This window comes from Streptosporangium sp. NPDC020072 (assembly GCF_040631445.1).
Taxonomy (GTDB): Bacteria; Actinomycetota; Actinomycetes; order Streptosporangiales; family Streptosporangiaceae; genus Streptosporangium.
This window is the reverse complement of sequence record NZ_JBEYAB010000018.1, coordinates 114484-172154: the sequence shown is the minus strand read 5'-3', so window position 1 is coordinate 172154 and position 57671 is coordinate 114484. Positions and strand designations below refer to the sequence as shown.

Here is a 57671-nt window from a genome sequence, read left to right as displayed (position 1 = left end):
TAGTGGTAGCCCCAGGCGTTGCCCGCCGTGTCGGTGATGGTGGCGGGCTGCCCGGCACGTGTGTAGGTGTACTTCGTGGCGTCGTAGTCGCCGGTCGGGGAGTCACCCCTGTACTGCCGGACCTCGACCGTCTCACCCTGCGCGTTGACGATCGTGGTGACCGGGGTCGAGCCCGGCGGCGGGTCGACGCTGGTCCGGTCGCCGCCGTAGGTCGTGGTGGTGCGCCACTGCTCGGCGCCGCGTTTGCGGAAGATCCGCGCGGTCGGCCACTCCATGCCGTTGTAGACCGTGACGTTCTGGCCGGGGACGTCGTCGTCGCTGGCCGGGACCCACAGCGTGCCGCCGGGATCGCCCTCGGTGTAGTAGTCGTCGTTGGTCTTGTAGACCAGGCCGCGTGTGTCGTACAGCGTGTCGTTGATCAGCCGTCCGCCGCCGGGGGCGGGCTGCTGGGTCTGCCGCGCGCGTAACAGGCCGTCGTAGAGCGCGTAACCGGTGGTGTAGGTGGTTCCGTCGTCGCGCAGCGTCGAGGTCGAGACGGTGGTCGGCCCGTCGGTGCGGATCTGGTAGCCGAACCTCATGTTCGGCGTCGAGGCGTACGTCGCCCTGGCGTGGCCGGGCAGCCACACCCCGGTCAGCCTGCCCAGCGGATCGTAGGCCAGTTCGGCGCGTCTGCCGTTGGCGTCGCTGGTCGCGACGGGAAGTCCCCAGGCGGGTTCGACCTCGGTCCTGGTGACGTGGCCGAGCGCGTTGGTCTCCTGCTTGGCCGTGACCGGCCCGGCGGCCGGGGTGTAGGCCGTCCTGGTCGTGGTGCCGTTGGCGTCGGTGACCACCAGCGGACGGCCGTAGACGTCGTAGGTGGTCGAGCCCACGGTGGCGTACCGCGGGCCGCCGTCCCACGAGCCGAGCTTCTCGGTCTTGGTGACGTCACCCCTGGACGGCGCCTCGCCGAAGGCCTTGCCGTCGTAGTACTTGCGGACGTCGGAGACCACGTCGCCGGGACGCTCGGGGGTGACGGCGCACGCCTTGGTCACCGTCTCCACCCTGACGGCGTAGGAGACCAGCCACCGGGCGGCGTCGCGGGCGTAGGTCGTGCGGACGCACTGGTCGTCGTCACCGGCGGCGTCGTCGCCGAGGTCGTCGACCTGGACGGGCAGGCCGTCGGCGTTGTACTCGGTGTCGGTCGTCGTGCGCCGCCACCCGCCGGAGGCCAGCGCGGTACGGGAACGTTCGCTGTCGCCGCGCACCATGTTCGCCGTGGTGGTTCCCCAGGACCGGACCCGTTTGGCGGTCTGTCTGACCCAGTAGCCGTTGATCGCGCCCGTCATGGCGGCGCCGGAGGGGCCGTCGTGGTGAATCTCCTCGCGGACCTGGCCCTGCAGATGTTCGGCGTCGGTGACGGCCGTGCCCTCGGAGTCGGTGACCTTGACGTGGCGGGTGCCGCCACCGGACAGTTCGTCGCCGTCCATCCCGCGGAAGTAGGTGAACTCAGCCTTGGAACGCTGTTCACCGGGGGCTCCGCGCAGCACGCGCACCTTGCCGTAGCCGCGCCACTGGGACCAGGTCTTGTACTTCTCCTTGGTCAGTCCGTCGTCGTCATCGTGGTGCCAGGCGCCGCCGCCCAGGTACTCGTAGGTCTCCAGCACGTCCGGAGAGCCGCCGGTGCGGTCGATCTGCTGGACCTGGGTGACCACGTACTTGTGGAACCAGTCGAGCTTGGGTGAGATGGCGCCCTCGGGAGACCAGTACTGCGGATAGCAGCGGCGGGTGTTGGAGTCCGGTTCGGGGGTGTCGCCCGCTCGGCAGTCCTCGTCCGAATAGGTGATGGACAGGGCGCCGCCGGTCTCGTTGTCGATCGCGGAGATCCGCCACTTGGTGAGCGGAGGCCGGCCCTCCAGGGCGTCGACCCGGTTGGGTCGCTGCACCCCCGCGAACCTCACCTGCGGCAGGGACGCCGTCCCGCCGACCTTCCCGGTGTGCCGGATCCCGGCCAGCCACAGCGCCGCGGCCGTTCCGTCGCCCGGGGCGCGCATCTCCTGGTCGAGGGCCCAGCTGTCGACGTCCCTGTACGAGCCGCCGGACAGCACCTGCGCGGTGACGGCGGCGAGCCGCTTACGTGTCCAGAAGGTCGGCGAGTACTGGTCGAGGCACTTGTCGCCGGAGTCGCAGTTCTGGTCGTAGGGGACGTCCGGCCAGTGCTTGGCGTTGTCCTTGGTGAGCTTGCTCTCCGCGCAGTCGAAGCTCGACGTCGCGACGCACCGCTCCGCGACGTCGAAGACGACCCTGGCCGGGGCCGAGGAGGTGAAGATCGCGTCGGAGCGCTGCCCGTAGTCGATCCGCTTGAGGTAGCCGCCCCGGTCGTAGACGGTCGGGGTGCCGTTCGGGACGCCGTTGGTCAGGGTGGTGACGTCACGGCGGTAGTGGTTGGTCTCCCGGCCGTACCAGAAGGTGCTGACCGTGCCGTGCGGGTCCACGACGTAGTCGAGGTTCCACCGCCACGCCTGCCGGCACCAGGAGTCGGAGAAGGAGGCCTTGTGGCACGGCTCCCCATCGTCGTCGCCGAACACCGGGACCGTCCATGTCGACTCGGTCTCCGCCCTGCCGCTCGCCCAGCCGGGCAGGTGGTCACGGCCGAAGTAGTACTGCGTGCCGTCGGGGGTGGTGACCCGCCAGTACTCGCCGTCGTCGCCGGTGCCGCCCTCGTCACCGTTGTCCGCGCCGGTGAGCCTCTCGACCTTGGAGCCGTCGTCCTCCTTGGGCTGCCAGGTGCCGGTCGCGTCGTCCAGGACCAGTTCGGTGGCCTGGCCGTTCAGGGAGAGGGTGGCGTTGTGGTTGCCCCAGCACTGGTCGTTGCGTTTGGGCTTCACGTCGTCGTCGGCGCACTGCTTGTACCTGCGCTCGACGAAGCCGGGCCAGTAGTCGAAGCCCTCGCCGATCCAGGAGGTCTGGTTGTTGGAGGCGACCGTCCGGCCGTCGATGCTTCCCGAGGAGTAGACGAACCCGATGTTGGGCGTCGGCCCGCCGGGGGTCGGTGGCAGGCGCAGCGGATAGGACCAGGAGAACGCGCCGCTCTGGTTGCTGACGCTCCAGGTCGCCGACGGCGACAGCGAGGTGGCCTCGTAGGTGCCCGCGGGCCCCGAGGGCGTCGCCTCGGCCGTCAGCGTCACGGTGGCGCCGGTGGCGAAGCCGACGTCGGCGGACAGCCGGCCGGTCCTGACGTCGTTGCGGGTGGGCAGCGGTTTCCGGGTCTGGCACGACGGCAGGTCGGGGGTGGTGGCCGCGCAGGGAGGCAGCTGGACCAGCCGTAGCCGGGAGGCCCAGTCGCCGCCGAAGGCGTACCGGAAGCCCGAGTAGTCCACCTCGACCGGTACCCGCACCGGGGCGGACGGCGCGGTCCCGGGCGTCAGCTGGACGCCGAGCCCGTCGATCCGCGACCTGTCCGCGGCGCGCGCGTCCAGCACCCGTACCCGGACGGTGGGCGGGCCGCCCCCGGCCAGGGCCCTGCCGTCCCCGCCGGGTACGGGGACGGCAGGGCCCAGCCGGATCGGCGACCGTCCGGCCCGCGCCAGGGTGGGCGCGGCCTTGGCCGTACCGTCCGCCGGGGCCGGGAGCTCGACCACCGCCGTGCCAGGGCTGGGCCAGGACACCGCGGGCGGCTCCTTGAGGTCGTAGCGGGCCCCCGGGTCCGTCACGGGCCCACGTGCCCTGACCTCATGGCCCCGTACGGCGTGCTGCTCCTGGGCCCTGTGCCACCCCGGGTCGCCGCCGCTCGCCTGAGCCGGGGCCGGGGCCGGGCCGATCAACGCGGCCTGCAGTACGACCGCCAGGATTCCGGCGACCGGAATCAGGCCTCGCCTTGAACCGAACACGCTTTCCTCCAGGGGGTGCCGGCTAGTCGCCGATGGGGAGGTTCGACGCGATGTCGATGACCTGGCGGTCGGTCAGGGTGCCGGTGTAGGCGCGGACGTCGTCCACCTCACCGCCGAGGAAGTCGACGGACACGCCCAGATACCTGGACCGGCCGATCTGCAGGGCGCCCGCGGCCCAGGCGCCGGTGGAGGGACGCTGGTCGGCGAGCTGGCCGTTGACGTAGAGGCGGATCTGCTTGGCGGGCTCGTCGTACACCCCGGCCAGGTGCGTCCAGGTGTTGAGCGCCGAGCAGTCGACGGGCTCGGCCGACACGGCGTGCGTCCAGATGGCGGTGTCGGTGTTGTTGCCGGTCGTCGAGAACGCCCAGCGGGGCACCTTGACGCCGTTCTCGGTGTAGAGCCGGTAGCCGAGGTAGAAGGCGCTGTTCCTGGGACCGTCCTGGGCGAGGGCGGTCATGACGCGGCTGGGAAGCACGCAGGAGTCGTCACCCGCCAGGCGCACCCACGCCGCCACCGCGTAACTGTGGTCGGTCCTGATCGGCGCCGACGAAGTGGCCGCGTAGGCGGTGGTGCCGTTGAGACTGAGCGCGCCGCCGCCGTCGAAGCCGTCCCCTGACCAGGTGGCGCCACCGCCGAGCGTCGCGGGCCAGCGGCTGTCGGTGGTGTTGACCGCCGTGGTGCCCGTGCTCTCCTCGAACTTCCACCAGCCGCGCTGGACGGGCGGCTGCTTGGCCATGGCGGCGATCTCGTCGCCGAGGCCGGGGTCGTTGACCGTGCGCGGGTCGTCGGACAACTCCCGCTTCCAGATCTTCACGTCGTCGATGTCACCGGCGAAGTTCTCGATGTACGTGCTGTGCCACCTCACCCGTCCCAGTTGCAGTGGGCCGGTCGCGTCCCAGGGCGCGTGGGGGAAGGCGGCGGGTGCCGACTGGAGAACGCCGTTGACGTACAGCCGCAGCTGGCGGCGTGGCGCGTCGTACACGCCCACCAGGTGTGTCCAGATGCCGGTTGTCGCCTCGGTGTCGCTGAGCGCCTTCGAGATGGTCTCGGTCTCGCTGTCGGTGCTGTACTTGCTGAAGACCCAGCGCTTGGAATAGGAGGCGTAGTAGAGCTGGAAGCCCGAGGCGACGTCGGCGGCCTGACTGACGACGGTGGAGTTCTTACTCCCGTTGGCCAGCAGGACCCAGGCGGACACGCTCATGCTCCTGTCGGTGTGCACCACCGGGCCGGTCGTGCTGCCGTATCCGGTGCTGCCGTCCAGCCGGATTCCGCCGCCCACCCGGGCCGCGGTCCAGGTGGCGCCCCCGGTCAGCGTCAGGGGGTGTGTCGTCGCCCCGGAGTCGGCCGCCGTGGTCCCCGAGGTCTCGTCCAGCCGCCAGTGCCCCTCGGGGCCGAACCCGGCGTTGACGTAGAAGCCGTAGACGGCCGGGGTCTTGCCGACGTTGCCCGCCCGGTCGACGGGATAGACGTACAGGGCGTTCAGCCAGTCGTGCCGGGGAGCCAGCCGTACGTTCACCGAGGTCTGCCCGGCGGGGATCGCCACCTGGGTGGCGGCCGTGGCCAGGGCGGGGTCGTCGAGCGCCCACCGGAAGGCCGTCACGTCAGTCTCGCCGTCGCCGGGGGACAGGGTGAAGGCGCCCGCCCAGCCCACGCTGCCCTGCCAGGCGTCGGGGGTGTCGGCCGGGTAGTCGAGGGAGGTCACCTTGGGCAGGGTGGCGGGGTCGACGGTGTCCACCGTGAACTCACACCACTTGCTCCACGCGCTGGAGTCGGTGCCGTCGTAGGCCTTCACCTTGTAGGAGTAACTCTGCCCGGTGACGAGCCCGGTCAGCTTCACCGAGTGGTCGGTCGCCGAGGTGGTGTACTTGTAGGCGGTCTTGCCTCCACCGGGCAGGGTCGAGGTGATGTCGTCCCACTGGCCGGTGGCCGTGTTGTAGTGGTGCATGACGAACTCGGCCCGCACGCCGTCGCCGGCCTTGTCGGGGTCGTAGATCTTGGCCTTCAGCTGGAGCGGGTTCGCCGCGTCACCGGCGTTGACCGACGGCCGGGAGGCCCCGACGACGCAGGGTGTCGCCGGATAGGTGCCGATGCCCGAGGGCGCCGCGGGCGGGGTGTTGTAGTCGATGACGAGCTTCGGCGCGCCGCTGAAGCCCTTCCACCCCCATACGCCGCTGCTGGTGTCGTTGGAGTCCTTCAGCCCGAACGTCGTGTTCACCCAGCCGGACTTGGCGGCCATGACGATCGCGCGGGTCACGTCGAACTCGATGCCCTTGTCCGGGCAGGAGGAGCTGTAACCGGCGTCGGAGGCGACGCTGCCCAGGTGGTCGCTCCAGCCCGGCTGGCGGCTCCAGGTCGTCGAGGTGGAGATGCCGTCGGTGCGCCAGAGCTGTACGGCCTGCGGGCTGGAGGTGCAGCCCCAGGACTTGACCTGCGTGATGCGGAAGGTGGCCTTGAGGATGTGCTTGCCGTTGACGTTGTCGGAGTCCATCCGGAAGAACGACCGTTTGAGCCCGCTGCCGTAATTACCGGCCTCCGGCATGTGGCTGGAGTTCCAGTACTCCTGGGAGGGATAGGCCTTGTCGACATACGTCCAGGCCAGCTTGGAGCCCGACCACTGCGGGTCGAGGTAGACCGGATAGGTCGTGTCGGGGGAGGTCAGCAGGGCCCTGTCCGGGGTGATCGCGACACGGTCCCCGGCCACCTCGACACCCATGAGAGCCTGCCTGCTCGCACGCCGTGGCCCGGCCTGAAGCCCCGTCCCGGTTCCCGAGGAGTCCCACATGCGCGGGGCCGGGGCGTGGAACACCTCGGCTCCCGTCCCGGTGACGGCGCTCAGGCCACCGGTCTCGGTCTTACGCACCGTCAGCCCGGTCGCGCGCGTGCCGAAGGCCAGCCGGTTCAGCGCGGGGTTGGCGGCGGCCTGCCTGGTCTTGACCACGAGCACCTCGGAGAAGCCGAGCACCGACGCGGTCACCTTCAGGTCCACGCCGGGCATCACCTCGGCGTAGGTCGCGGTGTCCCCTTCCAGTACCGGTTTCGGCAGGCTCGCGGGCCAGGTCATCGCCACCGAGCGCCCGCCCTCGCCGATGACGGCCAGTGGGGCCGTCCCGCCGCCGGAGAAGGTCAGGTCCAGCGGCGTCGCCACGGTTCGCACGCTCCCGTCCTGGGCGAGGACGAGAGTCGTGTCGACGTCGGCCCAGCCGCCGCCCCGCCGTACCCGTTCGGGCAGCGCCGCGGTCTCCGAGGTGAACGATCCGTCGGGGTTGGCGAACACCTGGCGGTTCTCCGTGCGCAGGGCCGAGACCTCGACCCGCTCCTTGTCGTGCCGCGCCCGCTGCGAGGCCGCCTGTTCCGTAGGCGCTGTCGGCGCCTTCAGGGCCGACGCCGCGGTGCTTCCGGTCGCCGGGGCGCCGAAGGTCACGAATGCACCGGCCGGCAGCGCCATGACCATGGCGATGACCGCTCCGCGGGGGAAAAACCGCACCCAGGCCTCCACAAAATCTGCGTAACCACGTTTTCACGGAGTGTTCGCCTGTTCCGTCGCACGCACATCACGGAACAGGCGAACCGATAGTCCAAACCGGTGCCGCTTCACGGCGCCGGCGACCGGCTGGAGATCCGGCCCGCGGGCCGAAGAAGGCGTCGCCGTACGGCCTCATCGTCCGCCTCATCGTCCGCCGAGGGGTTGAATCCTCTCGAATTTCAGCGGGGCCGCTCGGGGCGCCACCGGGAAGGCGAAACGCGACGGAGGCTTCACCCGCCGGGAAAATATCTGGAATGGGATGTCCTCCCAGTTCACATCGGTCGCCAGGGTGTCTCGCCGGGTTTCCCTCTCTCCTCTTTCCCGGATGCGCGGGTACCGGGGTCCGTCCAGTGTTCACCGGGCCTCAGCCGGTCGATTCCGAGGTTTTGGAGCGGGATTCCGTGACGTCATGGGAACCGATATCCGGGAGTCGCCGTTCCGGATTGGACGTAATCAATTTTTCGGCCTTGTCACCGCCTTCTGAAGCTCGATTCACGGGCATCTTACGAGAGGTGAGGCCCGCGCTCATTGTCGATAAGCGCACAATCATTGTCATGGAGCGCAATCGAGTGAGGAGATCGCGGTGCGGTCGATTTCCGCGGTGCCGGCCGCCGGGCGTTTTGACCGGTGGCGGGGCGGACGGCGTCCGAGACGACGTCGGCGAGACGGAGGAAGCTCGTCGTCCCGGACGGACCGAGGTCAGACGGTGATGACGACCTTGCCGAAGGCCCTGCCCGAGGCGTAGTGGCGGTAGGCGTCGTGGGCCTTGCCGAAGGGGAAGACGCTGTCGATGAGCGGGCGGAGGCCGTTGGCCTCGATGACCTCGTTCATGGCGAGGAACTGGGCCCGGCTGCCGACCGCGACGGGGCGCACGGTGGCGCCGGAGGCGAACAGCAGGCGTGGGTCGACCGGGGCGGCGGTGCCGGAGACGAAGCCCACACAGGCCACCTGCCCCGCCATGGCCGCCGCCCTGAGCGACCGCTCCAGCTGACCGGTGACGTCGACGACGTGCTCGGCGCCCCGGCCGCCGGTCAGCTCGCGGACCCCGGCGGGCCAGTCGGGGACGGCCCGGTAGTCGACGACCTCGTCCGCACCGAGATCGAGCAGGCGGGCCGCCTTCTCCGGGCCGCTGGTCGTGGCGATCACCCGGGCGCCGAGCGCCTTGGCGAACCGCAGGGCGAACAGCGAGATTCCGCCGGAGCCCTGCGTCACCACCGTCTGACCGGGATGCGGTCCGCCCATGCCGGTCAGGGCGTTCCACGCGGTGACCGCGGCGCAGGGGAGCGTCGCGGCCTCCTCGTAGGACAGGTGACGGGGGATCGGTACCAGGGACTCCTCCTCGACTAGGGCGACCTCGGTGAGCATGCCGTCCAGGGAGCCGCCGCGCTGCGGCAGGTGCTCCAGGCCGAACGGGCCGTCCTGCCAGCTGGGGAACAACGTGGCCATGACGCGTTCGCCGACCCGCCGGGGATCGACCCCCGCGCCGACGGCCACGACGTCTCCCGCCCCGTCGGACAGCGGGATCACGTCCGGCTTCACCGGCAGCACGTAGTCGCCGCGCAGGATCATCAGCTCGCGGAAGCTCAGCGACGTCGCGCGTACGGCGACCGCGACCTGCCCGGGTCCGGGGACCGGGTCCGGGTGCTCCCTGACCTTCAGGCTCGCGAGCCCGGCGCCGCTGTCGAGGTGGTAGCTGCGGATCGTCACGCCGGGACCTCGCCGTCGGTCGCCAGGGGCACCGGGGCACCGGTCTTGCCGTAGCCAAGGGCCTCGACGATCCGCCCGTCGCGGATCCGCATGAGGTTGACGCCGCGAACCGAGTCGGCGGGGCCGTCGCCGTACCGGTAACGCCAGCGGATCGTCGCGCGGTCTCCCGCGACCGTGACGTCCTCGGGGCTGAACTGCGTGGCGCGGTCCTCGGCGAGCGCCCGCCAGAACGCCAGGCACGCCTCGCCTCCCTCGACGCGTTCGCCGTCGGGGGCCGGTCGGATCGCCTCCATCACACAGTCGTCGGCGATCAGGTCGTCGAGGATCGCGGGGGCGTGCTCGACGAACGCCTGGTTGAAGCGGTCGACGACCTCGGCCGTGGTCCGGACTGACAATGTGACTCCTTGAGATAGAACGTTCGGTCTACAGGTTTATATCGACCGGTTGTTCTACTCGTCAACCGGTGGAATGCTGTCCCCATGACGACACGAACCGGACCCGGCCCCCGCGAACGTCTCCTGGAGGCGGCCGGGGAGCTGACCTACACCCAGGGGGTCGGGGTGGGCGTCGACGCCCTGCTGAAGGCCGCGAACGTGGCGCGCCGCTCGCTGTATGAGCACTTTGGCGGCAAGGACGGGCTGATCGCCGAGGTGCTGCGGCGCACCACCGCCGAGGACGAGGAGGACTACCGGCGGACGATGCGGGCGGCGGGGGAGGATCCCCGCGCCCGGCTGCTGGCCGTCTTCGACCGGCTCGCCGAGATCGTCGGCAGGCCGGACTTCCGGGGGTGCCGTTACCTGGCCGCCGACCTCGCGCTGGCCGACCCCGGTCATCCCGCCCACGCCGTGACCCGCGACTACCGCGAACGGGTGCGCAGGTTGTTCGAGGACGAACTGGTCAGGCTGGGACACCGTCGGCCCGAGCACGCCTCCGGCCAGCTTCTCCTGCTCGTGGACGGTGTTCTCGCGGCGGGGGCGACCAGGCCGGGAACGGGTCCCGCGGCCTCCGCGCGTGAGCTGGCCGGGTTCGTCCTCGACGCCGGGAACTGACCCGGTCCCCCGTGGTTGCCCTGGGGGAAGCAGGGGAACGATGGGAGATGTTGTGGTTTGTCCCCCGTGAGTTCGCCGTGGCGCGAACGGCCACTTCGACGGCGACCGGCAGTTGCCGACGGCGACCGGCAGCGACAGGGGGACACGGTGAGCACGAGGTACGGGGTCCACTCCGAGGTCGGCACGCTGCGGCAGGTGATCGTGCACCGGCCCGACCTGAGTCTGAAACGGCTGACCCCGGTCAACAAGGACGAGTTGCTCTACGACGACGTGCTCTGGGTCGGCCGCGCCCAGATCGAACACGACGCGTTCGTCGAGATGATGCGCGGGCGGGGCATCGAGGTGTTCTACCACCAGGAACTGCTCGCCGAGGCGCTCGAAGCCGCCCCCGAGGCGAAACGGCACGCGGTCGAGCGCACGGTCACCCACCTGACCGTCGGGCCGTCCCTCGTCGACGAGGTCCGCTCGGAACTCGCCTCGTGGAGCGGGGCCAGACTCGCCGAACACCTGATCGGCGGGTTGACCAAGGAGGAGTTCGCCGCCGCCGTGCAGGCCGGGCGTGAGGGATTCGACGCGCGCTCCCTGGTCGCCGCGATGGCCGAGCGGGGGGCGTTCATCCTGCCGCCGCTGCCCAACTCCCTCTACCAGCGCGACCCCTCGGCCTGGCTGTACGGCGGCGTCTCGCTCAACCCGCTCTACTACCACGCCCGGCGGCTTGAGACGATCAACCAGAGCATCGTCTACCACTTCCACCCGATGTTCGCCGACGACGGCTTCGCCTACTGGTACCCCCCGATGGGCGACGACGGCCGCTTCGACGAGGAGGACTTCGGGCACGCCTGCATGGAGGGCGGCGACATGATGCCCATCGGCAACGGCGTCGTCGCCGTCGGCGTCAGCGAACGCACCAGCCCCGTCATGGTCGAGCACCTGGCGAAGGAGCTGTTCACCGCCGGGGCGGCGACCCGGGTGCTGGCGGTCAAGATCCCGCCGAGCCGCTCCTACATGCACCTGGACACGGTCTTCACACTGCTCGACGTCGACAAGGCGACCGGATACCCGCCGGTCGTCGAGAACGCCGAGGTCCACTCGCTGCGGCCCGCCGACAGACGGGGCACCGCCGTACGGGTCCACCGCGAGCCGGGCCTGGCCGCCGCGTTCGAGGACGCCCTCGGGATCGGCAAACTGGACATCATCCCCACCGGGGGCGACGACTACCAGCGGGCCAGGGAGCAGTGGGACAGCGGCAGCAACTTCGTCGCCCTGGAGCCCGGGGTCGTGGTCGGGTACCACAAGAACGAGTTCACCAACCGCAAGCTGCGTGAGCACGGCGTCGAGGTGATCGAGATCGAGGGGTTCGAGCTGGGCAAGGGCAGGGGAGGCGGGCACTGCATGACCTGCCCGATCCTGCGCGACCCGGTCTGACCACGAGAGCCTCTCGGGAAGGACCGCGATGACGCATCCGGCACTGGTGTTGTTCCTGGCGCTGTTCGGCCTCTACAGCCCGGTCGCGGCCCTGGCGTCCTACCTGCCGATCGTCCGGCCGTACGGCGGCGGCCAGGTCAACCGGCTGGCGGCCGGGCTGGCCCTCAACGTCGCCGTGTTCGTCCTGGCGGCCCTGTGGGTCGGGGAGCCGCTGCTCAAGCTGCTGGGCATCAGCACCGCCGCGCTGACCGCCACCGGAGGCATCGCCCTGGCGTACGCCGCCATCCCGCTGATGCGCGGAAAGGCCGGAGCCGTCGAGGAGCTGGAAAGGCTCCAGGAACAGGAGAGGATGGAGATCGCGCCCTCGCCCGAGCCCCCGCCGGACCCCAAGTCGATCCTCTTCACCCCGCTCAGCTTCCCGCTGACCGTGGGCGGCACCACCTTCGCCTTCGGTGTCGCGGCCTCGGCGGAGGCCTCGACCGTGCGGGACAAGCTCGCCCTGTCGGTCGCCGCACTGTGCTTCGCCGCGGTCACCGGGCTGACGCTCTACCTGTCGGGGCACGTCCAGCGGCGCATCTCGCTCAAGGGGGCGATGCTCCTGGACCGGGTGGCGGGCATCCTGCTGACCGCGATCGCCGTCATCCTGCTCGCCAACGGCTTCACCGACCTCGTCACCGCCCGCCTCGGCCGCTGACCGCCCGGAGCCGCCTGTGGTCTCGGGCGGTCTCGGGCGGTCTCGGGCGGTGGCCGTCCGGGGTCACCGGCCGCCGACGAAGGAGCGGGCGGGGACGAACAACTCGTGCCCGGTGTCGAAGAACACCCGCACCCCGGCGTCCGTCCACTCGGTCGTCCGTACCGAGGCGGCGAACGCCCCGAGGCCCACCCGGTGGCCGTAGGAGAGACCGGGGTCCCGGCCGACGAAGATCTCACGGGACTCTCCCAGCAGGGTGCTCCTGCGGACCAGCGCCAGAAGGTGCGCCGAGCCGTCGTCGTACGCCACGGTGGCCGGTTGGGCGTCGCGGTGGAGCACCTCGGAGCGGGGCAGGCTCGCCGCGAGGGACAGCGCCACCCCCACCGCGACGCCGAGGAGGAGCACGCCGAGGAGTCTCAGGCGTGTTCCCGGGGCTGAAGGTGCTGACATCGGCGGCCTCCGTCTCGGGGATCGGTCACCTGGTTCGTCGCTCCCGCGCCGTGGAAGGTTCACGCCCTTCCCGACGCACGGCGGGGCGGGACGGTGGCGCGGGCTGTACCGCGGGTCTCCGGCAGGCTGGATCGATCGTCGCGTACCCACGCGGACATGCCTGGCGGAACGGCGGCCGGGCCCGTCACGCGGGATGCGGGCCGGCGTCGTCAGGAGAAAACGACGCCCGAAAAAACACGATTCATCGGTGTTCAGAACTTTTCCGGGGCGGGGCCTGTCAGACGATGCGTGGGTTCACCGGCCTCCCGGGGTGCCCGCCTCGGCGCCTTTCACGCGTGAGCACCCGTAGGTCCCAAGGACAGCCCTCCGGCGTCCGGCTCGACGGCCGGGTGCCGGGATCATGACGAGGAGAGAGATGAGATCGGTCTTGCTCGGCGCGGCCACCGGCCTCGCCGTCCTGTTCACCGTGGTCCCGCCCGCCACCGCCCAGCTCACGACCCGGGCGGCCCAGACCGCCGCGCCGGAGGCGGGGAACGCCGGGCACGCCGGGCACGCCGGGAACAGGGTCGTGTACGGCTGGGCCGTACGGTCGGGGAACTCGGCCTTCTCGATCACCCCGCGCAGGGCCGTCCGCGGCCAGGTGGGGGAGAGCGGCCTGCTCGCGTGGGAACTGGGCAGGAAGGCCGGAGCCCCTCTCACGATCCGTTACACCGGGAGGCTGGACTTCCGCCAGGTGAACAGGACGTGCGGCAGGCCCTCGGCCGGTTATCCGTACGACACCTCCGACAGGAGCGCCTACGGCACCAGGAAGTGTTCCTCGGCCCACCTGCGGAAACTGCTGAAGGACAGGATCCCGGTCCGGGTCGAGTACACCGGCGCGCTGGTCGCGGTCAAGGTGCGGGAGCTGGTCCTGCCCTGACGCGGGGCCGCCCCGGAGGACGCCCGCGGGCCGGGGAAGGACGTTCTCGGCAGGACTCCGGATTCGCCCCATCGGAACGGGCCGTTCGCCGCCGATATCCCGCAGGAAAGTGAACAACGTCAAAAGGGACGGCATTTTCTGATGGTTTCGTAGAAGGCGAAACCTGTATGTCGTGGTGAAACGTTCACCGTCCCAAAGCGGACTCAACGGCCCGTCGGCTTCGGCTTCGGTATGTTCGCGACCTATGGTCGGGAGATGGACCAACGTCGGCGTGTGCCGCGTACCGACGCCGTGCTCGCCGACCCCCGGCTCGTCGCGGCCGAGGGCCGGCTGGGAAGAACGGTCGTCAAGGAGGCGGTCGTCCGGGCGCAGTCACGGGCCCGGCAGGGCGGAATCGAGCCGGAGCGGGTCGCGGACGCGGCCGTGGAGGGGCTTCCGCCGTACGCGGCGAGCCTGCGGCCCGTGCTCAACATGACCGGCGTGATCGTTCACACCAACCTCGGCAGGGCGCCGCTGTCCCGGGCCGCGGCCGAGGCGGCGACGGCCGCCGCCGGATACACCGACGTGGAGTTCGACCTGGCGAGCGGGGCCAGGGCCCGCAGGGGACGGGGCGCCCTGGACGCGCTCGTCGCCGCGGTGCCCGGCGCGCGGGACGCGCACGTGGTCAACAACAACGCCGCGGCCCTGGTGCTGGCGGCGACCGCGCTGGCGGCGGGCCGGGAGATCGTGATCAGCAGGGGTGAGCTGGTGGAGATCGGGGACGGCTTCCGCATCCCCGACCTGCTCGTCTCGACCGGTGCGAGGCTGCGTGAGGTGGGCACGACCAACCGCACCGTCTACGCCGACTACGAGCGGGCCGTGGGGCGGGAGACGGGCTTCGTGCTCAAGGTGCACCCGTCGAACTTCCGCGTCGAGGGCTTCACCGGCTCCGTCGGGGTGGGGGAGCTGACCCGCCTGGGGGTGCCCGTCGTGGCCGACATCGGCTCCGGGCTGCTCACCGGGGAACGGCTGCTGCCGCAGGAGCCGGACGCGGCGAGCGCGCTCGCCGCCGGGGCGGGCCTGGTCACCGCGAGCGCCGACAAGCTGCTCGGCGGGCCGCAGGCCGGTCTGCTGCTCGGCCGCCCCGACCTGGTCGAACGCTGCCGGCGGCACCCGCTGGCCCGCGCGTTGCGGGTCGGCAAGACGACGCTCGCCGCCCTTGAGGCGACGCTGCGCGGTCCCGAGCCCCCGGTGCTCGGGGCGCTGCGCGCGGACCCGGCCACGCTGAGCGCCCGTGCCCGGGTGCTCGCCGAGAAGCTGTCGGGGGCCGGGATCGACGCCGTCGCCGTGCCGAGCCTGGCCACCGTCGGCGGGGGAGGCGCCCCCGGCGTGAAGCTGCCGAGCGCCGCGGTGAGCCTGCCCGAGTGGCTGGCCGTACCGTTGCGGACCGGTGAGCCGCCCGTCGTCGGGCGGATCGAGGCGGGGCGGCTGCTGCTCGACCTCAGGGCCGTCCCCGGGGAGCGGGACGGCGACGTGGCCCGCGCGGTCCTCGGGGCGGTCGGCTGATGCAGGTCGTCGCCACGGCGGGCCACGTGGACCACGGCAAGTCCACTCTGGTGCGCGCCCTCACCGGGATGGAGCCCGACCGGCTGGCCGAGGAACGGCGCAGGGGGCTGACGATCGAGCTGGGATACGCCTGGACGACGCTGCCCTCCGGGGACCGCCTGGCCTTCGTGGACGTCCCGGGGCACGAGCGTTTCCTCGGCACGATGCTGGCGGGGGTCGGGCCGGTTCCGGCGGTGATGTTCGTGGTCGCCGCCGACGAGGGCTGGATGCCGCAGTCGCAGGAGCACCTCGTCGCGCTTGAGGCCCTCGGCGTACGGCACGGCCTGCTCGCGGTGACCCGCGCCGACCTGGCCGACGCCGCACCGGTGGTGGAGGAGGCCGGGGCCAGACTCGCGGCGGCGGGCCTGACCGGGGTCGAGGCGCTGGCGGTGAGCGGGCACACGGGGCAGGGGCTCGGCGCGTTGAGGCAGGCACTCGACCGGCTGGTCTCCCGGCTGCCCGCGCCCGACCCCGAGGCGCCGGTACGGCTGTGGATCGACCGGGTCTTCAGCGTGCGCGGCAGCGGCACGGTCGTGACCGGGACGCTGCCCGCGGGCCGGGTGACCGTCGGGGACGAACTGGCGCTGGGCGGCGGCCTCGCCCGGGTGCGGGCACTGGAGTGCCTGAAGGAGCCGGTGACCTCGGTGACCGGTGTGGCCAGGGTCGCGGTCAACCTGCGCGGCGGCGCCCCGGAGCGGGGCCGGGCGCTGTTCACCCCCGGCGCGTGGACCATGACCGACCTGGCCGACGTACGGCTCTCGCCGGTGGGGGGTACGGACGAGGAGAGCGTCCTGCCGGGCAGGCTGACCGCGCACATCGGCTCGGCGGCCGTGGTGTGCGCGGTCAGGCCGCTCGGCGACGGTCTCGTACGGCTGCGCCTGGCCGGGCCGCTGCCGTTGCACGTGGGGGACGTGCTGCTGTTGCGCGACCCGGGCAGGGCCACGGGGCAGGGCGTCGGGGGGGACGGAGCCGAGGTGCGGGTGCTCGCCGGGGCGAGCGTGCTCGACGTGCGCCCGCCCGCGCTGCGCCGCAGGGGCGCCGCACGCCTGCGGGCGGCCGAACTGGCGGGCACGGGGCAGGCGGGCACGGGGCGGGCGGGGACGGTGCCCGGTGCGGGGGAACTGCTGCGCACACACCGGCTGCTGCGCGGGGCGGACCTGCTGGCCATGGGGTGCGTCCCGGAGGGCGAGCCCGTGTGCGGCGACTGGTACGCCGACCCCGCCCACTGGTCGTGGCTGGGCGAACGGCTGGCGGAGACGGTGGCGCGGCACGCGGCCGGGCGTCCGCTTGAGCCGGGGATGCCGGTCGAGGCGGCCAGGAACGCGCTCGGCCTGCCCGACCGGAGGCTGGTCGCCGCCCTGGTACGGCCGCCGCTGGCCGTCACGGGCGGGCGGATCGTGAGCGGGCCGCCCCCGGGCCTGCCGGAGCCGGTCGCCCGCGCGGTCTCCCGGCTACGCGCCGAACTGTCCGCCAGGCCGTTCCTCGCGCCCGAGGCGGGCCGCCTGGCGGAGCTGGGGCTGGGCCCCAGGGAGCTGGCGGCGGCCGTACGGGCGGGGATGCTGCTGCGGATCGCCGAGGGGATCGTGCTGCTGCCCGGCGCCGACACGGCGGCGGCGCGGCTGCTGGCCCGCCTGCCCCAGCCCTTCACGGTCAGCCAGGCCAGGCAGGCCCTGGACACCAGCCGCCGGGTCGCGGTGCCCCTGCTCGAACACCTCGACCGCGGCGGCCTCACCGAACGGCTCGACGGGGTCAACCGCCATTGCCCGGTGACCGCTACCAGGTGACGGGGATGCCTTCGAAGCCGCCGGTGAGCGAGTTCTCCCGCGTGACGAGCTCCTCGGCGGGCACGGCGAGCGCCAGTGTGGGGAAGCGCTGGAACAGCGTGCCGAAGACCGCGCGCAGCTCGATCCTGGCCAGGCTCGCCCCGATGCAGTAGCGGGCGGCGTAGCCGAAGGCCAGGTGCGGGTCGTCGGTGTCCCGGGAGACGTCGAAGCGGTCGGGGTCGGCGAAGACCCGCGCGTCACGGTTGGCCGCCGTCGTGCTGATGACCACCGCCTCGCCGCGCCTGATCGTGACCCCTCCGACGGTCACGTCCTCGTGCGCGTAGCGGGGCATGCCGTGGTTGCCCGGCGCGGCCACCCGCAGGATCTCCTCGACGGCCGTGTTCACCAGTGAGGGGTCGGCGATCAGGGCGTCCCGCTGCCCGGGGTTGGCCAGCAGCAGCAGTACGCCGTAGTCGATCCGGTTGACGGTCGTCTCGTGCCCGGCGAACAGCAGCCCGGCGGCGAGCGTGGCGATCTCCTCGTCGGGCGCGTCCATGGTCGCGAGGTCGGAGAACACGTCACCGGCCGGGTTCTCCCGCTTGGCGCCGATGATCTTCCTGGTGTACTCGCCGAGCTCGGTCAGGGCGGCGGCCGAGCGCTCCCGGTCCGTCAGGTCCGTCATCGTCTCGGCCAGCGCCCTGAAGTGCTCGCGGTCGCCGTACGGCACGCCGAGCAGCTCGCAGATCACGAGTACGGGCAGCGGCAGGGAGAGCACCTGCCGCAGGTCGGCCGGGCGCGGCCCCTCGGCCATCCGGTCGAGCAGGCCGTCCACCAGCTCCTGGACGTGGGGGGCCAGGGCGGCCATCCTCCGGGCGGAGAAGGCGGGGGTGAGCAGCCTGCGCATCCGCTCGTGCTGGGTCTTCTCGGTCTCGATGTCGCCGATCGGGCCGCCGAGGATCACCGAGTTGGAGATCCTGGCCGCCCGGTCGGGGTCGGGCGCGGAACGGCCGAGTCTCCGGTCGGCGAAGGCCTGCCTGGCCTCCTCGTAGCCGGAGACCAGCCAGGCGACGTCGCCGGTCGCGGTGCGTACCCGGGCCACCGGCTCATCGGCCTGCAACGCGCGGTACGCCGCCGGGACGTCGAGCGGGTCCCGCCGGTCGAAGGGCAGCCTCGGCAGGTCGTCGGGGCCGGTGTGGTCGTTGACGGGTTCGTCCATGGACGGAGGGCACCCCCTGGGTTCGGCGGCGGAACCGCTGTCGGACGCCTCGCCGTACGGCGGGGCGATGGATAGTGCGATCTCATGATTTTTCGTACCATGATTCTTTTTTGACCATATCTGTAGGTATGGCCACGTGGACCATGTGAACCGCGCCATATCTGGTAAACGCGTTCCATTCTTTGGAATGGCGCGTCGCCGGAGGTTCGTCGCGGCGTCAGGACGTCGTCGGCGGGCCGCAAAATCAGCGGGCAGGGGCAAGCTTGGGAATGCGCCTCTCCAAACCCCCTGGTCAAGGGGAGTATCGTCCATATATGCGGATTAAGGCGTGTTATTGGATGGCGCGGCTTTCCCTCCCGTCCGTCCGCCAAGGGCGGGCGGACCGGCACGTGACGGCGGGCACGGCCCGGGAGCGCGGCCGTCCGCGGGCCGGGCGCCGGAGATGAGGCGCTGATGGTGCCTGAGTACCCCACCTTCCTCGAAGGCCGTTCCCCGCGGAGCGGCCTCGACGCGCTCGCCGACGACCTGGTCAAGGCCCTGGAGAGCGTGGGAGCCCACCTGGGCGCGGTCTACCTGCTGGCGCCGGACGCCGACGTGCTGGAACTCGCGGTGATGAAGGGGGCGCCCCGCGACTTCATCCGCCCCTGGGAGCGGATGAGCATGGCCATGCCCATGCCGGTCACCGACGCGATCCGCCACCGGCGGCTGGTGTGGGTCGGCGACGAGAAGGAGATGGCCCGCGTCTACCCGGGGGCGGCGCTGGTCATGCCGTACGAGTTCTCCCTCGCCGCGGTGCCGCTGCTCGGCGCCGCGACCGTCTCCGGCGCCGTCCATGGCACCGTCTACGGGGGGATGTTCGCCCTGTGGGCGGGCACGCACTCGTGCGAGCTGTCCGAGGACGAGCGCGAACGCCTTCTGCGCGCCGCCGCGGAGATGGCGCGGGGGCTTGAGGAGGCCGACAGGCAGGGCCGCAGGCTGCGCCCCGGCCTGGAACCGCGCGTGCTGCCCGCCCCCAGCATGCAGCCCGCCGAGGTGATTGCGGCGGTCGCCGACCGTCTGCCCGAGGGCATCTGCGGGCTCGACGCGGGAGGCCGCGTCACCTTCGTCACCCCCAGGGCCGCCGCGCTGCTCGGCATGCTCCCGGCCCGGCTGCTCGGCTCCCACCCGTGGACCCGGGTGCCCTGGCTGAACGACCCCGTCTACGAGGACCGCTACCGCGCGGCCATGATCAGCCAGCAGGCCGCCTCGTTCGTCGCGCTGCGCCCGCCCGACCGCTGGCTGTCCTTCGAGCTCTACCCGGCGCTCAACGGGGTGACCATGCGCATCTCCCCAGCCATGGTCGAGGCGGCGGACATGCCCGTCCAGCCCCTGGAGACCGGCTCGCCGGGCCCCGTCGCCGAGGCCGGCCTGACCCTCCCGACCAGGGTCGGCGCCCTCTACCACATCCTCCATCTGGCCAGCACGCTCACCAAGGCCGCCAGCGTGCAGGACGTGGTCGACCTGGTCGCCAACCGGCTCATGCCCGCCTTCGGCGGTGACGGGATGGCGCTGATGGTCGCCGAGGACGGCAGGATGAGCGTCGTCGGCGACCGCGGCTACCCGCCCCACCTCAGGGAGCACTACGACGGCCTCCCGCTGACCTCGCCGACCCCGAGCGTGCGGACCATGGTCACCGGGGTGCCCAGCTTCTTCGGCTCCCAGGAGGAGTTGGACGAGGTCTACGGCCCGGAGGTCGCCGTGGACGACGGCATGGCCTCCTGGGCGTTCCTGCCGCTGATCGCCTCGGGACGGTCCGTCGGCACCTGCGTGCTCGCCTTCGCCAGGAACCACCGTTTCACCGTCGAGGAACGCGCTCTGCTGACCGCGCTCGGCGGCCTGATCGCCCAGGCCCTCGAACGGGCCCGCCTCTACGACGCCAAGCTGGAACTCGCCCACGCCCTGCAGCAGAGCCTGCTCCCGCACGCCCTTCCCCGGCTGCCCCGGCTGAGCGCCGCGGCCCGCTACCTGCCCGGCACCGAGGACATGGACATCGGAGGCGACTTCTACGACGTCATCGGCCTCGCCGACGACACCGTCGCCGCCGTCGTCGGCGACGTCCAGGGGCACAACGTCACCGCGGCGGCCCTCATGGGACAGGTGCGCACCGCGGTCCGCGCCTACGCCACCGCGGGCGCCGACCCCGGCGAGGTCCTGGCCCGCACCAACCACCTCCTGGTCGACCTGGACCCAGGCCTGTTCGCCAGCTGCGTCTACCTGCGGCTCGACCTGCGCCGGAACCTGGCCTGCCTGGCCCGCGCCGGGCACCCCCAGCCGCTGATGCGCCTGCCGGACGGCCGGGTACAGGTGGTCGAGGTCCCCGGCGGGCTGCTGCTGGGCATCGACCACTCCGTTGACTACCCGCACACCGAGATCCCGCTGGAGCCCGGCTCGACGCTGGCCCTCTACACCGACGGCCTGGTCGAGACCCCCGGCGTCGACATCGACGAGGCGCTCGCCGACCTGGCCGCCGAACTCGAACGCGTCGGGGAACGCCCCCTGGAGGAGGTGGCGAGCACCCTGATCAGGCACGCCCAGCAGACCAGCCACCGCAGCGACGACATCGCGCTCCTGCTGCTGCGCCTGGCCGCCGGGCCGTACCCGGGCGGGACCCCCGGCGGGACCAGGGTGGTCCTGGGGTGACCGTCTCGCCGTGGCGCGCGCGGGGTTCAGTCCTGCGGGGGGATCCCGGAGTAGGCGCGGGCGATCCCCGCGGTCACCCTGAGCAGCGGCTCGACCAGGCGTTGCAGTCCTCTGGCCCGCCGGGAGGACAGGACGATCCCGACGGCGGCGACCGCGTGGCCGTCGACGAGCACCGGCGCCGCCGCGGAGCAGGAGCCCAGGCTCATCTCCTCGAACGTCAGCGCGTACCCCTGGGCGCGCACCGTGGCCAGTTCCCGGGCCAGCCGCCCCGGCTCGACGATCGTGCGCGGAGTCGGCCGTTCGAGCTCACGCCCCAGATAGGCGGCCTGGAACCACTCGGGCTCGTGGGCCAGCAGGGCCTTGCCGACCCCCGTCGGATGCATCGGCAGCCGGCCTCCCGTCCTGGAGACCAGCCGCACGGCCCGCCTGCCGTGCAGTTTGTCGACGTAGAGCACCTCAAGGCCGTCCCGCACGGCCAGGTGCACGTTCTCACCGGTGTCGGCGTAGAGCTCCTGCAGCCACGGATGGGCGACCTCCTGCAGCCTGCCCGGCGCGAGCTGGCCGAGCTCCCACAGCCGCAGCCCGATCCGCAGGCGGCCGTCTGCCGTACGGCTCAGCGCCTGCCAGGCGACCAGCTCGCCCACGAGGCGGTGCGCGGTCGCCAGCGGTACCCCGCTGCGCCGGGAGACCTCCGAGAGGCTGAGATGGGGATGGCCGGTGTCGAAGGCGCCCAGGATCGCCAGGACCTTCGACGTCACCGAACGTCCCGGCTCCCGCGACCCCCCGGCCATCACGTCCCCCTGTCCCGGGGCTCCCGGACGGAAGGCGCCCCCAAGGACAATCCTCCCCCCTGTCTTCCGTCCAGTGGAAGGCGGGGCTCGGTTTTCCGCGCCGGGTCCACGATGCTCTCCCCATGACTCATCCCCAGCGGACACAGGTCGGGATCATCGGAGCGGGGCCCGCCGGGCTGCTCCTGTCCCACCTGCTGCACCTGCGCGGCATCGACTCGGTGGTGCTGGAACGCCGCAGCCGCGACCACGTCGAACGGCGGGTCAGGGCCGGGGTGCTCGAACAGGGGACGGTCGACACCCTCGTCGCCGCCGGGGTCGGTGACCGCCTCGTCAGGGAGGGCCTCGTCCACCACGGCATCGAGCTGCGCTACGGCGGCGCGGGTCACCGGGTGGCCTTCGAACGGCTGGTCCCCGGCCGCGCCATCACCGTGTACGGCCAGCAGGAGGTCGTCAAGGACCTCATCGCCGCCCGTCTCGCCGCGGGCGGCGACATCCGCTTCGAGGTCGGCGACGTGGCCGTGCACGACGCCGGGACCGACGCCCCCTACCTGACCTTCGACGGGGGGCGGCTCGACTGCGACGTGATCGCGGGCTGCGACGGCTTCCACGGCGTGTCCCGGGCGAGCGTCCCCGAAGGGGAGCTCACCGTCCACGAACGGGACTACCCCTTCGCCTGGCTCGGCGTCCTGGCCAGGGCCGTGCCGTCCGCCGAGGAGCTGATCTATGCCTGGAACGAGCGCGGCTTCGCCCTGCACAGCATGCGCACCCCCGAGATCAGCCGCTTCTACCTGCAGGTCCCTGCGGGGGAGGACATCGCGGACTGGCCGGACGAGCGGATCTGGGCCGAACTGCGCGCCCGTCTTGAGACGGTGCCCGGCTTCACCCTGACCACCGGGGAGATCCTGGAGAAGGGCGTGACGCCCATGCGGAGCTTCGTGGCCGAGCCCATGCGCCACGGCAACCTGTTCCTGGCGGGCGACGCCGCGCACATCGTCCCCCCGACCGGTGCCAAGGGCCTCAACCTCGCGGTCGCCGACGTGCGGGTGCTGACCGAGGCGCTGGCGCACCGGTACGCCACCGGCTCGGACGACCTGCTCGACGCCTACTCGGAGACCTGCCTGAGGCGGGTCTGGCGGGCGCAGCACTTCTCCTGGTGGATGACGACGCTGCTGCACACCTTCGACACCGACGACGCCTACGGGCGGCGGCTGCAGATCTCCCACCTGGACTACGTGACCTCCTCCGAGGCCGCGGCGACCACGCTGGCGGAGAACTACGTCGGCCTGCCGTACGAGCGTGACCTCCCGGAAACGACAGGAGCACGAACACTGTGAAGGACGTCTACATCGCGGACGCCGTCCGCACCCCGATCGGCCGGTACGGCGGGGCCCTCGCCTCGGTCCGTCCCGACGACCTGGCCGCCGGGGTCGTCAGGGCGCTGCTCGACCGTTCCCCGGGCCTTGACCCCGCCAGGATCGACGACGTCGTCCTCGGCGCGGCCAACGGGGCGGGCGAGGACAACCGCAACGTGGGCCGGATGGCGGCGCTGCTGGCCGGGCTGCCCGTCACGGTGCCCGGCGCCACGGTCAACCGGCTGTGCGCCTCGGGCCTGGAGGCGGTGATCCAGGCCGCCAGGGCGGTCGCCGTCGGCGACGCCTCCCTCGTCGTGGCGGGCGGCGTCGAGTCCATGAGCCGTGCCCCCTGGGTGCTGCCCAAACCGGAACGGGCCTACCCGCGCGGCCACGAACAGCTCCACTCGACCACGCTCGGCTGGCGGCTGGTCAACCCCAGGATGCCGGACCGCTGGACGGTCTCCCTCGGCGAGGCCACCGAGACGCTCGCCGCCCGCTACGGCGTCACCCGTGAGGCCCAGGACGAGTACGCCGCGCGCAGCCACCGGCTGGCGGACCGGGCGTGGCGGACGGGGGCGCTGGAGGCGGAGACCGCGCTCGTCGAGGGCAGCGACCTGACCGCCGACGAGTCCATCCGCCCCGACACCTCCCCGCAGGGGCTGGCCAGGCTCAGGGCCGCCTTCACCGCGGAGGGCACCATCACCGCGGGCAACTCCTCCCCGCTCAACGACGGGGCGGCGGCCCTGCTGGTCACCGACGCCGAGGGGCTGGCCGAGCACGGCCTGCGCCCCCTGGCCAGGGTGGTCTCGACCGGCGTGGCGGGCGTCGACCCGGTCAGCTTCGGCATCGGCCCGGTGCACGCGGTCGCCAAGGCTCTGGACAGGGCGAAACTCTCCCTGGGCGACCTGGCGACCGTGGAGCTCAACGAGGCCTTCGCCGCCCAGGTCCTGGCCTGCATGGCCGAATGGCCCGGCCTCGACCCGGAACTCGTCAACCCCGCGGGCGGCGCCATCGCGATCGGCCACCCGCTCGGCTGCTCGGGAGCCAGGCTCGCGGGCACCCTGGCCCACCGTCTCTCCAGGACCGGCGGGTACGGCGTGGCCACGCTCTGCATCGGCGTCGGACAGGGACTCGCGCTCGTCCTGGAAGGAACAGAAGGGTCATGACCCACCACCCTCCCTATCTGAGCCCGGACTACCGCAGCAGCGTGCTGCGGGCGCCGTCCAGGCCACCGGTCGCCTTCCGCGCCGACCCGGACGCCGTCGAGCTGACCGGCCCGGTCTTCGGGCACGACGAGATCGGAGAACTGGACGCCGACCTGACCCGCCACCACGCGGGCGAGCCGATCGGTGAGCGGATCATCGTCACCGGCCGGATCCTCGACTCGGCCGGCAGGCCCGTCCCCGGCACCCTGCTGGAGGTCTGGCAGGCCAACGCCGCCGGGCGCTACGCGCACCAGCGCGACCAGCACCCCGCGCCGCTCGACCCCAACTTCACCGGCGCGGGGCGGTGCATGACCGACGAGCAGGGCCGCTACCGGTTCGTCTCGATCAAGCCGGGCGCCTACCCGTGGCGCAACCACCACAACGCCTGGCGGCCCGCGCACATCCACTTCTCCGTCTTCGGCACCGCGTTCACCCAGCGCCTGGTCACCCAGATGTACTTCCCCGGCGACCCGCTGTTCCCCTACGACCCGATCATGCGGTCCATCCCCGACCCGGCCGCCCGCGAGCGGCTCGTCGCCCACTTCGACCTGGACGTCACCGAACCCGAGTGGGCGCTCGGCTACCGGTTCGACATCGTTCTCGGCCGCACCCCGACGGAGGAGCAGTGAGCGCCGTGCCACCGACCCCGTCGCAGACCGTGGGGCCGTTCTTCGGCTACGCGCTGCCCTACCCCCAGGGGCCCGACCTGGTCGCGGAGGGGCACCCCGGGGCGATCACCGTCACCGGGCGGGTGCTCGACGGGGCGGGCGAGCCCGTGCCCGACGCCATGCTCGAACTGTGGCTCGGCGAGACGGGCACCAGAAGGGCGCTGGACCGCGCGGGTGAGGGCGTCTCCGGCTTCGGACGCTGCCCGACGGACGCCGACGGGTCCTACCGGTTCCGCACCGCCAGGCCCGCCGGGCCGTACCTGGCGATGCTGGTCTTCGCCAGGGGGCTGCTGCGCTCCGTCGCCACCCGCGTCTACCTCCAGGACGGCCCCGACCCGCTGCTCGACGCGCTCGACCCCGCGCGCAGGGCCACCCTGATCGCCGAGCCCGACGGGGAGGGGGGCTACCGTTTCGACGTGAGGCTCCAAGGGGAAGGGGAGACGGTCTTCCTTGAGTTCTGACCCTTCCTTGAGTTCCGGCCCCGCTTCGGGCTCCGAGCAGGACACCGGCTTGCTGAGCCCGGTCAGGGCGGGCACGGCGGCCGAGGCGGCCACCTCGGACCGCGTGTGGCTGCGCGCCATGCTGACGGCGGAGGCGGCGCTGGCCCGCGCCCAGGCCCGCGCGGGCACGGTGCCGCCGGAGGCGGCGGCGGTGATCGGCCGGGTCGCGGGCGCGCTCACCCCGGACCCCGCGGACCTCGCCCTGCGGGGCAGACAGTCGGCCAACCCCGTCGTGCCGCTGGTCGCCGAACTGCGCCGGGCCGTCGCGGAGACGGCCACCGGGGCTGCGCGGTACGTCCACCACGGCGCCACCAGCCAGGACATCCTCGACAGCGCCGCCATGCTCGTCTGCCGGGACACGATCGGGATCATCGGCGCCGACCTCGACCGGGCCATGGCCACCCTCGCCGGGCTCGCCGAGACCCACCGCCACACGCTGACGGCGGCCAGGACACTCGGCCAGCACGCCGTGCCGACGACCTTCGGCCTGAAGGCGGCGGGATGGCTGTCCGGCCTGCTCGCCGCACGGGCACGGCTGCGGGACCTGCGCACGCCCGCCCAGCTCGGCGGGGCCGCGGGCACCCTGGCCGCGCTCGGCGGAGACCCGGCGCTGCCCGCGCTGTTCGCCGAGGAACTCGGGCTGGCCGCGCCGCCGGTGCCCTGGCATGCGGAACGGTCACCGGTCGCAGAACTGGGCGCGGCCCTCACCCAGACCTCCGGCGCCCTCGGCAAGACGGCCCTCGACGTGATCATGCTCGCCCAGACGGAGGTCGGCGAGGTCGCCGAGTCCTCCACGGGGGGCTCCTCGGCGATGCCGCACAAGCGCAACCCCGCGCTGGCGGTGCTCGTGCGCTCCGCGGCCCTGCAGATCCCGGTGTACGGCCAGCTCCTGGCCTCGGCGCAGCTGGCCGAGCACGAGCGGGCCGCGGGCGCCTGGCAGGCCGAGTGGCACGCGACGCGCGAGTGCCTGCGGCTGACCGGCGGCGCCGCCGCGACCACCGCGGAACTGCTCGCCGGGCTGCGGGTCTTCCCCGAGCGGATGCGCGCCAACCTGGACCTCACCGGCGACCGCGTCGTCTCCGAACGCCTGGCCACCCTGCTCGGCAGGGACCGGCTCGACCGGGCGGCGGCGCAGGAGGGCCCACTCCGGCGGACGCTCGCGGGGGAGGTCCCCGAGGAGACGTTCGACCCCGCGGGCTACCTCGGGGCGGCGCAACCCCTCATCGACCGAGTTCTGACCGCCTACCGGGAGCAGCCTTGACGATCCTCAGCCACCGCGTCGACGGGCCCGCCTGGGCACCGCTGCTGGTGCTCGGCCCCTCGCTGGGCACCACCCTGCACGTGTGGGACCCGCAGATGGAGGCGCTGACCGCCTCCTGGCGGGTGCTCCGCTACGACCTGCCGGGTCACGGCGGCTCGGCGCCCGTGAGCGAGGTCACCGTCGGCCTGCTCGCCGACGCCGTGCTCGCCCTGGCCACCCAGGAGAAGGCCGACAGGTTCGCGGTCGGCGGCATCTCCCTCGGCGGCGCCGTCGCCGCGACCGTCGCCCTCACGGCCCCCGAGCGGGTCAGCCACCTGGTGCTGTGCTGCAGCTCCGCCCGCTTCGGTGAGCCGGGACCGTGGCACGAGCGGGCGCACGCCGTACGGCGGGACGGCATGAAACCGCTGGCCGACGTGCTGCCCGCCCGCTGGTTCAGCGCCCCCGAAACCGGCACCGAGGCTGTCATTGAGGCCGTCACCGAGGTGCGGCGGATGCCGTACGGGGTGGACGCGGGCTCCTACGCCGCCTGCTGCGAGGCGCTGGCGGACTACGACCTCACCGGTGAGCTGGGCGCGGTCGCCGCGCCGACCCTGGTCGTCGCGGGCGCGGACGACCCGGCGACGCCCCTGGCGCACGCCCTCACCCTCGCCGCCGGCATCCCCGGCGCGCTGCTCACGGTCGTGCCAGGCGCCTCCCACCTGGCGGGCGTCGAACGGCCGGAGGAGGTCACCGCGGCGATCGTCCGCCACCTCGGCGGCGAACGCGCCGCCGAGGGGGCCAGGACCAGGCGGCGGGTGCTCGGGGACGCGCACGTCGACCGCGCCGAAGCCGCGACCACCGGCTTCACCCGTGACTTCCAGGAGTTCATCACCCGCTACGCCTGGGACGGGATCTGGAACCGTCCCGGGCTGGACCGCCGTACCCGCAGCTGCGTCACCCTGACCGCCCTCGTCGCCGGGGGCCACCTAGAGGAGCTGGCCATGCACGTCCGCGCGGCCCTGCGCAACGGGCTGACCCCCGACGAGATCAAGGAGGTGCTGCTGCAGAGCGCCGTCTACTGCGGGGTGCCCGCGGCCAACGCCGCCTTCGCCGTGGCGCAGCGGACCCTGGACGAGGTCGGGGTGCTCTGACCTGGCCCTGCGCGTGACGCGTCCGGGAGGTAAGGAACCGGATGAGTGGGTAGGAGAGCGCCCGTGAACGGCGAAACGCACATCACGGGATCAGAAGGACCGGCACCGGCGCCCTCCCCGATCACGGCGGACCTCGTGCTCTCGGTCAACCGGGAGCGGCACCCGATCACCGTGGACACCAGGGAGACACTCCTGGACACGCTCCGCGAGCGGCTCGGGCTGACCGGCGCGAAGAAGGGCTGCGACCACGGGCAGTGCGGGGCGTGCACCGTACTGCTCGACGGCAGGAGGGTGAAGTCCTGCCTGACACTGACCGTGACCCTGGACGGCAGGCGGGTCGTGACCGTGGAGGGGCTGGCGGACGGCGACGGGCTCCACCCGCTGCAGACGGCGTTCGTCGAACACGACGCCTTCCAGTGCGGCTACTGCACCCCGGGCCAGCTCTGCTCCGCGGTCGGCGTGCTGGCCGAGGCGGCGGCCGGATGGCCGAGCGCGGTCACCCGCGACGACGGCACCGGCTCCGGCGTGAACCTCGACGAGGAGGAGATCCGCGAGCGCATGAGCGGCAACCTGTGCCGCTGCGGCGCCTACGTCAACATCGTCGCGGCCATCGGGGAGGTGGCGGGATGAGGCCCTTCTCCTACCTGAGGGCCCCGGACGCCCCGAGCGCGGTCGCCACGGCCGCCGGCAGGCCGGACACCATGTACCTCGCGGGCGGCACGAACCTGGTCGACCTGATGCGGCTCGGTGTCGCCGTCCCCGACGTCCTGGTCGACGTCAGCGGGATCGCCTCCGGCACGATCGAGGAGACCGGGGACGGCGCCCTGCTGATCGGCGCGGGCGTGCGCAACAGCGACCTGGCCGCCGACCCCCTGGTACGGCGCCGCCACCCCCTGCTGTCCCAGGCGGTGCTCGCCGGGGCCTCCGGCCAGATCCGCAACATGGCGACCGTCGGCGGCAACCTGATGCAGCGCACCCGCTGCCCCTACTTCCAGGACGTCACCAAACCCTGCAACAAACGCCTGCCCGGCACCGGCTGCCCGGCCAGGGCGGGAGAGCACCGCAACCTGGCGATCCTCGGTCACTCGGACGACTGCGTGGCCACCCACCCCTCGGACATGGCCGTCGCGCTGGCCGCGCTCGGCGCGATCGTGCACGTCGAGGGCGCCGAGGGGCCGCGGACCGTGCCGATGCCCGGACTGCACCGGCTGCCGGGGGAGGAGCCGGAACGCGACACCGTGCTCGGCCAGGGCGAGCTGATAACCGCCGTCGAGGTGCCGCCGCTGCCGTTCCCCGGCCGTTCGCGCTACCGCAAGGTCAGGGACAGGGCGTCGTTCGCCTTCGCGGTCGTCTCCGTCGCCGCCGTCCTCGACGTGGCCGACGGGACGGTACGCGACTGCCGGATCGCGTTCGGCGGGGTCGCCCACGCGCCCTGGCGGGCCGAGACGGCCGAGGCCGCGCTGCGCGGCGCGGCTGCGACGGAGGCCGAGTTCATCAGGGCCGCGGAGGCCGAATTGGCCGCCGCACGGCCGCTGCCCGGCAACGCGTTCAAGGTCCCCTTGGCCCGCAACGTGCTCGTCCGCACCCTCGTCGACCTCGCGGAGGCGTCATGACCACCCTCGCGGGCCCCGGTGCCGCCTCCTCCGTCGGTTCGGCGCTCGACCGGGTCGAGGGCCTGGAGAAGGTGACGGGCCGGGCGAAATACGCCTACGAGTACGCCCCGGACGATCTGGTCTACGCCGCGCCCGTGCAGGCGGGCATCGCCAGGGGCGAGGTCCGCGCGGTCGACGCCGACGCCGCCCTCAAGCTTCCCGGCGTGATCGCCGCCATCTGGTACGGCAACGCCCCCAGGCTGGCCCCCGCGGAGAACGCCGAGCTCTCGGTGCTCCAGTCGCGCCGGGTCGCCTACCGGGGCCAGTACGTCGCGGTCGTGGTCGCCGAGACGCTGGAGAACGCCGTCGAGGCGGCCAGGCTGCTGCGGGTGGACTACGACGTCGAGGAGCACGACGTCGAACTGCGCGCCGACCACCCCGGTATGTACCGTCCGGAACGGGTCAATCCGGTCTACCCCGCCGACACCGAGCAGGGAGACCCGGACGCCGCCCTCGCCGCGGCCGAGGTGGTGGTGGACGAGGTCTACTCGACCCCCGCCGAGCACAACAACCCGATGGAGCCGCACGCCACCGTCGCCGTGTGGGACGGCGACGGGCTGACCCTCTACGACTCGACCCAGGGGGCGACCTCGGTCCGCGACATCGTCGCGCCGCTGTTCGGGTTGCCGCCGGGCAACGTCCGGGTCGTCTCCCCGCACGTGGGAGGCGGTTTCGGGTCGAAGGGCACGCCGCTGTCGCCGGTCGTGCTCGCCGCGCTGGCCGCCAAACACGCCGGGCGGCCCGTCAAACTCGCGGTGACCCGCAGCCAGATGTTCTCGGTGATCGGCTACCGCACCCCGACCATCCAGCGGATACGGCTCGGCGCCGACGCCCGGGGACACCTCGGGGTGATCGTCCACGACGTGTTCGAGCAGAGCTCACGGATCAGGGAGTTCGCCGAGCAGACGGCCACACCCACCCGGATGATGTACGCCGCCCCCAACCGGCGCACCACTCACCGGCTGGTCAGGCTGGATGTGCCCACGCCCTCCTGGATGCGAGCCCCGGGCGAGGCGCCCGGCATGTTCGCCCTGGAGTCGGCGCTGGACGAGCTGGCCTTCGCCTGCGGGATCGACCCGATCGAACTGCGCGTCCGCAACGAGCCGGAGACCGACCCGGAGAGCGGCCTGCCCTTCAGCTCCCGCAACCTGGTCGCCTGCATGCGCGAGGGGGCGCGCAGGTTCGGCTGGGCGGACCGCGACCCGGCCCCCGGCGTCAGGCTCAGGGACGGCCTGCTGGTCGGCACCGGCGTCGCGGCCTCCACCTACCCGGTCTACCGCCGCCCCTCGAAGGCGAGCGCGACGGCCCTGGCCGACGGCACGTTCACCGTACGGATCGCCGCGATGGACATCGGCACCGGCGCCAGGACCGCGCTGACCCAGATCGCCGCCGACACGCTGGGCGTCCCGCCCGGCCTGGTCCGCGTGGAGATCGGCGACAGCGCGCTGCCCGACGCCTCACTCGCGGGCGGCTCGATGGGCACCGCCTCCTGGGGCACGGCCGTGGTCAGGGCCTGCGAGGCGCTCACCGGGGCGCTGCGGGAGCGGGACGGCCAGGTGCCCCCGGACGGCGTCGAGGTCTCCGCCGACACCGCGCGGGAGATCGGAGGGGAACGGCGTTTCGCGCAGCACGCCTTCGGCGCCCAGTTCGCCGAGGTCGGGGTGGACCCCGCGACAGGGGAGACACGGGTGCTGCGGCTGCTCGGGGTGTTCGCCGCGGGCCGGATCGTCAACCCCAAGACCGCCCGTTCGCAGTTCGTCGGCGGCATGACCATGGGCATGTCGATGGCGCTGTTGGAGGAGAGCGTCATGGACCGTGAGTTCGGCGACTACCTCAACCACGACCTCGCCCAGTACCACGTGGCCGCCTGCGCCGACGTCCGCGACGTCGAGGCCGTCTGGATCGAGGAGGACGACCCGCACCTCAACCCGATGGGGACCAAGGGCATCGGCGAGATCGGCATCGTCGGCACCGCCGCCGCCGTGGCCAACGCCGTCCACCACGCGACCGGGGTCCGCGTCCGCGACCTGCCGATCCGCATCGACAGGCTCGTGCGCTGATCTTCAGGCACACCGCGGGCAGGCTCGCGGACGCGGCGCCCGGCTGGCTCGTCGAGACGGTGCGGATCAGGCCCGCGGCGCCCCGCCCGTGGCCGATGCTGCGCACGGCGCTGGCCGTGGTCGCCCCGCTGCTGGCGGGACTCGCCATGGGGCGCATCGCCCTGGGGCTGCTGCCCGCCATGGGGGCCATGGGCACCGCCCTGGCCGACCAGGGCGGCTCCTACCGGGCCAGGGTCGTCAGGATGGGCGCCACCGCGCTCGGCGGCGCGGCGGGCTTCCTGGTCGGGGCCGCGGCCAGGGAGACCGGCTGGTGGGCGGTGCTGGTCACCGTCGCGGTCGCGGTGCTGTCCGCGCTGGTCAGCACCACCGGCGCCGCCGGGTCGAGCGCCGGGCTCCAGCTCCTCGTGATGACCGTGCTCGGCACCGGCGTCCCGCTGGGACCGCCGGGGGCGGGCACGCTGCTGTTCCTGCTCGGCTCGGCGTGGGCGCTGGCGCTCGCGCTGGCCGACTGGCCGCTGCACCCGAGGGCGCCGGAGGAGGCGGCGGTGATCGCGGCCTACCGGGCGCTCGGCGCCCTGGCCGCCGGGCGTGACGCCGGTACCGTCGTCGCCTTCGACACCGCCCTCAGGAACGCCTACGACACCGTGTTCGGCGCCCGTTCCGCGTCGGCGGGGACCGACCCGTGGCGCACCCGCGCGGTCGCCCTGCTGAACCAGGCCTCGCTGGTCCGCAACGCCCTGATCTCCCTCGACCTGGAGGGGCGCGACCCGCCGGAGGGCACGAAGGCGGCCGTCGAGGGCGTCGCGGACGCGCTCGCCGGAGGGCCGCTCCCGGCGAGGACGCCGGGGGAGGGGCCGGACTCGCCCGCGACCCGCGCCCTCGGCTCGGCCCTCGAAGGGGCCGTCGAACTGCTGTACGGCGGGGACCCGCCCGCCGACGGCCCGCCGTACGAGTGGCGGGACCGGGGTGAGCGCCTCAGACAGGCCTGGGAACGGATGTGGTCGGGCCGGCTGACCCGTGTCTACACCGTCAGGCTCGCGCTGTGCGTGGGGGTCGCGAGCGCGTTGAGCGAACTGCACCTGGTCGAACGGTCCTACTGGACGACGCTGACCGTCGCGCTGGTGCTCAAACCCGACTTCGGCTCGGTCTTCGCCCGCGCCGTGCAGCGAGCCCTCGGCACTCTCGCCGGCACGGTGATCGGCACCGTCGTGCTCGTCGCCGTGCCGTACGGCCCCGCGCTCCTGGTCCCGGTCGCGGTCTTCGCCGCGCTCCTGCCGTACGGCATGCAGCGCAACTGGGGGCTGATGTCGGCCTTCCAGGCGCCGCTGGTGCTGTTGCTGGTCGACCTGCTGACCCGTGGCGGGCCGAGGCTGGCCGAGATCCGGCTGGTCGACACGCTGGCCGGGTGCCTGATCGTCCTGCTGCTGGGATACCTGCCGTGGCCCGCGAGCTGGGAGGCGCCGGTCGGGCCGAGGTTCGCCGACGCGGTCTCGGCGACCGCCGACTATCTCCGGCACGCCTTCGACCCCGGGCACACCGGCAGGGCGGCGCTGCGCCACCGCGTCTACGACGCCCTGGCCGACCTGCGCACCGTCTTCCAGCGGGCGATGACGGAACCGGCCGTGGTCAGCAGGCGCGTCACCACGTGGATGCCCGCGATGACCGCCCTCGAACGGGTGGCCGACGCGACCGCCGCGACCGTCGCCAGGACCGAGCACGGCGCCCCGCGGCCGTCGGCCGGGGCGGTCGGGGCGGCGGTCGCCTCACTTGAGGGGATCGCGCGGGACGTGCGCGCGGGCACCCCGCCGGGACGGCCGGAACTCGCGCGGGAGGACGCGCTGGAACGGGTGAACGCCGCGGTGCGCGGCCTGGGCGACACCGTCTCCGGGCACCACACCTGCTGACCCGGCTAGCCCTCCCCGGCGCGCTCCTCTGAGGCCAGGGCGGAGTGCCGGTAGGAGTAGGCGAAGTACACGACCAGGCCGATCACGAACCACACCGCGAAGCGGACCCACGTCTGCCACTGCAGGAAGGTGATCAGCCAGAGTGAGAAGAGGATGCCGATCGCCGGGACGACGGGCATCCCCGGGCAGCGGAAGGTCCTGGGCAGGTCGGGCCGCCGGTAGCGCAGGACGATCACCGAGGCGCACACCACGACGAAGGCCAGCAGGATGCCGATGTTGGTCAGCTCGGCCGCCTCGACGATGGGAAGGAACCCGGCGATGAGCGCGGAGATGACGCCGACGATCCACGTCACCCGGGTCGGCACGTGCCGGGTGGGGTGCGTCTTGGCGAACCACCTGGGCAGCAGCCCGTCACGGCTCATCGAGAACCACACGCGGCTGACGCCGAGCATGAAGGTGAACATGACGGTCAGGATGCCGACGATCGCGCCGACCGCGATCACGTCGGCCAGGCCCCGCAGGCCGACCGCCTTGAACGCCGTGGAGAACCCGCTCTCCTTGTCGATCTCGGTGTAGTGCTGCATGCCCGTCAGCACCAGGCAGGCCAGCACGTACAGCACCATTGAGACGCCCAGCGAGTAGATGATCGCCTTCGGCATGTGGCGCTGGGCGTCCTTGGACTCCTCGGCGGCCGTGCTCATGGCGTCGTAGCCGAAGACGGCGAAGAACACCGTGGCCGCGCCGGTGAACGCGCCGCCGATGCCGTAGGGGAAGAAGGGGGTGTAGTTCGAGGTGTTGATGTGGAAGAGGCCGACCACGATGACCAGCAGCACCACGGCGACCTTCAGGCCGACGACCGCCATCTCGAACCTGGCCGCGTTGCGCATGCCGAGGTTCAGCAGGTAGGCGATCAGCAGGCACAGCAGGGCGGCGAACAGGTCGACCCGGTGCCCCGCGCCCGTCCCCGGCGCGCCGAGCATCCACGAGGGCAGGTTCACGCCCAGGTCGCCGAGCAGGAAGGAGAAGTAGCCCGAGATGCCGATGGCGACGACCGCGACGATCGCGGTGTACTCAAGCAGCAGGTCCCAGCCGATGAACCAGCCCGCGATCTCGCCGAGCACCGCGTAGCCGTAGGTGTAGGCCGATCCGGCCTTGGGGATCAGCCCGGCGAACTCGGCGTAGGAGAAGGCCGCCGCCGCGCTGGCGATTCCGGCGATCAGGAAGGAGACGACGACGGCCGGTCCGGCGATGCCGTTGGCGACGGCGCCCGCCAGGGTGAAGATGCCCGCGCCGATGATGCCGCCGACTCCGATGGCGGTGAGCTGCCAGAGTCCCAGCACGCGGGTGAGCTGTTCGGTTCTTCCACCCTCGGGTTCCTCGATGTGCTCGATGGGCTTGCGGCGCAGAAGGCCGGTTCCCGTCCGCAGTCTGGCCATGGCGCTCCCCTCGCACGACGACTCACGACGACTGCGGCGGACGACCCGATCTGGCCCGCCACGTCCGGGTCTTACCCCTTTTTCGCGATGCTTACTCCATGAGAGGTGTTCTGTCAGATTGGGGAGTATTGGCTGGTAGGAGGGGTTTTTGCAGGGTAGCGTCGAGGTATCGAATCCCGGACACGGGGGGAGACGCCATGCCGAGCGATCCCGATCATGTGCTCGACGCCATCGACGGAGTCGTCGACGAGTGGCTCGCCATGAGCGAGGACTCCATGCGCTGGGCGCCACCGGAGAAACCCGCGCCGAGACCGCGGCTCACGCTGCCCACGCCACCCCTGCCGCCCCTGGTCGAGGGGCTGCTGCAGGAGGCGGGCGCTCGCGCCCAGGCCGTGGTCGAGGCGTTGCGGCCACTGGGGGAGGGGGTGGCCGGAGTCCTGTCCTCGATCTTCGACGGCGACGCCGTACGCCGTCTGATCGAGCCCGCCGACTGGCCCGAGGAGCACCCCGAGCTCGACGTCGACGACCCTGAGGAGCCTCAGCCGCCCTCGGGGGCGTCGGCTGAGGCGTCGCCGGGGGCGTCGTCGAGGGCGAACCGCAGGTAGCGCTCGGCCGAGCGCCGCACGGCCCGCGCCCCGTCGGTGCGCACGATCCGCTTCCACCAGCCGCCGTAGACCCGCTCGAAGTCGTAGGGCTCAAGCAGCGACAGGGCGCGGCGGACCGTCCTCGGGCGCTCGGGGATGAGATTCGGGTAGCTGTACATGAACGAGACCCAGCGCCGGTCGGAGACCACCTGGAGGATGTCGCCGGAGAACAGCGCCGCCGGGCCGTGCGCCCCCTCGCGCCGGTGCAGCACCTGGCCGCCCTCGAAGTGCACGCCCGCGTTGACCAGGGTCAGGTCGTCGCCGATCTCCAGGGTCTCGCCCTCCCAGAACACGACCGACTCGTCCGGGCGGGCCACCCACGCGCGGTCCTTGGCGTGGATGTAGACCGGCGCGTCGAAGGCGTGCGCCCACTCGACCATCGAGCCGTAGAAGTGCGGATGGCTGATCGCGATGGCCTTGATCCCGCCCAGTTCGCGGACCTGCCGGACGACCTCATCGTCGAAGTGGGTGACCATGTCCCACAGCACGTTGCCCCCGGCGGAGCGCACCAGCAGCGCGCGCTGGCCGATCGCGGTCGCCGGGTCGGTGCCCAGGCCGACGACGCCAGGCCCCTCCTCGGCGACCACGGCCCTGTGGCCGGCCGCGCTCAGCTCGGCCAGCGACGTCCAGCGCTGCCCCTGCCAGCCGACGTACTGCCGCTCGTCCTCACAGATCGGGCAGTTCTCCCTGAGAGCGGCGTACTGAACACCACAGGTCACACAGATCGGCAGGTCGTTCACGGTGACTCCCTTGTGAGCCGTACGGTTCCCCGAAGACTTCCTGAGCCGACGCTAGCCGACGGGTCCGCGGGGCAGGTCGTAGGCCTGGGCGAGAAGTTCGTAGGAGCGGATCCTGTCCTCGGGGTCGTGCACCATCGTGGTGATCATCAATTCGTCGGCCTCGGTGCGCTTGCGCAGCGCGTTCAGGCCCTCCCTGACCTCCCCGGGGTCGCCCAGGACCACGTTGGACAGGTAGTCCTCGACGAAGACCCGCTCGGCCGGGGTGTAGGGGTGATCCCGCGCCTCCTCGGGCGTCGGCACCGGCTGGGGAGCCCCCCTGCGCAGCCTGAGCATGGACAGCGCGCCGGGCAGCGCCAGGCTCAGCGCCCGCTCCGAGGTCTCCGCGGCGACGGCGGAGACCCCGATCATCGCGTACGGCCGCTCCAGCACCGCGGAGGGCTGGAAGGCGGAACGGTAGAGCTCAAGGGCGGGCAGGGTGTTGGCCGCGCTGAAGTGGTGGGCGAAGGCGAACGGCAGGCCGAGGATGCCCGCGAGCTGGGCGCTGAAGCCGCTCGATCCGAGCAGCCAGATCGGCGGGCGCCCCGACTCCGGAGTCCTGGGGGTGGCGACGACCTTGCGCAGCGGGTGCCCCTCGGGGAAGGAACCGTCGAGGAAGGCGGTCAGCTCGGCCAGCTGCTCGGGGAAGTCGTCGGCGTCCGGGCCGTTCCTGCGCAGCGCCCGAGCGGTCGCCTGGTCGGTGCCCGGCGCCCTGCCGAGCCCGAGGTCGATGCGGCCGGGATGCAGCGCGTGCAGGGTGCCGAACTGCTCGGCGACGACCAGCGGGGCGTGGTTGGGCAGCATCACGCCGCCGGAACCCAGGCGGATGGTCCGTGTCGCCGCGGCGAGATGGGCGATCAGCACGGCGGGGGAGGAACTGGCGACCGAGGGCATGCCGTGGTGCTCGGCCACCCAGATGCGGTGGTACCCCCACTCCTCGGCTCTCCTGGCCAGCTCGGTGCTCGCCCGCAACGCCCTGGTCGGGCTCACTCCCGACCCGACGACCGCCAGCTCCAGGATCGAGAGCGGAACCTCGGCGGCCCCCCGGGCCACACCTCGGATGATGTCTTCAGCCATGACAGTGGCAACCCCAACGAACCGGAGGGTATTTCCGGTTGCCCGGGATCGTCCTTCCGCCCGAGGCCGGTGCCCCCGCCGGACCGGGGGCACCGGGGACGGGACTCAGCGTCTCCAGGCGCAGACGGCGGTGCGGTCGTCCTCGTGGGACTCGTCCCGGAAGCTGAGCTGCCAGAAGAACTCGGGCAGGGACGGCACCGAGGGCTGTGACCACCAGGCGGAGACCTGCTCGCTGACCTCCTCCTCGCCCATCGGCCTGGCCAGGCCGCCGGTGCACAGCAGCAGCATGTCGCCCCGCAGGAGATCGGCCATCGCGGTCCCGGCCGGGCCGTCCCCGGGGAGCGCGTCCGGCGTCCGCGCGCCGTCCCCGGCGGGCAGGACCGGGGACCAGTGCCCCTCGCGCAGGAGCGACGCCGTGCCGTCGCCGATCCGCGCCACGTGGACGCGGTGCTCGGCGGTGTCGATGATCGCGGCCAGCAGGGTGGTGCGCAGGGCGGCGGCGGGAACGCCGGTCCGCTCGGCCCGTTCGGCGAGGTCACGGGTGACGGCGGCGAAGAAGTCCTCCACCGGGGCTCCGTCCTCGGCGTGCCGCAGCAGGCCGAGCAGGTTGCGGCGGGCGGAGGCGCAGGCCTCGGCCGCGCCGACGTGGGACAGTTCCGCGTCCGCGAGTCCTCCCGCGGCGCACGCGAGCAGCCGGGAGCCGTCGATCTGCCACAGCCCCATCGCGTCCCTGCGGGGAGCCCCGTCGCGGCGGTTGGCCTCCCCTCTGACCGAGGCCGCCCTGACGGACAGCTCTGGCAGGTCGGCGCCGTCGAGCTCACTGTCCGGTCGTTTCCCGATCGCGTCGGGGACCGCCCCGGTGACGGGACGCGCCATCGGCCGCCCGCCGATGACGAGCGGGTCGAGGACCCTTCCTGCGGGGACGAATCGTGGCTTCGCCTGGAGTCGCTTCACATCCGTGCTTTCTGTTCGATCCGATGTCAGACCGCGTCCGCGGGCATGGGAGGGGGAACCCTCCTGATCTGGTCTGGTCGGGACGATCGATCGCACGCCGGTCGGGGCGGACGGCCCGTATGGGCTCCGTCACGAAGGGCCGGCGTCCTCTCGGTCGTTGGAGCTCCCGGCCGGGAATCCCGAAATTACCCTAAACCCTGGCAAATCATTTGATATCGGGAATTGGGCTTGCTAATCCGGCTTGTGGTGCGCATGTCAAACCGACGTGGCAGGGCGTGCGGGGGTTTACCGCAGGCCCAAAAACAATCACCACTGTGACATGGCCGGGGCGCTCGCCGTACGGCTCGTGCCCGGCGGTGGGAACGGGGCCGGGCCGGGACCGGACGGCCCGCTCAGCGGGGCACTCGCCCGTGCGATCCGTACGGCTCGGCTCGCCGGGGACCTCCGCGGAACTTTGGACTTCATTTGCTGATTAATGCTGATATCTCGGTGAATATCGGTGCATATGGGGAGGAGGTCCTAAATATTCCTAAGGAGTGATCCGCGGGGGTTTCAATGATGAGAAGGATCATCGTGCTGCTGGCCACCGTGGCCGTCGTACTCGGTGGCGGTGCCACCAGAGTCCTCGCCCAGCCCAGCCTCAACGAACAGGACAAGACCTTCCTGGCTCAGGCCCACCGGTCGAACCTGACCGAGATCGAGGCGGGCAGGCTCGCCGAGAAGAAGTCGAGCAACCAGGCCGTGCAGAACATCGCCAAGAAGATCGTGGCCGACCACCTCAAACTGGACGCGGCCGTCAAACGGGAGGCGCAACGGGCGGGCGTCACGCTTCCCGAACAGCCCGCGCCCAAGCAGCGCGCCACACTCGACAAGCTGTCGAACCTGAACGGCGCGGCCTTCAACAACGCCTGGATCAGGGCGCAGATCGCCGGGCACCGCCAGACCCTCACGGTCATCAACACCGAGCTGAGGGACGGCTCCTCCGCCGCGGTCAAGAAGGTCGCCTCGGAGGCCAAGCCCGTCGTGCAGGCCCACCTGGAGATGTTGCAGCAGGCCAGGGGCAACGGCGGCGGCGGGGGCGGCAACGGCGGCGGTGGCGGTGGGGGCGGGTCCCCCGCACCGCGGAGCACCCCGACCGGCAGCACCCTCCCGCACGAATAGGCCCGCCTGGGAGACGGCGCGGTACGGAGAAACCCCTGACCCGGCTCCGGCCGGGTCAGGGGTTTCCGGAAAGGCTCTGATGGCCCAGATAACGCAGGACCGCCAGGACGCGGCGGTTCCCGCTCGCGGTCGGCGGCAGGCCCAGCTTGGTGAACACACCGGAGACGTGTTTCTCCACGGCCGCGGCCGACAGGTGCAGCCGCGCCGCGACCTCGGCGTTCGAGCAGCCCTGCGCCATCAGCGCGAGCACCTCCCTCTCGCGGGGGCGGAGCGGGGGAAGGTCATCCATGGCACACCGTCTTCCTGGAGGTAGGGAAAACCGGAGAGTTGGCGCAGGCCCCTTGCGGGTTTGCGGCCATACGGCCTAAATGTAGGCCATGCGGTCGAAAATTACGCCGGATGGCCGGAAAGCACCGGGCAGGAAGAAGTCCACGTTCATCGAGGAGACGCGCAGGCGTCAGATCGTGGGCGGCGCGATCACGACGATCGCCAGCGCGGGGCTCGCCCAGGCGTCGCTGGCCCGGATCGCCGACGAGGTGGGGATCAGCAAGAGCGTGATCTCCTACCACTTCGACGGCAGGGACGAGCTGATCGAGGAGATCGTCACCTCCCTGCTGGCGGAGTCGAACCGGTTCATCAGGTCCAGGGTCGAACGGGAGACCGGCGGCCCGGCCAGGCTCCGCGCCTACATCGAGGCGAGCTTCGCCTTCATGGCCGACCATCGCGAGAACTTCGTCGCCATGGTCGACATCTGGGGAAGTTTCGGGACGGCGGAGGCGAAACGCGCCTTCAACGCCACCGCCTACGACCCCTGCCGCAGGCACATCGAGGGGATCCTGCGCAGAGGACAGCAGGACGGCGACTTCCGGGACTTCACCCCCCGCACGCTCGCCTCGACCGTTCAGGGCGCCATCGACGGCGTCATGCTGCAGTGGGTCTTCGACGAGGCGGCCGTGGACCTCGCCGGGTGCGCCGCCGAGCTGGCCGACATGTTCGACCTGGCCACCCGCGCGAGCGCCCCCGGGGAAGCCCGGTGAGCGCCACCAGCCTCGGCGACCTGCTCAGGAGGCGGGCCGCGACCGACGGGCGACGGCCGCTGTTCCGCTTCGGCGGCGTCACCACCACCGTCGCGCAGGTCGAGGAGCGGACCAACCGGCTGGCGGCCGTGCTGCGGGCCCACGGGGTGCGCCGCGGCGACCGGGTGGCCGTCATGCTGCCCAACGGCGTCGGCTTCCCCGTCGCCTGGCTGGCCGTTGGCAAGCTCGGCGCGGTCACCGTCCCGGTCAACGCCGGCTACCGGAGCGACGACCTCGCCCACGTGATCGCCGACTCGGGTGCCGTGCTCGCCCTCGCCGGTACGGCACAGGCCGCGCGGGCGCTGCTCGGCACCCGGGTCGGGCAGGTCGGGCTGCTCGACCCGGCCGGCGCGGGGCCCTTCGGGCAACCGGTCCCCGGCGCCTTCGACGCGGGAGCGGAGGCCGACGCCGCCTCGCCGTACCTCGAACCTCCGCAGGTCGGCCCCGAGGACCTGGCGAACCTCCAGTACACCTCGGGCACGACGGGGTTCCCCAAGGGGTGCATGCTCACCCACGGCTACTGGCTGCGCCTGGCGGAGCTGGCGGCGGGCATCGTCGGGGCCGACGAGGACGACGTCGACCTGACCGCCCAGCCCTTCTCCTACATGGACCCGCAGTGGAACACCGTGCTGTGCCTGATGAAGGGCATCCCGCTGGTGATCCTGCCGAGGTTCTCCGCCTCGACGTTCTGGCGCTCCGCGCGTGAGGAGGGCGCCACGTTCTTCTACCTGCTCGGCACCATGCCGGTCTACCTGTACCGGCAGCCGGAGGACCCGCTGGACCACGCGCACCGGGTCAGGCTCGTCCTGTGCTCGGGCATCGTCGCCGACCTGCACGCCGCGTTCGAACGGCGCTGGGGGGCGCCCTGGCGGGAGGCGTACGGCATGACCGAGACCGGCGTCGACCTGGCGGTCCCGGCGGGCGACGACGCCTGTGTCGGCAGCGGGGCCGCGGGGGTTCCCGTACCCGGCAAACAGGTCGAGATCATCGACGGTGAGATCGTCGTCACCGGCAGCCCGATGATGCTCGGCTACTGGAACGACCCCGAGGCCACCGCGGAACGCATCCGCGACGGCAGGCTGTACACCGGCGATCTCGGCCGCAGGGACGAACGCGGTTACATCCACCTCGTGGGCAGGCGCAAGGACATGATCCGCCGCGGCGGTGAGAACGTCGCCGCCGCCGAGGTCGAGGCGGTCCTCGCCCGGCACCCCGCCGTCCGGGCCGCGGCGGTCGTCGCGGTCCCGGACGACCTGCGGGGCGAGGAGGTCAAGGCGTTCGTCCAGGTCGCGACCCCCGTGCCACCAGGGGAACTGGTGGAGTTCGTCCGAGGGCGCCTGGCCGGTTTCAAGGTGCCGCGTTTCGTGGAGTACGTCGAGGAGTTCCCCATGACCCCGTCAGAACGGATCGCCAAACACCTGCTGCCCTCAGGCAGGGAGAACGAGTACGACGCGCTCGGGGAGGCCGTGTGAGCGACACCGCCAGAGACGCCGTCAAAGACATCGTCACGGCCCGCCACGGCGCGGCCCTGGTGGTCACCTTCGACCGCCCCGAGGTGCTGAACGCCTTCAGGGACCGCACGTTCGCCGAGCTAGGAGCGGCCCTGGACGAGGCGGAGCGGGACGAGACGGTGCGCGCGGTCGTCCTGACCGGGCGCGGACGCGCCTTCTCCTCGGGCGTCGACCTCACCGAGACACGCGAACGCCTGAGCAGTACGGCGTCGCGGGACCTGGCCGCGACCGTCGAGGACTTCCAGGACGTCACCAGGCGCCTGGTCGCCTTCCCGAAGACCGTCATCTCCGCGGTGAACGGCATCGCGGTCGGCGTGGGCGCGGAGCTGGCGATAGCGAGCGACCTGCGGATCGCGGCGGAGGAGGCCGAGTTCGCCTTCATGGAGGTGCGCCGCGGCCTCTACCCGACCAACGGCGTGCTGTACTTCCTGCCCCGCCTGGTCGGGCACGGCAGGGCGGCCGACCTGCTGCTGTCGGGAGAGCGGATCGGCGCCGCCGAGGCGCTCGGCGCGGGCCTGGTCAGCCGGGTCGTGCCCGGTGAGGACCTGCTCGCCACCGCCGTCGCGCTGGCCGAGACCATCGGGTCGGCCGCCCCCGTGCCGGTCGGCCTGATCAGGCGGCACCTGCGCAGGACCTGGGAACTCGACCTGGAGGGCGTGCTCGCCCTGGAGGTCGAGGGCTGCCTGGCCTGCCTGCGCAGCGCCGACCTCGCCGAGGGGCTGCACGCCTTCGGTGACGGGCGCGGCCCCGAGTTCCACGGCGACTGAACCGGCCGCCGCCCCTTCCACCACACCCGCTCTGGAACGGCCGTGTCACCCCGGCACGACCGCGTAGGCCCGGACCGGCCATGCTCACCGGAACGGCCGCGCCGGCGCGGAGGAACCCCGAACCGGCCGCGCCGTTCCCGGAACGGCCGTGAAGCCCGCAGACCGTTCCGGGAGATCCCCCGTCCCTTCGCACCTCGCCTGCCCGCCGACCGTGGCCGCAGGCGGCCCTGGCGTGACCGCGCGCCCGGACCCGTGACGCCGGAAAAACCCGCTCGGGGGCCACGAAACCAAGGAGCCTCGATGGCGCAAGGTGAGACAGCGCTCCGCCGCGGACTGCGGCGGCGGCACATGACAATGATCGGCATAGGCGGCGTCATCGGCGCCGGCCTGTTCGTCAGCAGCGGCTCGGTGATCGCCATGGCGGGTCCCGCCTCGGTCGTCGCCTACGCCGTGGGCGGCGTGATCGTCGTCCTGGTGATGCGGATGCTCGGCGAGATGGCCGCGGCGCACCCGACCACCGGGTCCTTCTCCCGCTACGCGGAGCTGGCCCTGGGCCGCTGGGCGGGATTCCTCGTCGGCTGGGGCTACTGGTACTTCGCGGTCGCGGTGATCGCCTTCGAGTCCGTCGCGGGCGCCAGGCTGGCCTCCGGCATCGTCCCCGGCCTGCCGGTGTGGCTGGGCGCCCCGGCGCTGCTGGCCGTCCTCACCGTGGCGAACCTGGTCTCGGTGCGGGTGTTCGGCGAGACCGAGTTCTGGCTGGCCTCGGTCAAGGTCGTCGTGGTCGTCGCCTTCCTGGCCGTCGGCGCGCTGTACCTCACCGGGCTGTGGCCGCACGGCGGGCCGGGCCTGTCCGCGCTGACCGAGCACGGTGGGTTCGCCCCGAACGGCTGGGCGGCGGTGCTGGCCGCGCTGGTGACGGTGGTCTTCTCCTACTTCGGCGCGGAGATCGTCACGATCGCCGCCGCGGAGTCCGCAGAACCCGCCAGGGAGGTCGCGCGGGCGACCGTCAGGGTGGTGTGGCGGGTGCTGGTCTTCTACGTCGGCTCGATCCTGCTGATCGTCGCGGTCGTGCCGTGGAACCGGGTCCCGGCCAACGGGGAGGACAGCCCCTTCGCCACCGCCATCGAGGTTTTCGGCGTCCCCGGCGCGAGCGGCCTGATGACCGCGGTCGTCCTGGTCGCCGTGCTGTCGATCCTGAACGCGGGGATCTACGGCTCCTCGCGAATGCTGATGTCCCTGGCCGAGCGCGGGGACGCGCCCGCCGTACTGGCCAGGGTGCGGCCCTCGGGGGTGCCCGCCCCGGCGATCCTGGCGGGAAGCGGTCTCGCGCTGGTGGTCGTGGCCGTCGCGGGCCTGGTCAGCCCTGATGAGATCTTCGCCTTCCTGCTGAACGCCTCCGGCCTGCTCACGCTGGTCCTCTACCTGTTCATCGCGGTGAGCCAGCTACGGCTGCGCGCCCGCACCGACCCGGGGACGCTGCAGGTGCGCATGTGGGGCCACCCCTGGCTGAGCTGGACGGTGCTCGTCCTGCTCGGCGCGGCCCTGCTGGCCGTCTCCGTCTCTCCCGGCGTCGGGCCCGTCGTGCTCGGCGTCGGCGTCATCCTGGCCGTGACGCTGCTGGCGTACACGGTCAGGACCCGGCTGGGCCGTACGGTCCCGCCGGTCACCGATCCACTGGAGGTCCCCTGATGCGTCCGCCCGGCAGAACCTCGGCCGTGGTCGCCGTTCTCACCGCGCTGTTCCTGCTCCTCACCGCGGGTCCCGTGGCCGCCGCCGAGGCCGGGTTCGCCTGCCTCGTCGGCAGGGCGGCCAGGCCACCGGTCCCCGGGGTCATCCTTGACGTCCGGGGCCCCGGGGTCGCCTACACCGGCGCCGCCGGCGCCTTCCGGCTCGGCGGCAGGGACCTGCGGCCGACGGACGCCTTCCGCGCGGCCAGCGTCACCAAGACCTTCACCGCCGCGACCGTGCTCAAGCTCGCAGAACAGGGCAAGCTACGCCTCGACGACCCGATCAGCAAATATCTCGACCCTTCCCTGGTCGGGCGGGTGCACGTGCTCGGCGGCCGTTCCTACGGCGCACGGATCACCGTGCGCGAGCTGCTCGACCACACCGCGGGCCTGTACGACTACGCCGCCGACGAGAGGTGGATCGCCGAGGTCGCCGCCCATCCCCGCAGGACGTGGACACCGGAACGGCTGGTCGACTGGGCTCTCGCCCACGGCAGGCCGTACTTCAGGCCGGGCAGGGGCTACCACTACTCCGACACCGGCTACATCCTGGCCGGGTACGTCATCGAGAAGGTCAGCGGCCTGCCCCTGCACCGCGCCTACCGCACGCTGCTCCTCGACCCGCTCGGGCTGCGCGGGACCTACCTCGAACACTGGGAACGGCATCGCGGGGCGCCGCTCTCGCACCCCTACCTCGGCTCCGTGGACACCAGGAACTGGAACCCGACCTTCGACACCTTCGCCGGAGGCGGCCTGGTCTCCACCGCGGCCGACCTGACCACCTTCTTCCGCGCCCTGTTCGAGGGCGGGGTCTTCCGCGACCCGGCGACACTGCGGGCCATGCTGACCGCGACCCCGCAGAGCAAGGGCACCTACGGCCTCGGCATCCAGCGCCTGACATCCGGCGACGAGGTCCTGTGGTTCCACCCCGGAGCCTGGGGCGCCGTCGCGGCCTACGCGCCCGCGCGGCGGATCTCGGTCGTGGCGACCGTCAACCAGGCGCAGGACGAGGGGGCGCTGGCGGCGCTGTTGCGCGACGCCTACGCCACGGCCCTCGGCAGGTCCGTCCCGGGCTGCGGATGACGACCAGGATGAAGTCCCACTATCCCCCTGGGAAGCGGCAAAGGTCCCGCAAAAGGGTCGTAACACGGTAATCGCCGACCTTGTCCTCCCAGGTCACCGCCCTAGTCTGGACATCACCCAAGGGCCGTTCCCGCCACGGGGACGGCCGAAGGGGCCGGGGGGTTCCGTGAGGATTGTCGTCGATCTCAACCGTTGTGAGGGCTACGCCCAGTGCGCCTTCCTGGCGCCGGACGTCTTCTCCATGCACGGCGAGGAGGCCCTGATGTACGACCCGGGCCCCGGCGAGGAGCGGCGCGAACAGGTCCTGCGGGCCGCGGCGGCCTGCCCGGTGCAGGCCATCACCGTCGAGTGGGACACCGCGCGACGGCCAGGGGGAGCGCTGACCGATGTCGGCTGAGACGGCCGCACGGGAGCTCAGACGGCGGGGCCGGGTGGTCGTCGTCGGAGCCTCCCTCGCGGGGCTGCACGGAGCCGAGGCGCTGCGCGCCGGAGGCTTCACCGGATCGCTGACCGTGATCGGCGACGAGCCGCGCGAGCCGTACGACAGGCCGCCCCTGTCCAAGCAGGTCCTGCTGGGCAGGACGGCGGCGGAGGCGACCACACTGCCGCGTGCCCGCGACCTTGACGTCCGCTGGCGGCTCGGCGTGGCCGCGACCGGGCTCAACCTGGCCGAACGGCGGGTCAGCCTCGCCGACGGCGACGAGATCGAGTACGACCGCCTGCTCATCGCGACCGGCACCCGCGCCAGGCCGTGGTTCAAGGAGACGGAGGCCGCCCTCGACGGGGTGTTCGTCCTGCGCACCGCCGACGACGCCGCCGGGCTCAACCGGCATCTGGCGGCGGGCCCCCGCCGGGTGCTGGTCGTCGGAGCCGGGTTCACCGGCTCGGAGATCGCCTCCGCCTGCCGGGAGAGGGGCCTTGAGGTCACGGTCGCCGAGCGCGGCCCCGCCCCCCTCGTCGGGGCGCTCGGCGGCGTCGTGGGCGCGGTCGCGGCGCGGCTGCAGCGTGAGCACGGCGTGGACCTGCGCTGCGGTGTCACGGTGACCGCCCTGGAGGGCGACGCCGCGGGACGGCTCAGGCGCGCCCACCTTTCCGACGGGAGCGCGATCGACGCCGACGTCGCGGTGGTCGGGCTCGGCGCGATACGCAACACCGAGTGGCTCGCCGGATCGGGGCTGGCCGCCGGGCCGAGGGGCGTCGCCTGCGACGCGGGATGCCGCGCCTTCGACGTCCACGGCATCGTCACCGACGACGTCTTCGTCGCCGGGGACGTCGCCAGGTCACCCCACCCGCTCTTCGGCTACCAGTTCCTCTCGCTCGAACACTGGGGCAACGCGGTCGAGCAGGCCGAGATCGCCGCCCACAACATGATCAACTCAGGGCTCGACCGCCGCCCCTACCTGTGGGTCCCGGCCTTCTGGTCCGCCCAGTTCGGGGTCAACATCAAGTCCATCGGCGTCCCGCCCATGGGGGAGGAGATCGTCGTCACGCAGGGTGCCCTGGAGGAGGACCGCTTCGTCGTGACGTACGGCTTCCAGGGGCGCGTCATCGCCGCGGTCGCCTTCGACCAGGCCAGATGGATCGACTTCTACCGCAGGTTGATCGAGTCGGCGGCGCCCTTCCCGCCCGACTTCCCCAACGTGGACAGGCGCGCCGGGGGCATCCGGCCGATCCCCGCCGACTTCCCCGACCCCTCCCTGCCGAGCCACGGCCCGACCGTGACGCTGAGCGGATACGCGCCCAGCGAGCGCAGACTCCAGTTCACCCCGGCCCGCGCCTGACCGGCGACGCGCCAGACGACGCCCGAGGACCGTGAGGACCGTGAGGACCGTGAGGAAGCAGCCATGACGCAGGGCACCCTGCTGCGGCAGATCACCGACTACGCCAACCGCGCCGACCCCTATCCGCTGTACGCCGAACTCCGCAGGACACCGGTCTCACGGCAGGACGACGGGGTCTACGCGGTCAGCACCTACTGGGAGATCCTCAGCCTGCTGCACGACCCGAGGATCAGCTCCGACATCCGTAACCGGCTGCCGGGCGCGTCGGGCGGCCTGCCGCCCGACGCCGAGGAGGACACGGGCCTGCCGCCCAGCTTCATCAGGCTCGACCCGCCCGAGCACGACCGGTTGCGGCGGCTGGCGATGCGGCCGTTCGGGCCGCCGCACACCCCCCGGCGGATCCACGACATGCGCGGGGAGCTCAGCCGGATGGTCACCGGCCTGATCGACGACCTGGGGGACAGGCGGGAGGCGGACCTGGTCGACGACTTCGCCTACCCCTTCCCCGTGATGGTGATCTGCAGGCTCCTCGGTGTGCCCCACGAGGACGAGGCGCGCTTCCACGTCTGGGCGGAGAGGATCGTCGCGGGCATCGACCCGAGTTCGTCCGAGGACCCCGCGCAGCGGCAGCTCACCGCCCAGCAGGCCCGGGTCGAGCTGGGCCGCTATCTCGCCGGGCTCGCCGAGGAGCACCGCCGTACACCCGGCGACGACCTGCTGTCGGCCATGGTCACCGCGCAGGACCCGCAGGGACGCCTGACACCGATCGAGATGATCACAACGGCCGTCCTGCTGTTCATCGCGGGCCACGAGACCACCGTCAACCTCATCACCAACGGGATGCTCACCCTGCTGCGCCACCCCGAGGCCCTGGCCAGGCTCAGCAAGGAGCCGGAGCTGGCCGTACCGCTGGTCGAGGAGCTGCTGCGCTTCGAGCCGCCGGTGCAGTTCCTGCCGCAGCGCACCGCCCTGGCCGACATCGAGGTCGCCGGGACCGTCATCCCGAAGGGGGCGCCGATCTGGCTCGTACTGGCCTCGGGAAGCCGCGACCCCAGGCGTTTCGACGAGCCCGACAGGTTCGACCCGGAGCGGGCGGACAACCAGCACTTCGGCTTCGGCAGTGGAGTCCACTACTGCTTCGGCGCGCCGCTGGCCCGCCTTGAGGCGCAGATCGCGCTGACCCAGCTGGCCCGCAGGCTCAGCGACCCCGGGCTCGCCGAAGACCCGCCGCCCTACCGGCGGAATCCGGTCCTGCGCGGCCCCCGCCACCTCAGGGTCGCCTTCGACGGCCTGACGGGGTAGGCCGGACGGCCGTCAGCTCAGGTAGTCGCGCAGCGCCTGGGACCTGGACGGGTGACGCAGCTTGGACATGGTCTTGGACTCGATCTGGCGGATGCGCTCCCGGGTGACCCCGTAGACCTTGCCGATCTCGTCCAGCGTCTTCGGCTGGCCGTCGGTCAGTCCGAACCGCAGGGCCATCACCCCGGCCTCACGCTCGGACAGGGTGTCGAGGACGGCGTGCAGCTGCTCCTGCAGCAGCCCGAACGCCACCGCCTCGTCGGGGGTGATCGCCTCGGAGTCCTCGATGAGGTCGCCGAACTCGCTGTCGCCCTCCGTGCCGAGCGGGCTGTGCAGGGAGATCGGCTCCCGGCCGTACCGCTGGACCTCGACGACCTTCTCCGGGGTCATCTCCAGCTCGCGGGCCAGCTCCTCCGAGGTCGGCTCACGGCCCAGGTCGGACATCATCTGCCGGTGCACCCGGGCCAGCTTGTTGATCACCTCGACCATGTGGACCGGGATGCGGATCGTCCGCGCCTGGTCGGCCATCGCCCGGGTGATCGCCTGCTTGATCCACCACGTGGCGTAGGTGGAGAACTTGAACCCCTTGGTGTAGTCGAACTTCTCCACCGCGCGGATCAGGCCCAGGTTGCCCTCCTGGATCAGGTCCAGGAAGAGCATGCCCCGGCCGGTGTAGCGCTTGGCCAGCGAGACCACCAGACGCAGGTTGGCCTCAAGAAGGTGGTCCTTGGCGTGACGGCCGTCCTCGGCGATCCACTCCAGCTCGGCGCGCACGTCGACCGGCAGCCGGTCGCCCTCGACCTCCAGCTGCTCCTCGGCGAACAGGCCGGCCTCGATGCGCTTGGCCAGCTCGACCTCCTGCTCGGCGTTGAGTAGGGGAACCTTGCCGATCTGCCGGAGGTAGTCCTTGACCGGGTCCACACTCGCACCCGCGACCGTCACCAGGGCGTCGGGCGTCTCGTCATCGTCGTCGGCCAAGATCAGCACGTTTTCCTCAGCGGAGGCCGTCACGGCGATCACATCCTTCATGGAGCCGGCAGGGCAAACACCTGTGCATTTCAACGTACGTCCTGCACGGGTGTGCTGCGGCCACTCAGGGGCGGCGTGGCGCGGGACATCCGGGGCCGGTGGGGCGCGCGGTACGGCGGCCGCACGCCACCGAGAAGGGCACAGCGGTGGTCACTGTGACGGTTCCGGCCTCTCGGGACAGGAGATCCCTCATCGGACGCGTGATTTTCGCTCCCTTCCTCGTCGGCGTTCCTGGAACGCGGCGGAGAACGACCCGGAAACACCCGCGACGCGGCGCGGCGGGCCCAGGTCGTCAACGTTCTCCGCCGGCGACCGGACGGCGAGCGGAAGATGACCCGCAACGAGGGGTACGGCGGGCCGCCATGCCGTGAAAGCGCTTGTCGTGATGGATGATGATCTCGCCGGAGACGCGAGGAGAACCGGCTTCCGGCCTGTTGGGGCGTGTGCAACAATCGCCGGGCGAGTTCCCGGTGCCGAAGGGCCCGCCGGAGGCTCGGACGGCCGCCTCCGGCTGTCTCCCGGCGTCACCTCGCGCGGGCACCGGGGGACCGGACCGAGGAGGTGGGGGCGCTGCCGCGTGGCGAGCGACCACTGGACGAGGGAGACAGCGCGCTGCTGCGGTTCGCGGCCGAACTGCGCGAGCTGAGGGAGAAGGCGGGTGGCCCGCCGTACCGGCTGCTGGCACGCAGGGCGCACTACTCGGTGGCGACGCTGTCCGGCGCGGCGGCGGGCAGGAGACTGCCGAGCCTGGCGGTGACCCTGGCCTACGTCGGCGCCTGCGGGGGCGACGGCACCGAGTGGGAACGGCGCTGGCACGAGGTGGCCGCGGAACTCTCGGGGAGCGGCCCGCGGGAGACAGGGGAACGGACGGTCGGGCAGGAACCGCCGTACGTCGGCCTGGCGGCCTTCCGCAGTGAGGACGCCGACCGGTTCTTCGGCCGCGAGCGGCTCGTCGAGGAGTTACGGACCCGTCTGGCGCGGCGGAGACTGGTCGCGCTCTTCGGCACCTCGGGCGCGGGGAAGTCCTCGCTGCTGCGGGCCGGGCTGGTGCCGCGCAGGAGGGCCGAGGGCGGACAGGGCCCCGTGGTGCTGTTCACCCCGGGGCCGCGCCCCCTGGAGGAGTGCGCGCTCCAGCTCGCCCGGCTCACCGGGGACACCCCGGGCGGGCTGTGCGAAGAACTGGCGGCCGGCCCGCGCGGCCTGCACCGGATCGTCCGCCGGGCCCTGGCCGGCCGGCCGGAACAGGCCGAGCTGCTGCTGGTCGTCGACCAGTTCGAGGAGGTCTTCACCCTCTGCGACGACGAGACGGAGCGCGGCCGTTTCCTCGCGGCGCTGGTCACCGCGGCCGGCGCGGGCGACAGCCGCTGCCGGGTCGTGCTCGGGGTGCGCGCCGACTTCTACGCCCACTGCACCCGCCACCCGGACCTGGTCGAGGCCTTCGCCGACGCGCAGCTCGCCGTTGGACCCATGACCACCGACGAGTTGCGCCGCGCCGTCGTGCAGCCCGCGGTCCGCGCGGGCTGCACGGTCGAGACCGCGCTGCTGACCGCCGTCGTGGCCCAGGCGAACGGGCAGGCGGGAACGCTGCCCTCGCTCTCGCACGCCCTGCTGGAGACCTGGCGCAGACGCAGGGGGAACACGCTGACCCTGGCGGGCTTCCAGGCGGCGGGCGGCCTGCACGGCGCGCTCGCGCAGACGGCCGAGTCGCTCTACGCCGCCTTCGGCCCCCGGAGGCAGCGGCTGGTCAAGAGCCTGTTCCTGCGGCTGACCGCCCTCGGCGAGGGCACCGAGGACACCAAGCGGCCCGTCTTCCGCCGTGAGCTCGACCAGGACGACCCCGACACCCCGGTCGTCCTGGAACGCCTGGCGGCCGCGCGCCTCATCACCCTCGACCGCGAAACCGTGGAGATCTCCCACGAGGCGCTGCTGGGCGCATGGCCCCGGCTGCGCGGCTGGCTGGCCGAGGACCGTGAGGGGCTGCGCGTCCACCGCAGGCTCACCGAGGCGACCGGCACCTGGGAGTCGCTCGGCCATGACCCGGGAGCCCTCTACCGGGGGGTCGGGCTCGCCCAGGCGCAGAGCTGGGCCGAAACGGGAGACGCCGTGCTCACCGGCAGGGAGCGCGCCTTCCTCGACGCCAGCCTGGCCGCGCGGGCCGCCGAACTCGACGCGGGCAGGCGGCACACCCGCCGCCTGCGCCAGCTCGTCGCCGCGCTCACCGCGCTGCTCCTGCTGGCCGTCACCGCCGTCGTCTACGCCGCCGACGCCAACGGCACGGCCACCCGCCAGCGCAACATCGCCGTCTCCCAGAAGGCCGCGGGCGAGGCCGCCGCGCTGCGCGCGACCAACCCCGCCCTGGCCGCCCAGATCGGGCTCGCCGCCTACCGGCTGGTGCCGACGGAGCAGGCCAGGGGGACCCTGCTGAGCGCCTTCGCCACCCCCTACGCCACCCGCCTGACCGGGCACACCGACAACGTCGGCGCGGTCGCCTTCAGCCCCGGCGGGCACACGCTGGCCAGCGCGAGCCGCGACCGCACCGTGCGGTTGTGGGACCTGGCCGACCCCCACCGCCCGGCGGCGCTCGCGGTCCTGACGGGGCACACCGGCGGCGTCGGCGCGCTCGCCTTCAGCCCGGACGGGCGCACGCTGGCCAGCGCCGGGCAGGACCGTACGGTGCGGTTGTGGGACCTGGGCGGCCCTCGCCGCGCCGCGGCGCCGGTCGTCCTCACCGGGCACACCGGCGATGTGAACGCGGTGGCGTTCAGCCCCGACGGACGGGTGCTGGCCAGCGCGGGAACCGACCGCACGGTGCGCCTGTGGGACGTCGCCGACCCCGCACACCCCAGACCGCTGGCCCGCGTGACCGGGCACGACGACGCCGTCGTCTCGGTCGCCTTCGACCCGCGAGGCCGCACCCTCGCCAGCGCCGGGCAGGACCGCACGGTGCGGCTGTGGGATCTCACCCGGCCGCGGGCCCCTGCCCGGACGGCGGTCCTGACCGGGCACACCGGCACCGTGAACGCGGTGGCGTTCAGCCCGGACGGCCGCTCGCTGGCCAGCGCGAGCCAGGACCGCACCGTCCGGCTGTGGGACACCGGCGACCCCGGGAAGGTCCGGGAGCGACGTGTCCTGCGCGGCCACGCCGACGGCGTGCGCTCGGTGGCCTTCAGCCCGGGAGGACGCGACCTGGCCGGCGCGAGCACGGACCGCACGGTGCGGATGTGGGACGTGTCCGACTCCGGCGCCGAGGAGCCCGCCGTGCTGTCGGGCCAGGCCGGGGCGGTCGTCTCGGTGGCCTTCGCCCCCGGCGGCAGGAGCCTGGCCAGTGCCAGCGACGACCACACCGTCTGGGTGTGGGACCTTCCGGGTCCCGTGCTCGCCGCGCACCGCGACACGGTCTGCTCCGTCGCCTTCAGCCCCGACCGGCGCGCCCTGGCCAGCGGGGGATCGGACCGTACGGCGTGGCTGTGGGACGTCGCCGACCCCTTCAGGCCCAGGGCGCTGAGCGAGCTGACCGCGCACCGCGGCCCGGTGTGCGGGCTCGCCTTCGCCCCCGGTGGCCGTGTCCTGGCCACGGCGGGCCGCGACCGCACGGTGCGGCTGTGGGAGGTCACCGACCTGCTCCGTCCGAAGGCCCTGGCGACACTCACGGACTTCGCCGGCGACGTCAACGCGGTGGCCTTCTCGCCCGACGGCCGTCTCCTGGCCACGGCGGGACCCGACCGCGAGGTGCGGCTGTGGGACGTCTCCCGTCCGGTCCGGCCGGAGCCGGTGGCGACGCTGACGGGTCACACCGACGGGGTGAGCGCGGTGGTCTTCTCCCCGGACGGGAAGGCGCTGGCCACCGGCGGCTGGGACCGTACGGTGCGGCTGTGGGACGTCTCCCGTCCGGTCCGGCCGGAGCCGGTGGCGACGCTGACGGGTCACACCGACGGGGTCAGCGCGGTGGCGTTCTCCCCGGACGGGAAGGTGCTGGCCGGCTCCGGCTTCGACCGCACCGCCAGGCTGTGGGACGTCTCCCGCCCGGGGAGGGCGCGGCCCCTGTCCACGCTGACCCCGCACACCGACACCGTCTACGCCGTGGCGTTCGCCCCCCGGGGCCACATCCTGGCCACGGCCGGAGCCGACCGCACGGTGCGGTTGTGGGACACGACCGACCCGCGCCTGCCCGTGGAACTGGCCACCCTCGGCGGCCACACCGAGGGGATCCACGCGCTGGCGTTCAGCCCGGACGGGCACACCCTGGCCACCGCGGGCCGGGACCGCACGGTGCGGCTGTGGGAGATCGACTCCGAGCGCGCCGCCGCCCTGGTGTGCGCCGTCGCGCACCCCAGGATCACCCGCGCCGAGTGGGGTCACCACTTCCCCGACATGCCGTACGAGCCACCCTGCCGGTGACCACCCGGTGACCACGGACAGCACACAGGGAGAAGACAGCCGGTTCGCACCGATGCATGCTGGGGCAGAACGCGCCGCCGCGGTGAGGTGTTCGGCAGACCTCCTTCCCTGGAGGTTCCCTGCGAGTTTCCCTGCGAGAGGACAGGCTCGTGACCCAGTTGCAGGACGTGATCTCCGACCTGGCCGCGGAGGGCGAGGAAGTCGACCGCATGGTCGAAGGCCTCGACGCCGACGGGTGGGCGCTTCCCACCCCCGCGCCCGGATGGACGATCAGACACCAGATCGCGCACCTCACCTTCATCTTCCGCCTGGCCGAACTGGCGGCCTCCGACCCCGAGACGTTCGGGGCGCTGGCCGCGCGGGCGGGCAAGGACTTCGACGGGGCGGTGAACGCCGCCCTCGCGGACTATCTGGACGACCCGCCGGAGAAGCTGCTGGCCCGCTGGCGGGCGGGACGCGCGGCCTCGCTCGCGGCGCTCGCCGCGGTGCCGGAGAACCAGGTCGTGCCGTGGCTGGTCAGGCCGCTTCCGCCCGCCGTGCTCGGCTGCGCCGGATACATGGAACTCTTCGGGCACGGCCAGGACATCGCCGACGCGCTCGGGGTACGGCGGGAGCCGACGGACCGGATCAGGCACCTGGCCTGGTTCGCCACCCTGACCAGGGACTTCGGCTACCAGGCGCGGGGCCTGACGCCGCCGGGTGAGGAGTTCCGCTTCGAGCTGACCGCGCCCTCCGGCGAGTCGTGGGCCTTCGGGCCCCAGGACGCCGGGCAGCGGGTCGTCGGCCCGGCCCACGACTTCTGCCTGCTCGTGGTCAGGCGCAGGCACCGTGCCGACCTCGCGCTCACCGCCTCGGGGGCGGAGGCCGACCGGTGGCTGGACATCGCCCAGGCCTACCGGGGGCCCGCAGGCCAGGGCCGTACCCCGGGACAGTTCGCCACCCGCTGACGGAAAATCCGCGACGACCCCGCGCGGCCCGGGGCGCGCCCACGACGGGCGCGCACCGGGCCGCGCACGCGTGGGGCGGATGACGTGATCCGTCCGCCGGGGTGGCGCAATCCAAGAGATGCGTCACGACCCGCGGGAAGGGAGCATGAAAGGGTCACCCGAGCAGGGAGGTCCCATGCCCACCGTCTTCGGATCGCTGCGCAGCCTGCTGCTCGCGCCCTCCCTGGCCGAGGTGACCTTCGCGGGGCGCGGCTTCCAGGTCGTCCCCTCCGAGGCGACCCGGCGCCTGGAGGCGATCCCCCAGGCGGTGGTGTGCGGGTTCGAGTGGGGCGTCAACGCGCGGGACCAGTGGGAGGTCGAGCGCAGGCTCGCGATGGTCGACCGGGAACTGCGCGGCTTCGCCTACGAGGGCGCGACGATGGCCTGCGCCGTCCTCGACGCGATGGGCGGCGGCCGTGGCACCCGCACCCGCGACCTCCTGCTCGGCCCCGGCAGGCCGCACCTCTTCCTGACCTACATCGGCATCGGGTTCGCGCTCGCCCGGCTGCCGAGGGTGCTGTGGAGCAGGGCGGTTCCCGACCTGACGGGCCTGCCGTACCACCCGACGATGAGCTGGCTGGCCGTCGACGGGTACGGCTTCGACCGCGCCTACTTCGACACCGCGCGCTGGGTCGGCCGGCAGCGCGTGGCCGTGCCCTACCCGTGGGAGGGCATGCCGGACTACTTCCCGAGGGCGGCGGACCAGGGGGTCGGCCGGGCGCTGTGGTTCGTCCACGGAGGCCGTCCCGGCGACGTCGCGGCCACGGTCGGGCGCTTCGCGGAACACCGGAGGGCCGACCTGTGGAGCGGCGTCGGGCTGGCGGCGGCGTTCGCGGGCGGGGCGGAGGCGGAGGATCTGGCCGCGCTGCGCGAGGAGGCCGCCGGGCACGGGGCGGAGCTGGCCCAAGGCGCGGTCTTCGCGGCCAAGGCCCGCCACTACGCGGGGTTCGTGCCGCCGCACACCGAGACGGCGGTCCGGGCCCTGGCGGACCTGACCGCGGAGGCCGCGGTCGCGCTCGCGGACGACTCGGCCGTCGAGCGGGGCTCCGGCGGGCTGCCCGCCTACGAGCTGTGGCGCGGGAAGGTGCGCGCCCACCTGTCCCTGCGGACGGGCTGACGGCGGACGCCGCATTTCCGCGTAATTGTTGCGGCCTTTTTGTGAATTGATGGCGCGAGGCCATCCGCTGTCGTCGCCGTTAATCATGCGCCCGATTGCAGGAAGGCTTCCTTCGCGTTTCCGTGAGCACGTTTGAAGTAGACAGTCGGTCAAGGTGCCTGTGTAGATTTGTCGGCAGATGGGCGAGGAGACGAATCTATCCGGAATAAGGGGCGTGAGGCGGCAAGTGGCCAATGCGTTGAGGGCGCTGAGGCGCCGAATTCTGACCCCGGGCGTCTCGGCCACGAAACTCGGGACGCGCGGTTTCAATGAGAAAAGCCCACAGGCGAGGGAATTGCTGGAAACGATTGGTGAATCGTTTCTGGCCGGTTACGCGCACGTGGCCGGTTCACGCTCGGCCCGTGAGGCGGAACAGCGGCTTGAGACGATTCCCACCCGTTTCCGCGGCTTCGCCTACGAGGGCGCGGGCATGGGCTCCGCCGTACTGGACGCCCTGCCGTTCACCGGAGGCCGCAGAACGGGAGATCTCCTCGCCGGGCGCGGTGACGACCACCTCTACATGGTCTACGTCGGGGTCGGCTGGGCGATGGCCAGACTGCCGCGTTTCCTGTGGCCCGACGTCTCGGCCTACGATCCGCTGCTGCGCTGGCTCGTCCTCGACGGGTACGGCTTCCACCAGGCCTACTTCCACACCGGCCGCTACGTCCACGCCCGTTTCCGCGACCCCGACTTCCCCTGGACGGCCGACCGCTTCCGCTGGTACGCCGGGCACGCCATCGACCAGGGCGTGGGACGGGCCATGTGGTTCGTCGGCGGGACGGACGTGGAACTCGTCGCCACGATGATCGACGGATTCCCCGAGGAACGCAGGGCCGACCTGTACGCGGGCGCCGGGCTGGCCGCCAGCTACGCGGGCGGCGCGGAGGAGGGGGAACTGCTGGCCTTCTGGGAGCGCGCGGGCCGATACCGCCCGCAGATCGCCCAGGGCTGCGTGTTCGCGGCCGAGGCCAGGCAACGGGCCGGCCTCGTGGTGCCGCACACGCTCCTGGCCACCCGGGTCTTCTGCGACATGACCCCGGAACAGGCGGCGCGGATCAGTGAGAAGGCCCGTCCCGACGGGCCCGTCCAGGGCGAGGTGCCCGCCTACGAGGTGTGGCGGCGGCGCATCGCCGACGAGTTCGCATCCCTTGGGAGGTGTTAGGACGTGACAGCGACAGCGGGCTGGCTGCGCAGGCAGCTCCCCGGAGTCCTCGCGCTCGTGCTGATCGTGAGCGCGTTCGTGGTGGCCCGCATTCCCACGCCCTCGGCCGCGGACACGGCCCGCATGGCGAGCAGGTACTCCTTCGCCCCGATGTCCATCGCCCTGCCCGGAGGCTTCCGGCAGCAGGAGATCCGCGGGGTGCACCCCGACTACACGCACATCGACGCGTGGATCTCCTCGGTCGGGGCGGCGA

Annotated in this window: 43 protein-coding genes and 2 pseudogenes (2 of these 45 only partly in view); 32 read left to right on the top strand and 13 right to left on the bottom strand. The window is 72.5% G+C overall.

The features are described 5' to 3' along the window. From ABZ470_RS35860 to ABZ470_RS35845, 4 genes are all read right to left on the bottom strand, one after another. A protein-coding gene (locus ABZ470_RS35860; protein ID WP_362917064.1) for a polymorphic toxin-type HINT domain-containing protein crosses the window boundary here: on the bottom strand, window positions 1–3866 show its 5' portion. Its footprint begins 3094 nt before the window's first position; the window shows 3866 of its 6960 coding nt (coding positions 1–3866); it begins with the start codon at window positions 3864–3866; the stop codon falls past the left edge of the window. A gap of 22 nt (window positions 3867–3888) precedes the next feature. Then, window positions 3889–7350 (bottom strand): LamG-like jellyroll fold domain-containing protein, encoded by a 3462-nt coding sequence (locus ABZ470_RS35855; protein ID WP_362917062.1) that lies wholly within the window; start codon window positions 7348–7350, stop codon window positions 3889–3891. A 738-nt stretch (window positions 7351–8088) separates the two neighbouring features. Continuing rightward, on the bottom strand, window positions 8089–9096 hold the full coding sequence (locus ABZ470_RS35850; protein WP_362917060.1) for an NAD(P)-dependent alcohol dehydrogenase: 1008 nt from the start codon (window positions 9094–9096) through the stop codon (window positions 8089–8091). Then, window positions 9093–9491 carry a nuclear transport factor 2 family protein gene (locus tag ABZ470_RS35845; RefSeq protein WP_362917058.1) on the bottom strand — a complete coding sequence of 133 codons (399 nt, stop codon included), beginning with the start codon at window positions 9489–9491 and terminating at the stop codon, window positions 9093–9095. Before ABZ470_RS35845 ends, ABZ470_RS35850 begins: the two co-directional genes overlap by 4 nt. A gap of 84 nt (window positions 9492–9575) precedes the next feature. Between ABZ470_RS35845 and ABZ470_RS35840 the strand changes: the two genes are divergently transcribed. The 3 genes from ABZ470_RS35840 to ABZ470_RS35830 all read left to right on the top strand — a co-directional run bounded on the left by ABZ470_RS35840 (window position 9576) and on the right by ABZ470_RS35830 (window position 12264). Continuing rightward, a complete protein-coding gene (locus ABZ470_RS35840) occupies window positions 9576–10145 on the top strand; it encodes a TetR/AcrR family transcriptional regulator (protein WP_362917056.1) in 570 nt (189 codons plus the stop codon). 147 nt (window positions 10146–10292) lie between these two features. Beyond that, the gene (locus ABZ470_RS35835; protein WP_362917054.1) at window positions 10293–11570 is read left to right on the top strand and encodes an arginine deiminase; all 1278 of its coding nucleotides are present in this window, start codon (window positions 10293–10295) and stop codon (window positions 11568–11570) included. Between the two features lie 28 nt (window positions 11571–11598). Beyond that, window positions 11599–12264 (top strand): MarC family protein, encoded by a 666-nt coding sequence (locus tag ABZ470_RS35830; protein WP_362917052.1) that lies wholly within the window; start codon window positions 11599–11601, stop codon window positions 12262–12264. 63 nt (window positions 12265–12327) lie between these two features. Here the strand turns inward: ABZ470_RS35830 and ABZ470_RS35825 are convergent, their stop codons facing one another. Next, entirely contained in the window at window positions 12328–12711 is a 384-nt protein-coding gene (locus ABZ470_RS35825; RefSeq protein WP_362917050.1) for a hypothetical protein, read from the bottom strand. A 415-nt stretch (window positions 12712–13126) separates the two neighbouring features. Between ABZ470_RS35825 and ABZ470_RS35820 the strand changes: the two genes are divergently transcribed. From ABZ470_RS35820 to ABZ470_RS35810, 3 genes are all read left to right on the top strand, one after another. Continuing rightward, the gene (locus tag ABZ470_RS35820; protein WP_362917048.1) at window positions 13127–13630 is read left to right on the top strand and encodes a hypothetical protein; all 504 of its coding nucleotides are present in this window, start codon (window positions 13127–13129) and stop codon (window positions 13628–13630) included. A 255-nt stretch (window positions 13631–13885) separates the two neighbouring features. Further along, on the top strand, window positions 13886–15175 hold the full coding sequence (gene selA / locus ABZ470_RS35815; protein ID WP_362917046.1) for an L-seryl-tRNA(Sec) selenium transferase: 1290 nt from the start codon (window positions 13886–13888) through the stop codon (window positions 15173–15175). Next, on the top strand, window positions 15175–16998 hold the full coding sequence (locus ABZ470_RS35810) for a SelB C-terminal domain-containing protein (RefSeq protein ID WP_362917044.1): 1824 nt from the start codon (window positions 15175–15177) through the stop codon (window positions 16996–16998). The genes selA and ABZ470_RS35810 overlap by 1 nt, the downstream gene beginning before the upstream one ends. Here ABZ470_RS35810 and ABZ470_RS35805 read toward each other — a convergent pair. Beyond that, window positions 16988–18193 carry a cytochrome P450 gene (locus ABZ470_RS35805; protein ID WP_362917042.1) on the bottom strand — a complete coding sequence of 402 codons (1206 nt, stop codon included), beginning with the start codon at window positions 18191–18193 and terminating at the stop codon, window positions 16988–16990. The two genes, ABZ470_RS35810 and ABZ470_RS35805, sit on opposite strands and share 11 nt — an antisense overlap. 453 nt (window positions 18194–18646) lie before the next feature. On the opposite strand from ABZ470_RS35805, the gene ABZ470_RS35800 reads away from it, so the two are divergent. Further along, window positions 18647–20872 carry a SpoIIE family protein phosphatase gene (locus ABZ470_RS35800; RefSeq protein WP_362917040.1) on the top strand — a complete coding sequence of 742 codons (2226 nt, stop codon included), beginning with the start codon at window positions 18647–18649 and terminating at the stop codon, window positions 20870–20872. A 26-nt stretch (window positions 20873–20898) separates the two neighbouring features. Here ABZ470_RS35800 and ABZ470_RS35795 read toward each other — a convergent pair whose 3' ends face one another. Further along, window positions 20899–21630: an IclR family transcriptional regulator gene (locus ABZ470_RS35795; RefSeq protein ID WP_362917038.1), complete on the bottom strand. Its 732-nt coding sequence runs from the start codon at window positions 21628–21630 to the stop codon at window positions 20899–20901. 155 nt (window positions 21631–21785) lie between these two features. Here ABZ470_RS35795 and ABZ470_RS35790 point away from each other — a divergent pair, with 155 nt between their 5' ends. The 10 genes from ABZ470_RS35790 to ABZ470_RS35745 all read left to right on the top strand — a co-directional run bounded on the left by ABZ470_RS35790 (window position 21786) and on the right by ABZ470_RS35745 (window position 33395). Next, a complete protein-coding gene (locus ABZ470_RS35790; RefSeq protein WP_362917036.1) occupies window positions 21786–22997 on the top strand; it encodes a 4-hydroxybenzoate 3-monooxygenase in 1212 nt (403 codons plus the stop codon). Beyond that, entirely contained in the window at window positions 22994–24181 is a 1188-nt protein-coding gene (locus ABZ470_RS35785) for a thiolase family protein (protein WP_362917034.1), read from the top strand. The genes ABZ470_RS35790 and ABZ470_RS35785 overlap by 4 nt, the downstream gene beginning before the upstream one ends. Beyond that, window positions 24178–24849 (top strand): protocatechuate 3,4-dioxygenase subunit beta, encoded by a 672-nt coding sequence (pcaH, locus tag ABZ470_RS35780; RefSeq protein WP_362917032.1) that lies wholly within the window; start codon window positions 24178–24180, stop codon window positions 24847–24849. Before ABZ470_RS35785 ends, pcaH begins: the two co-directional genes overlap by 4 nt. Next, on the top strand, window positions 24846–25349 hold the full coding sequence (gene pcaG / locus ABZ470_RS35775) for a protocatechuate 3,4-dioxygenase subunit alpha (protein ID WP_352012671.1): 504 nt from the start codon (window positions 24846–24848) through the stop codon (window positions 25347–25349). The genes pcaH and pcaG overlap by 4 nt, the downstream gene beginning before the upstream one ends. A 49-nt stretch (window positions 25350–25398) precedes the next feature. Then, a complete protein-coding gene (locus tag ABZ470_RS35770) occupies window positions 25399–26649 on the top strand; it encodes a lyase family protein (protein WP_362917030.1) in 1251 nt (416 codons plus the stop codon). Continuing rightward, a complete protein-coding gene (gene pcaC, locus ABZ470_RS35765) occupies window positions 26646–27779 on the top strand; it encodes a 4-carboxymuconolactone decarboxylase (protein WP_362917028.1) in 1134 nt (377 codons plus the stop codon). The genes ABZ470_RS35770 and pcaC overlap by 4 nt, the downstream gene beginning before the upstream one ends. Before the next feature lie 120 nt (window positions 27780–27899). Further along, window positions 27900–28409 carry a 2Fe-2S iron-sulfur cluster-binding protein gene (locus ABZ470_RS35760; RefSeq protein WP_352012714.1) on the top strand — a complete coding sequence of 170 codons (510 nt, stop codon included), beginning with the start codon at window positions 27900–27902 and terminating at the stop codon, window positions 28407–28409. Continuing rightward, the gene (locus ABZ470_RS35755) at window positions 28406–29392 is read left to right on the top strand and encodes a xanthine dehydrogenase family protein subunit M (protein WP_362917026.1); all 987 of its coding nucleotides are present in this window, start codon (window positions 28406–28408) and stop codon (window positions 29390–29392) included. The genes ABZ470_RS35760 and ABZ470_RS35755 overlap by 4 nt, the downstream gene beginning before the upstream one ends. After that, a complete protein-coding gene (locus ABZ470_RS35750; RefSeq protein ID WP_362917024.1) occupies window positions 29389–31491 on the top strand; it encodes a xanthine dehydrogenase family protein molybdopterin-binding subunit in 2103 nt (700 codons plus the stop codon). The genes ABZ470_RS35755 and ABZ470_RS35750 overlap by 4 nt, the downstream gene beginning before the upstream one ends. A gap of 59 nt (window positions 31492–31550) precedes the next feature. Then, window positions 31551–33395, top strand: coding sequence for an FUSC family protein (locus ABZ470_RS35745; RefSeq protein WP_352012666.1), 1845 nt, complete (start codon window positions 31551–31553; stop codon window positions 33393–33395). A gap of 5 nt (window positions 33396–33400) precedes the next feature. On the opposite strand, the gene ABZ470_RS35740 is transcribed toward ABZ470_RS35745, so the two are convergent. Beyond that, window positions 33401–34831, bottom strand: coding sequence for an amino acid permease (locus ABZ470_RS35740; RefSeq protein ID WP_362917022.1), 1431 nt, complete (start codon window positions 34829–34831; stop codon window positions 33401–33403). A 197-nt stretch (window positions 34832–35028) separates the two neighbouring features. Here ABZ470_RS35740 and ABZ470_RS35735 point away from each other — a divergent pair, with 197 nt between their 5' ends. After that, window positions 35029–35436 (top strand): hypothetical protein, encoded by a 408-nt coding sequence (locus ABZ470_RS35735; RefSeq protein WP_352012664.1) that lies wholly within the window; start codon window positions 35029–35031, stop codon window positions 35434–35436. Here the strand turns inward: ABZ470_RS35735 and ABZ470_RS35730 are convergent. The 3 genes from ABZ470_RS35730 to ABZ470_RS35720 form a co-directional block, all read right to left on the bottom strand. Further along, the gene (locus tag ABZ470_RS35730; RefSeq protein ID WP_362917020.1) at window positions 35370–36215 is read right to left on the bottom strand and encodes an MBL fold metallo-hydrolase; all 846 of its coding nucleotides are present in this window, start codon (window positions 36213–36215) and stop codon (window positions 35370–35372) included. The two genes, ABZ470_RS35735 and ABZ470_RS35730, sit on opposite strands and share 67 nt — an antisense overlap. Before the next feature lie 51 nt (window positions 36216–36266). Beyond that, complete coding sequence (locus ABZ470_RS35725) at window positions 36267–37328, bottom strand: LLM class flavin-dependent oxidoreductase (protein ID WP_352012662.1); 1062 nt, start codon at window positions 37326–37328, stop codon at window positions 36267–36269. Window positions 37329–37433: 105 nt separating this feature from the next. Further along, a complete protein-coding gene (locus tag ABZ470_RS35720) occupies window positions 37434–38282 on the bottom strand; it encodes a protein phosphatase 2C domain-containing protein (protein WP_362917017.1) in 849 nt (282 codons plus the stop codon). A gap of 555 nt (window positions 38283–38837) precedes the next feature. Here ABZ470_RS35720 and ABZ470_RS35715 point away from each other — a divergent pair. Further along, window positions 38838–39443 (top strand): DUF4142 domain-containing protein, encoded by a 606-nt coding sequence (locus tag ABZ470_RS35715; RefSeq protein ID WP_362917015.1) that lies wholly within the window; start codon window positions 38838–38840, stop codon window positions 39441–39443. A 55-nt stretch (window positions 39444–39498) separates the two neighbouring features. On the opposite strand, the pseudogene ABZ470_RS35710 reads toward ABZ470_RS35715, so the two are convergent. Continuing rightward, window positions 39499–39714 (bottom strand): annotated as a pseudogene (locus tag ABZ470_RS35710) (helix-turn-helix transcriptional regulator); the annotation flags it as partial. A 106-nt stretch (window positions 39715–39820) separates the two neighbouring features. Between ABZ470_RS35710 and ABZ470_RS35705 the strand changes: the two are divergent. The 8 genes from ABZ470_RS35705 (at window position 39821) to ABZ470_RS35670 (ending at window position 48690) form a co-directional block, all read left to right on the top strand. After that, the gene (locus ABZ470_RS35705; RefSeq protein WP_352012659.1) at window positions 39821–40480 is read left to right on the top strand and encodes a TetR/AcrR family transcriptional regulator; all 660 of its coding nucleotides are present in this window, start codon (window positions 39821–39823) and stop codon (window positions 40478–40480) included. Beyond that, window positions 40477–41991 carry an AMP-binding protein gene (locus ABZ470_RS35700; RefSeq protein WP_362917013.1) on the top strand — a complete coding sequence of 505 codons (1515 nt, stop codon included), beginning with the start codon at window positions 40477–40479 and terminating at the stop codon, window positions 41989–41991. The genes ABZ470_RS35705 and ABZ470_RS35700 overlap by 4 nt, the downstream gene beginning before the upstream one ends. Then, the gene (locus ABZ470_RS35695; protein WP_362917011.1) at window positions 41988–42797 is read left to right on the top strand and encodes an enoyl-CoA hydratase/isomerase family protein; all 810 of its coding nucleotides are present in this window, start codon (window positions 41988–41990) and stop codon (window positions 42795–42797) included. The genes ABZ470_RS35700 and ABZ470_RS35695 overlap by 4 nt, the downstream gene beginning before the upstream one ends. 300 nt (window positions 42798–43097) lie before the next feature. Beyond that, window positions 43098–44486 (top strand): amino acid permease, encoded by a 1389-nt coding sequence (locus ABZ470_RS35690; protein WP_362917009.1) that lies wholly within the window; start codon window positions 43098–43100, stop codon window positions 44484–44486. Continuing rightward, window positions 44486–45607: a serine hydrolase domain-containing protein gene (locus ABZ470_RS35685; RefSeq protein ID WP_362772097.1), complete on the top strand. Its 1122-nt coding sequence runs from the start codon at window positions 44486–44488 to the stop codon at window positions 45605–45607. The genes ABZ470_RS35690 and ABZ470_RS35685 overlap by 1 nt, the downstream gene beginning before the upstream one ends. Window positions 45608–45773: 166 nt before the next feature. Continuing rightward, window positions 45774–46004 carry a ferredoxin gene (locus tag ABZ470_RS35680; RefSeq protein WP_352012654.1) on the top strand — a complete coding sequence of 77 codons (231 nt, stop codon included), beginning with the start codon at window positions 45774–45776 and terminating at the stop codon, window positions 46002–46004. Further along, window positions 45994–47388, top strand: a complete 1395-nt coding sequence (locus tag ABZ470_RS35675; protein WP_352012653.1) for an FAD-dependent oxidoreductase — start codon at window positions 45994–45996, stop codon at window positions 47386–47388. The genes ABZ470_RS35680 and ABZ470_RS35675 overlap by 11 nt, the downstream gene beginning before the upstream one ends. A gap of 63 nt (window positions 47389–47451) precedes the next feature. After that, window positions 47452–48690, top strand: coding sequence for a cytochrome P450 (locus ABZ470_RS35670; protein WP_362917007.1), 1239 nt, complete (start codon window positions 47452–47454; stop codon window positions 48688–48690). Window positions 48691–48702: 12 nt separating this feature from the next. Here ABZ470_RS35670 and ABZ470_RS35665 read toward each other — a convergent pair. Beyond that, window positions 48703–49683: pseudogene (locus tag ABZ470_RS35665) on the bottom strand (RNA polymerase sigma factor); the annotation flags it as partial. 594 nt (window positions 49684–50277) lie between these two features. Here ABZ470_RS35665 and ABZ470_RS35660 point away from each other — a divergent pair. The 5 genes from ABZ470_RS35660 to ABZ470_RS35640 form a co-directional block, all read left to right on the top strand. Further along, window positions 50278–54114, top strand: a complete 3837-nt coding sequence (locus tag ABZ470_RS35660; RefSeq protein ID WP_362917005.1) for a hypothetical protein — start codon at window positions 50278–50280, stop codon at window positions 54112–54114. Between the two features lie 149 nt (window positions 54115–54263). Further along, window positions 54264–55061 (top strand): TIGR03084 family metal-binding protein, encoded by a 798-nt coding sequence (locus tag ABZ470_RS35655; protein WP_362917003.1) that lies wholly within the window; start codon window positions 54264–54266, stop codon window positions 55059–55061. A gap of 175 nt (window positions 55062–55236) precedes the next feature. Continuing rightward, window positions 55237–56217, top strand: coding sequence for a DUF1702 family protein (locus ABZ470_RS35650; protein WP_362917001.1), 981 nt, complete (start codon window positions 55237–55239; stop codon window positions 56215–56217). 178 nt (window positions 56218–56395) lie between these two features. After that, a complete protein-coding gene (locus tag ABZ470_RS35645) occupies window positions 56396–57418 on the top strand; it encodes a DUF1702 family protein (RefSeq protein WP_362916999.1) in 1023 nt (340 codons plus the stop codon). A gap of 3 nt (window positions 57419–57421) precedes the next feature. Continuing rightward, on the top strand, window positions 57422–57671 hold the beginning of the coding sequence (locus ABZ470_RS35640) for a CRTAC1 family protein (RefSeq protein WP_362916997.1). 1718 nt of this gene lie beyond the right edge of the window; 250 of the gene's 1968 nt are visible here — the first part of the coding sequence; its start codon is at window positions 57422–57424; the stop codon falls past the right edge of the window.

Bases quoted from the DNA above. Each gene is read 5' to 3' on its own strand.
- selA (WP_362917046.1), top strand. From the start codon at position 13,886: ATGGACCAACGTCGGCGTGTGCCGCGTACCGACGCCGTGCTCGCCGAC.
- ABZ470_RS35650 (WP_362917001.1), top strand. From the start codon at position 55,237: ATGCCCACCGTCTTCGGATCGCTGCGCAGCCTGCTGCTCGCGCCCTCC.
- ABZ470_RS35740 (WP_362917022.1), bottom strand. From the start codon at position 34,831: ATGGCCAGACTGCGGACGGGAACCGGCCTTCTGCGCCGCAAGCCCATC.
- pcaH (WP_362917032.1), top strand. From the start codon at position 24,178: ATGACCCACCACCCTCCCTATCTGAGCCCGGACTACCGCAGCAGCGTG.
- ABZ470_RS35820 (WP_362917048.1), top strand. From the start codon at position 13,127: ATGAGATCGGTCTTGCTCGGCGCGGCCACCGGCCTCGCCGTCCTGTTC.
- ABZ470_RS35800 (WP_362917040.1), top strand. From the start codon at position 18,647: ATGGTGCCTGAGTACCCCACCTTCCTCGAAGGCCGTTCCCCGCGGAGC.
- ABZ470_RS35755 (WP_362917026.1), top strand. From the start codon at position 28,406: ATGAGGCCCTTCTCCTACCTGAGGGCCCCGGACGCCCCGAGCGCGGTC.
- ABZ470_RS35675 (WP_352012653.1), top strand. From the start codon at position 45,994: ATGTCGGCTGAGACGGCCGCACGGGAGCTCAGACGGCGGGGCCGGGTG.
- ABZ470_RS35790 (WP_362917036.1), top strand. From the start codon at position 21,786: ATGACTCATCCCCAGCGGACACAGGTCGGGATCATCGGAGCGGGGCCC.
- ABZ470_RS35810 (WP_362917044.1), top strand. From the start codon at position 15,175: ATGCAGGTCGTCGCCACGGCGGGCCACGTGGACCACGGCAAGTCCACT.
- ABZ470_RS35685 (WP_362772097.1), top strand. From the start codon at position 44,486: ATGCGTCCGCCCGGCAGAACCTCGGCCGTGGTCGCCGTTCTCACCGCG.
- ABZ470_RS35690 (WP_362917009.1), top strand. From the start codon at position 43,098: ATGGCGCAAGGTGAGACAGCGCTCCGCCGCGGACTGCGGCGGCGGCAC.
- ABZ470_RS35830 (WP_362917052.1), top strand. From the start codon at position 11,599: ATGACGCATCCGGCACTGGTGTTGTTCCTGGCGCTGTTCGGCCTCTAC.
- ABZ470_RS35825 (WP_362917050.1), bottom strand. From the start codon at position 12,711: ATGTCAGCACCTTCAGCCCCGGGAACACGCCTGAGACTCCTCGGCGTG.
- ABZ470_RS35750 (WP_362917024.1), top strand. From the start codon at position 29,389: ATGACCACCCTCGCGGGCCCCGGTGCCGCCTCCTCCGTCGGTTCGGCG.
- ABZ470_RS35840 (WP_362917056.1), top strand. From the start codon at position 9,576: ATGACGACACGAACCGGACCCGGCCCCCGCGAACGTCTCCTGGAGGCG.
- ABZ470_RS35670 (WP_362917007.1), top strand. From the start codon at position 47,452: ATGACGCAGGGCACCCTGCTGCGGCAGATCACCGACTACGCCAACCGC.
- ABZ470_RS35645 (WP_362916999.1), top strand. From the start codon at position 56,396: ATGGGCGAGGAGACGAATCTATCCGGAATAAGGGGCGTGAGGCGGCAA.
- ABZ470_RS35705 (WP_352012659.1), top strand. From the start codon at position 39,821: ATGCGGTCGAAAATTACGCCGGATGGCCGGAAAGCACCGGGCAGGAAG.
- ABZ470_RS35715 (WP_362917015.1), top strand. From the start codon at position 38,838: ATGATGAGAAGGATCATCGTGCTGCTGGCCACCGTGGCCGTCGTACTC.
- ABZ470_RS35725 (WP_352012662.1), bottom strand. From the start codon at position 37,328: ATGGCTGAAGACATCATCCGAGGTGTGGCCCGGGGGGCCGCCGAGGTT.
- ABZ470_RS35735 (WP_352012664.1), top strand. From the start codon at position 35,029: ATGCCGAGCGATCCCGATCATGTGCTCGACGCCATCGACGGAGTCGTC.
- ABZ470_RS35805 (WP_362917042.1), bottom strand. From the start codon at position 18,193: ATGGACGAACCCGTCAACGACCACACCGGCCCCGACGACCTGCCGAGG.